Annotated in this window: 49 protein-coding genes and 1 tRNA gene (2 of these 50 running past the window's edge); 27 read left to right on the top strand and 23 right to left on the bottom strand. The window is 62.7% G+C overall.

What is annotated here, in order from left to right; genetic code table 11:
- Positions 1-913: the 5' portion of a CaiB/BaiF CoA-transferase family protein gene (locus tag B015_RS0123240; protein WP_018430145.1), read on the bottom strand. It extends 185 nt beyond the left edge of the window; 913 of the gene's 1098 nt are visible here — the first part of the coding sequence; its start codon is at positions 911-913; its stop codon lies beyond the left edge, outside the window.
- A 246-nt stretch (positions 914-1159) separates the two neighbouring features.
- On the opposite strand from B015_RS0123240, the gene B015_RS0123235 reads away from it, so the two are divergent.
- Both B015_RS0123235 and B015_RS0123230 read left to right on the top strand, forming a co-directional pair.
- Positions 1160-1369 carry a DUF2892 domain-containing protein gene (locus tag B015_RS0123235; RefSeq protein WP_018430144.1) on the top strand — a complete coding sequence of 70 codons (210 nt, stop codon included), beginning with the start codon at positions 1160-1162 and terminating at the stop codon, positions 1367-1369.
- A 17-nt stretch (positions 1370-1386) separates the two neighbouring features.
- Complete coding sequence (locus B015_RS0123230; RefSeq protein WP_018430143.1) at positions 1387-1881, top strand: sigma-70 family RNA polymerase sigma factor; 495 nt, start codon at positions 1387-1389, stop codon at positions 1879-1881.
- A 33-nt stretch (positions 1882-1914) separates the two neighbouring features.
- Here B015_RS0123230 and B015_RS0123225 read toward each other — a convergent pair whose 3' ends face one another.
- The 12 genes from B015_RS0123225 to B015_RS0123170 all read right to left on the bottom strand — a co-directional run bounded on the left by B015_RS0123225 (position 1915) and on the right by B015_RS0123170 (position 14332).
- Complete coding sequence (locus B015_RS0123225) at positions 1915-2592, bottom strand: class II aldolase/adducin family protein (protein WP_018430142.1); 678 nt, start codon at positions 2590-2592, stop codon at positions 1915-1917.
- Between the two features lie 3 nt (positions 2593-2595).
- A complete protein-coding gene (gene rhaM, locus B015_RS0123220; protein ID WP_018430141.1) occupies positions 2596-2913 on the bottom strand; it encodes an L-rhamnose mutarotase in 318 nt (105 codons plus the stop codon).
- Between the two features lie 12 nt (positions 2914-2925).
- Positions 2926-4215: an L-rhamnose catabolism isomerase gene (gene rhaI / locus B015_RS0123215; protein WP_018430140.1), complete on the bottom strand. Its 1290-nt coding sequence runs from the start codon at positions 4213-4215 to the stop codon at positions 2926-2928.
- A gap of 22 nt (positions 4216-4237) precedes the next feature.
- Positions 4238-5074: a TIGR01459 family HAD-type hydrolase gene (locus B015_RS0123210; protein ID WP_018430139.1), complete on the bottom strand. Its 837-nt coding sequence runs from the start codon at positions 5072-5074 to the stop codon at positions 4238-4240.
- Positions 5074-6351, bottom strand: coding sequence for an FGGY-family carbohydrate kinase (locus B015_RS0123205; RefSeq protein ID WP_018430138.1), 1278 nt, complete (start codon positions 6349-6351; stop codon positions 5074-5076). Before B015_RS0123205 ends, B015_RS0123210 begins: the two co-directional genes overlap by 1 nt.
- A gap of 1 nt (position 6352) precedes the next feature.
- Positions 6353-7414 carry a class II aldolase/adducin family protein gene (locus B015_RS0123200; RefSeq protein ID WP_018430137.1) on the bottom strand — a complete coding sequence of 354 codons (1062 nt, stop codon included), beginning with the start codon at positions 7412-7414 and terminating at the stop codon, positions 6353-6355.
- 102 nt (positions 7415-7516) lie between these two features.
- Positions 7517-8623, bottom strand: a complete 1107-nt coding sequence (locus tag B015_RS0123195; RefSeq protein WP_026227628.1) for a substrate-binding domain-containing protein — start codon at positions 8621-8623, stop codon at positions 7517-7519.
- A gap of 59 nt (positions 8624-8682) precedes the next feature.
- Complete coding sequence (locus tag B015_RS0123190) at positions 8683-9630, bottom strand: ABC transporter permease (protein ID WP_018430135.1); 948 nt, start codon at positions 9628-9630, stop codon at positions 8683-8685.
- A 10-nt stretch (positions 9631-9640) separates the two neighbouring features.
- Positions 9641-10642 (bottom strand): ABC transporter permease, encoded by a 1002-nt coding sequence (locus B015_RS0123185; RefSeq protein WP_018430134.1) that lies wholly within the window; start codon positions 10640-10642, stop codon positions 9641-9643.
- Positions 10639-12153 (bottom strand): sugar ABC transporter ATP-binding protein, encoded by a 1515-nt coding sequence (locus B015_RS0123180; protein WP_018430133.1) that lies wholly within the window; start codon positions 12151-12153, stop codon positions 10639-10641. Before B015_RS0123180 ends, B015_RS0123185 begins: the two co-directional genes overlap by 4 nt.
- A complete protein-coding gene (locus B015_RS0123175; protein WP_018430132.1) occupies positions 12150-13559 on the bottom strand; it encodes an FGGY family carbohydrate kinase in 1410 nt (469 codons plus the stop codon). The genes B015_RS0123180 and B015_RS0123175 overlap by 4 nt, the downstream gene beginning before the upstream one ends.
- Complete coding sequence (locus B015_RS0123170; protein ID WP_018430131.1) at positions 13556-14332, bottom strand: DeoR/GlpR family DNA-binding transcription regulator; 777 nt, start codon at positions 14330-14332, stop codon at positions 13556-13558. The genes B015_RS0123175 and B015_RS0123170 overlap by 4 nt, the downstream gene beginning before the upstream one ends.
- Before the next feature lie 234 nt (positions 14333-14566).
- Between B015_RS0123170 and B015_RS0123165 the strand changes: the two genes are divergently transcribed.
- From B015_RS0123165 to B015_RS0123135, 7 genes are all read left to right on the top strand, one after another.
- The gene (locus B015_RS0123165; RefSeq protein ID WP_018430130.1) at positions 14567-16669 is read left to right on the top strand and encodes a bifunctional rhamnulose-1-phosphate aldolase/short-chain dehydrogenase; all 2103 of its coding nucleotides are present in this window, start codon (positions 14567-14569) and stop codon (positions 16667-16669) included.
- Between the two features lie 838 nt (positions 16670-17507).
- Positions 17508-18476: an ABC transporter permease gene (locus B015_RS0123160; RefSeq protein ID WP_018430129.1), complete on the top strand. Its 969-nt coding sequence runs from the start codon at positions 17508-17510 to the stop codon at positions 18474-18476.
- 17 nt (positions 18477-18493) lie between these two features.
- Positions 18494-19444 (top strand): ABC transporter permease, encoded by a 951-nt coding sequence (locus B015_RS0123155; RefSeq protein ID WP_018430128.1) that lies wholly within the window; start codon positions 18494-18496, stop codon positions 19442-19444.
- A gap of 6 nt (positions 19445-19450) precedes the next feature.
- Positions 19451-20644 carry an amidohydrolase family protein gene (locus B015_RS0123150; RefSeq protein ID WP_018430127.1) on the top strand — a complete coding sequence of 398 codons (1194 nt, stop codon included), beginning with the start codon at positions 19451-19453 and terminating at the stop codon, positions 20642-20644.
- Complete coding sequence (locus B015_RS0123145) at positions 20641-22137, top strand: amidohydrolase family protein (protein ID WP_018430126.1); 1497 nt, start codon at positions 20641-20643, stop codon at positions 22135-22137. The genes B015_RS0123150 and B015_RS0123145 overlap by 4 nt, the downstream gene beginning before the upstream one ends.
- A complete protein-coding gene (locus B015_RS0123140) occupies positions 22130-23113 on the top strand; it encodes an oligopeptide/dipeptide ABC transporter ATP-binding protein (protein WP_018430125.1) in 984 nt (327 codons plus the stop codon). The genes B015_RS0123145 and B015_RS0123140 overlap by 8 nt, the downstream gene beginning before the upstream one ends.
- Positions 23110-24090, top strand: a complete 981-nt coding sequence (locus tag B015_RS0123135) for an ABC transporter ATP-binding protein (protein ID WP_018430124.1) — start codon at positions 23110-23112, stop codon at positions 24088-24090. Before B015_RS0123140 ends, B015_RS0123135 begins: the two co-directional genes overlap by 4 nt.
- A gap of 16 nt (positions 24091-24106) precedes the next feature.
- Here the strand turns inward: B015_RS0123135 and B015_RS0123130 are convergent, their stop codons facing one another.
- Positions 24107-24784: a GntR family transcriptional regulator gene (locus tag B015_RS0123130; protein ID WP_018430123.1), complete on the bottom strand. Its 678-nt coding sequence runs from the start codon at positions 24782-24784 to the stop codon at positions 24107-24109.
- 137 nt (positions 24785-24921) lie between these two features.
- Between B015_RS0123130 and B015_RS0123125 the strand changes: the two genes are divergently transcribed.
- Entirely contained in the window at positions 24922-25557 is a 636-nt protein-coding gene (locus B015_RS0123125; protein ID WP_018430122.1) for a flavin reductase family protein, read from the top strand.
- A gap of 11 nt (positions 25558-25568) precedes the next feature.
- On the top strand, positions 25569-26312 hold the full coding sequence (locus B015_RS31470) for an aspartate/glutamate racemase family protein (RefSeq protein WP_040456363.1): 744 nt from the start codon (positions 25569-25571) through the stop codon (positions 26310-26312).
- Positions 26313-26578: 266 nt separating this feature from the next.
- Here B015_RS31470 and B015_RS0123115 read toward each other — a convergent pair whose 3' ends face one another.
- Positions 26579-28054, bottom strand: a complete 1476-nt coding sequence (locus B015_RS0123115; protein WP_018430120.1) for an amidohydrolase family protein — start codon at positions 28052-28054, stop codon at positions 26579-26581.
- Between the two features lie 191 nt (positions 28055-28245).
- On the opposite strand from B015_RS0123115, the gene B015_RS0123110 reads away from it, so the two are divergent.
- Together B015_RS0123110 and B015_RS0123105 are read left to right on the top strand one after the other, a co-directional pair.
- The gene (locus B015_RS0123110) at positions 28246-29814 is read left to right on the top strand and encodes an ABC transporter substrate-binding protein (protein WP_018430119.1); all 1569 of its coding nucleotides are present in this window, start codon (positions 28246-28248) and stop codon (positions 29812-29814) included.
- Positions 29815-29926: 112 nt separating this feature from the next.
- Entirely contained in the window at positions 29927-31405 is a 1479-nt protein-coding gene (locus B015_RS0123105; RefSeq protein WP_018430118.1) for an amidohydrolase family protein, read from the top strand.
- A gap of 25 nt (positions 31406-31430) precedes the next feature.
- Here the strand turns inward: B015_RS0123105 and B015_RS0123100 are convergent, their stop codons facing one another.
- From B015_RS0123100 to B015_RS0123085, 4 genes are all read right to left on the bottom strand, one after another.
- A complete protein-coding gene (locus tag B015_RS0123100) occupies positions 31431-32873 on the bottom strand; it encodes an amidohydrolase family protein (protein WP_018430117.1) in 1443 nt (480 codons plus the stop codon).
- Positions 32866-33960, bottom strand: coding sequence for an amino acid ABC transporter permease (locus tag B015_RS0123095; protein ID WP_018430116.1), 1095 nt, complete (start codon positions 33958-33960; stop codon positions 32866-32868). The genes B015_RS0123100 and B015_RS0123095 overlap by 8 nt, the downstream gene beginning before the upstream one ends.
- A gap of 2 nt (positions 33961-33962) precedes the next feature.
- Positions 33963-35120 (bottom strand): ABC transporter permease subunit, encoded by a 1158-nt coding sequence (locus tag B015_RS0123090; RefSeq protein ID WP_018430115.1) that lies wholly within the window; start codon positions 35118-35120, stop codon positions 33963-33965.
- A gap of 78 nt (positions 35121-35198) precedes the next feature.
- Positions 35199-36221, bottom strand: coding sequence for an amino acid ABC transporter substrate-binding protein (locus B015_RS0123085; protein WP_018430114.1), 1023 nt, complete (start codon positions 36219-36221; stop codon positions 35199-35201).
- Between the two features lie 238 nt (positions 36222-36459).
- On the opposite strand from B015_RS0123085, the gene B015_RS0123080 reads away from it, so the two are divergent.
- The 3 genes from B015_RS0123080 (at position 36460) to B015_RS0123070 (ending at position 40710) form a co-directional block, all read left to right on the top strand.
- Entirely contained in the window at positions 36460-36837 is a 378-nt protein-coding gene (locus B015_RS0123080; protein ID WP_157632818.1) for a hypothetical protein, read from the top strand.
- A gap of 222 nt (positions 36838-37059) precedes the next feature.
- A complete protein-coding gene (locus B015_RS0123075) occupies positions 37060-38385 on the top strand; it encodes a DUF6538 domain-containing protein (RefSeq protein ID WP_018430112.1) in 1326 nt (441 codons plus the stop codon).
- A gap of 102 nt (positions 38386-38487) precedes the next feature.
- Positions 38488-40710 (top strand): hypothetical protein, encoded by a 2223-nt coding sequence (locus B015_RS0123070; RefSeq protein WP_018430111.1) that lies wholly within the window; start codon positions 38488-38490, stop codon positions 40708-40710.
- A gap of 39 nt (positions 40711-40749) precedes the next feature.
- On the opposite strand, the gene B015_RS0123065 is transcribed toward B015_RS0123070, so the two are convergent.
- Positions 40750-41409, bottom strand: coding sequence for a hypothetical protein (locus B015_RS0123065; protein WP_018430110.1), 660 nt, complete (start codon positions 41407-41409; stop codon positions 40750-40752).
- Positions 41410-42258: 849 nt separating this feature from the next.
- On the opposite strand from B015_RS0123065, the gene B015_RS0123050 reads away from it, so the two are divergent.
- The 7 genes from B015_RS0123050 to B015_RS32280 all read left to right on the top strand — a co-directional run bounded on the left by B015_RS0123050 (position 42259) and on the right by B015_RS32280 (position 53314).
- Positions 42259-42825: a recombinase family protein gene (locus B015_RS0123050; protein WP_018430107.1), complete on the top strand. Its 567-nt coding sequence runs from the start codon at positions 42259-42261 to the stop codon at positions 42823-42825.
- Between the two features lie 424 nt (positions 42826-43249).
- The gene (locus B015_RS33415; RefSeq protein WP_198292875.1) at positions 43250-43657 is read left to right on the top strand and encodes a hypothetical protein; all 408 of its coding nucleotides are present in this window, start codon (positions 43250-43252) and stop codon (positions 43655-43657) included.
- Between the two features lie 1152 nt (positions 43658-44809).
- The gene (locus B015_RS0123030) at positions 44810-45424 is read left to right on the top strand and encodes a hypothetical protein (protein WP_018430103.1); all 615 of its coding nucleotides are present in this window, start codon (positions 44810-44812) and stop codon (positions 45422-45424) included.
- 30 nt (positions 45425-45454) lie between these two features.
- Positions 45455-49231: a hypothetical protein gene (locus tag B015_RS31465; protein WP_018430102.1), complete on the top strand. Its 3777-nt coding sequence runs from the start codon at positions 45455-45457 to the stop codon at positions 49229-49231.
- A gap of 71 nt (positions 49232-49302) precedes the next feature.
- A complete protein-coding gene (locus B015_RS33920) occupies positions 49303-50385 on the top strand; it encodes a hypothetical protein (RefSeq protein WP_040456359.1) in 1083 nt (360 codons plus the stop codon).
- A complete protein-coding gene (locus B015_RS0123015) occupies positions 50333-51988 on the top strand; it encodes a DNA-directed RNA polymerase (protein WP_026227624.1) in 1656 nt (551 codons plus the stop codon). The genes B015_RS33920 and B015_RS0123015 overlap by 53 nt, the downstream gene beginning before the upstream one ends.
- 510 nt (positions 51989-52498) lie before the next feature.
- On the top strand, positions 52499-53314 hold the full coding sequence (locus B015_RS32280) for a hypothetical protein (RefSeq protein WP_157632816.1): 816 nt from the start codon (positions 52499-52501) through the stop codon (positions 53312-53314).
- A 306-nt stretch (positions 53315-53620) separates the two neighbouring features.
- Here the strand turns inward: B015_RS32280 and B015_RS0123005 are convergent.
- Both B015_RS0123005 and B015_RS33410 read right to left on the bottom strand, forming a co-directional pair.
- Positions 53621-53710: transfer RNA gene (locus B015_RS0123005), tRNA-Ser, on the bottom strand.
- A 17-nt stretch (positions 53711-53727) separates the two neighbouring features.
- A complete protein-coding gene (locus B015_RS33410) occupies positions 53728-54015 on the bottom strand; it encodes a hypothetical protein (protein WP_157632815.1) in 288 nt (95 codons plus the stop codon).
- Positions 54016-54348: 333 nt separating this feature from the next.
- Here B015_RS33410 and rplU point away from each other — a divergent pair, with 333 nt between their 5' ends.
- From rplU to B015_RS0122990, 3 genes are all read left to right on the top strand, one after another.
- Positions 54349-54780 carry a 50S ribosomal protein L21 gene (rplU, locus tag B015_RS0123000; RefSeq protein ID WP_018430100.1) on the top strand — a complete coding sequence of 144 codons (432 nt, stop codon included), beginning with the start codon at positions 54349-54351 and terminating at the stop codon, positions 54778-54780.
- A gap of 24 nt (positions 54781-54804) precedes the next feature.
- Positions 54805-55074, top strand: coding sequence for a 50S ribosomal protein L27 (rpmA, locus tag B015_RS0122995; protein WP_018430099.1), 270 nt, complete (start codon positions 54805-54807; stop codon positions 55072-55074).
- A gap of 118 nt (positions 55075-55192) precedes the next feature.
- Positions 55193-55783, top strand: coding sequence for a GNAT family N-acetyltransferase (locus tag B015_RS0122990; RefSeq protein WP_018430098.1), 591 nt, complete (start codon positions 55193-55195; stop codon positions 55781-55783).
- A gap of 66 nt (positions 55784-55849) precedes the next feature.
- Here the strand turns inward: B015_RS0122990 and B015_RS0122985 are convergent, their stop codons facing one another.
- A complete protein-coding gene (locus tag B015_RS0122985; RefSeq protein WP_018430097.1) occupies positions 55850-56710 on the bottom strand; it encodes an endonuclease/exonuclease/phosphatase family protein in 861 nt (286 codons plus the stop codon).
- A gap of 120 nt (positions 56711-56830) precedes the next feature.
- Here B015_RS0122985 and obgE point away from each other — a divergent pair, with 120 nt between their 5' ends.
- Positions 56831-57671: the 5' portion of a GTPase ObgE gene (gene obgE / locus B015_RS0122980; RefSeq protein WP_018430096.1), read on the top strand. Its footprint extends 197 nt past the window's final position; the window shows 841 of its 1038 coding nt (coding positions 1-841); the start codon lies at positions 56831-56833; the stop codon falls past the right edge of the window.

Genomic DNA, 57671 nt, shown 5'->3' with positions numbered 1-57671 from the left:
GCACCGGCGACACACAGGCGTCCGAATATTCGAGTTCCGCCAACCACTCGTTGCTCGAGCGCGTCCGCATGCGTGCCGCGATTCTTTCGCGAAGTGCGGGCCAGTTGCCTGGATCGGCGCGCAGGGTGTGGATGTCCTCCTCCAGCCCGACCGCCTTGCGGAACAGTTCGAAGAACTGCGGCTCTATCGGGCCTATGGCGATGAAACGGCCGTCAGCGCATTCATAGGCGCTGTAGTAAGGCGCGCCGCCGTCGAGCAAGTTGGCGTCACGCTGGCTTCGCCACTGGCCGGCCGCATCCATGTCGTAGGCCATGGTGAGCAACTGTACGGTGCCGTCGCAGATCGCGGCATCGACGACCTGGCCCTGGCCCGTACGCTGGGCCGACAGCAGCGCCGCAAGCATGCCGCTCACGAGGAACATGGAGCCACCGCCGAAGTCGCCGACCAGGTTGAGCGGCGGCATGGGCCTGTCCGCTGGTCCTATGGCCGCGAGCGCGCCTGATATGGCGATGTAGTTGATGTCATGACCGGCATGGCTCGCCAGCGGGCCTGTCTGCCCCCAGCCGGTCATACGGCCGTAGACGAGGCGCGGATTGCGTGCCAGCAGGGGTTCGGGCCCAAGGCCGAGCCGCTCCATCACGCCGGGCCTGAAACCTTCGATGAGCGCATCCGCCCGGTCGAGCAGCCGGCGCACCTGCTCGGCATCCGCGGGATTCTTGAGATCTGCCTCGACGGTCGGCCGGCCGCGGCCGGATATCGGGTCGGGCAGGGTAGGCACTGCGCCTGGGCGCGCAATGCGAATGACGTCTGCGCCCATATCGGCGAATTGCATGGCAGCGAAGGGCGCCGGGCCGAGCCCGACGAATTCTATGATTCGAATGCCGACAAGAGGGCCGGCCGAAGGTGCTGACATCTGGGGTACTCCTCGGCCGATGCTAACCTGCCCGGTATGCAGCTGTGAAGCCAGAGGTCGGTGCCATTGGCGATGCCTGGCAAGAGTATGGCCATCGATCTGCTGTGCATCTGCGTTAGCCGTTACTTATGGAATGTCCGAGCCGATCATGCAGTCATGGAAAAATTCGAGCCTCCTGCGAATCCTTTTCTGCCGCCGGCGCCTCTTGGTCTGTGAGGCGCTCGGCCTCTGACACAGGAGACGAATATGGCATTCTACAGAAAGAACATTGGCGGGCTTCATCAGCTGCTGCGCGTCATGGTCGGCACCGGTGTGGCCGTCGCAGGCTTCGTCTACGTGCCCGGGATGGCGGCATGGCTCGTCGCTGTGGGCGGAGCCGGTCTCGCGCTGAGCGGCGTGGTCGGTTACTGCCCGATGTGCGCCGTGGCCGGCATTGGCGGAAGAGGGAAGGCTTGAGAACCGCACCTGCAGATATGTTCGAGGCGGCGCGTCTTGGAGATCGCGCCGCCATCATCGGGCTGCTCGATCTTTCGCAGCCGGATATCCGTCGCTATGCGCGTTCGGCCTGCCGCACATCAGCCGATGCCGAAGACGCTGCGCAGGAGGCGCTTTGGCTGCTCTTTCGGCACGTCGGAGCCATCCGCTCCGTTGCCGCGCTCTCGGGCTGGCTGTTCACGGTGGTCCGGCGCGAATGCATGCGCTTGGCCCGCCGAACCGGCATGGTGGCCGCAGCCGGGGATGAAGAAGCCGAGGCCGAACTGTTGTCGCGACCGGAGCCTGAGCTTCGGCTCGACCTTGCCGCCGCCTTCGAATCCCTGCCGCCACACTATCGCGATGTCGCACTGATGCGCGACATCAAGGAAATGAGCATCGCCGAGATCGCCACTGCACTCGACCTGTCGCGCGAGACGGTCAAGGCGCGGCTGCACCGCGCGCGCGTGCTGATGCGCGAATTCCTGACGCGGTGACAAGGAAGGCCGCGGTAGAGCCTGCAGCAGGCTCTACCGCGGCCGCGCCACGTCGTTGGTGCCTTCGGCGTCCGGTGCCAGGCCGTAGCTCATACGGCGCATCTGCTCGATGACCCTCTCCATCTCCTCGTCGGGCAGGACCGGCGGCTCGCCGAGGGTAAGCGCCTGGACATACATGCGCGACAGCGTTTCCACCTCGATCGCCAGCCACAGCGCGTGTTCGAGGTTGGTCCCGAGCGAGATCTGGCCATGCTGGCCGAGCAGACAGGCGAGCCGGTCCTTGAGTGCGACAAGCGCATTGTCTGAAAGAGCCTGGGTGCCGAAGGTGGCATAGGCGGCGCAGCGGATGGTCGTGCCGCCGGCGACACCGGTCATGTAGTGGAACGACGGAATGGTCTTGTGGTGGCAGGCGAGCGTCGTCGCGTAGACCGAATGGCAATGGAGCACGACGCTGATGTCCTCGCGTGCCTTCAGGATATCGCGGTGGAAGCGCCATTCCGATGACGGGCGGCGGCCGACATAGGTGCCGTCGAAATCCATCTCGACGATATCGTCAGGGCCCATGATGTCATAGGGCATGCCCGACGGCGTGATCAGGAAGCCGCTGCTCGACCGCACCGAAAGATTGCCCGCCGTGCCCTGGTTGATGCCGCTCGAATTCATGCGCCGGCAGATCGACACCATCTCGTCGCGCAGTGCCTTGTCAGTCATCGTCTACTCCATATGAAAGAGCTGTTGCAGCGGCACGACCAGCGGCTCGTCGCGGTCGGTGTACTGCATGATGTCGGCCATGAAGTCCCACCAGCGGCGGTTGACCTCGGTTTGCGGCAGCCTGTCCATGCTGTGGTCGTCGGTGCGGACCAGCGTCGCGAACAGGTGGTTGGTCTCGGGATCGAGCCAGATCGTGTAGTCGGACACCCCCGCCTCGCGCAGGGCGGTGCTGAGCTCCGGCCAGATCTCGTCATGCCGCTTCTTGTACTCGGCGGCCTGGCCAGGATTGAGGACCATGCGGAAGGCGATCCGTTCGGGCATTGCGACACCCCCTCAGACGATGCCGCCGCTGCCGCCGACCGATGCCGGTCGCTCGGCCGCGACCTTCTGGCGGTAGAAGCTGGCGCGGTAGGCCGCGACCGGATCGATGGCGCCGCCGCTGTTGAGCCGCGCCATGGCAAGGATAGGCTCGACGTCGGTGCGGTAGGCGGCTTTCAGCGTCTGGGTCGCCATCAGCGCGTCGTTGGCCTCCTGGAAACCTTCGAGCGCCTTGCGGTCGACCAGCAATGCCGCGGCATAGGCACGCTGGACCTCGACCGCCGACAGCATCAAGCTCTCGATCGGATCGGTGACGTTGTGGCTCTGGTCGAGCATGTGGGCGGGGTGAAAATCCTTCGCCCCGGAAAGCTCGGCGTCGACCAGCTCGTTGAAGACCAGGAACAGGCGGTAAGGATCGATAGATCCAGCATCGAGATCGTCGTCACCATATTTCGAGTCGTTGAAGTGGAAACCGCCCAGCTTGCCGAACTGGATCAACCGGGACACGATCATCTCGATGTTGATGTTGGGAGCGTGATGGCCGAGGTCGACGAGGCAATAGGCCTTGTCGCCCAACTCCTTCGCAATGATGTAGTTGGTGCCCCAGTCCTGCACGACCGTCGAATAGAAGGCCGGTTCGTACATCTTGTGTTCGGTGAACAACCGCCAGTCGTCTGGCAATGTCGCGTAGATGTCCTTCATCGCGTCGAGATAACGTTCGAAAGCGCGGGCGAAATTGACCTGGCCGGGGAAATTGGAGCCATCGCCGATCCACACCGTCAGCGCCTTTGACCCAAGCGTGCGGCCGATCTCGATGCATTCGATGTTGTGCTCGACGGCCTGCCGGCGGACGGCGGCATCGGCGTGGCTGAGGGAGCCGAACTTGTAGGACTGCTTCTGGTCGCGCGCGTCGGAGAAGGTGTTGGAGTTCATGGCGTCGAAGCCGAGCCCGAAACGCGCCGCCGCTTGCTTCAGGCGGTTCGGGTCGGCCTTGTCCCAGGGAATGTGGAGCGAGACGGTGGGCGTGGCGCGCGTCAGCTGGTTGATGACCGAACAGTCCTCGATCTTGTCAAACACGTCGCGCGGTTCGCCCTGGCCAGGGAAGCGGGCAAAGCGTGTACCGCCGGTGCCGACGCCCCAGGACGGGATCGCGACGCCGAAGGCCTCGACCTTTCTGAGAATGGCATCGATGGCGATGCCGCGCCGGTCGAGTTGTTCGCCCAGCGACGCGTAGTCGGCGCGCAGGGCCTTTTCGTTGACGGCGTTGCTCTTTTCGACAGCGTCGCCCGATATCATCGTTTCCATCACATCCTCCTCCTGCGCGGCATCACCACGCAAATGTCCGCACAAGAAAGTCCGGCGTTGCGTCGTGCTCGGCGAACAGTTTTTCGCGCTCAGCCTGGCTGCTCGTTTCGAGCACGCCGGTCATCACCAGCCCTGTCCGCAGCCCTGCGCCGTGGCCGCCCGATATGTCGTGCTCGATGCTGTCGCCGACGCAGACGACACGCGCCGGGTCGGGATTTCCGAGCATGTCGAGTGCGGCGGCGTAAATCTCGGGAAACGGCTTGCCGATCCAGGTCACCTCGCCGCCAAGCTCGACGTAGAGTTCGGCAATGCGGCCGGCTCCGAAGCGCGGGCCAAGCGATGTCAGCATGATCTTGTCGGGGTTTGTGCAGAGGCACCGGATGCCTCGTGTCGCTGCTGGCTTAAGCAGGCGGCGATAGTGATCGAGGTCGAAGCGGTCGCCCTCGCTGGCCGACAGCAGCACGATGTCGGCCTCTTCTCCTGTTTCGACCAGCGTCAACGGCAGGCCATCGACCGCCGAGCGGTCGCCGTCGCGGGCGATGAGCAGGCAGCGCAGACCGGTCCCGTCTGCGAGTTGCCTGCGCAAGCTCTGCCAGGCGACCTCGCCCGAGGACAGGAAATGATCCCAGCTGCCGGGCACGAAGCCGAGCTTGACCAATCGCGCCTCGTTGGGCGCCGAACGCTTGCCGGAATTGGACAAGAGCAGCGTGCGCCTGCCGGCCTGCTTCAACCGAACCAGCGTCTCCACGGCGCCGGGGTAAGGTGCTGCGCCGTCGTGCAAGACGCCGAACTGGTCGAGGATGAAGACGTCGAAGCGCTCGGCCAGGTCGCGAATGCCTGAAAGCTGGAGAGGGGACATCACAGATCTCCCACCGCTTCGAGACCGATTAGTGCCAGGCGTGCCGTTCCTGCCGCGGCCTCCTGCGAATGCGCGGGCAGGAACGGCACGCCGAGCCTGTTCTGGCGGATCGCGGTCCATGCAGGGTTTGCCGCACCGCCACCGAGGCTGCGCATGGAATGCAGCGGCGGCGCACCGAGTTCAGCCAATCTGTCATAGCCGAGTTTCTCGATGGCCGAGATGCCTTCCAGCATGGCCTGCAGGAAGCCGCTGTCATCGGCAGGACGTGGAGCGAGCCGTGGCGGCCATGCGGGATCGAGCACCGGAAAGCGCTCGCCCGGTTCGAGCAACGGATAGAAGTCGAGGCCTGTCGGAACATCAGGGTCGATGGCGGCAGAAAGCCGTGCGATCTCATCGGCGGAGAAGAAGTGGGACAAAACCTTGCCGCCGCTGTTGGAGGCGCCGCCGGCGAGCCACATGCCGTTGATACGGTGGCTGTAGATGCCGAAGTCGGGCGCGAAGATCGGCTGGTCGCACAGCAACTTGAGCGTAAGCGTCGAGCCGAGGGCACTGACGCCATCGCCCGGTCTGTCGGCACCGGTCGCCAGGAACGAGGCGCATCCGTCGGTGGTGCCGGCGATGATCTCGACTTCTTCGCTCAGGCCGAAGACCTTTGCCATGGTTGGTGCGATGGTCTCTATTGGTGCACCCGGCGCCACAACGCGCGGCAGAAGCGCGGTCCTGAGCCCGGTCGCTGCGACCCAGTCCGGCCAGCGCCGGTCGATGGGGTCGTAACCTGTCTTGAGCGCATTGTTTTCGTCGGTCGTGCCGAAATGGCCGGCGAGCCGCCCTGCGATCCAGTCGGCCTGATGCAACACCTTTGCCACGTGGGACACGGCCTGGAAGACCAGCGCCTTGGCAAGGCCAGACGTTGCGCCATGGGCCGCGCTTTCGGCCGGGATGACGGCGGCGATACGGGCCAGGATGGCGGCATCGCCGACCTTGTCGTCATACATCAACGGTTCGGCCAATGGCGTGCCGTCACCATCGACAGGCAGCAGCGTGCCTGACGTGGCGTCGATCGCAATGGCATGAACCCTGAAGCGGTCGACCTTGGCGAGTACAGCGCGCAATGCCGTCTCGACCGCTTGCCACCAGATTTTTGGGTCGCGTGGGTTGGCGCCGAAATCAGAGAGTTTGGCCGCGCCCTGCGCCACGATCTCGAAGCCGGGCGTCATCGCCACGGCGCGGGCGCCTGACGTGCCGAGGTCGATGCCGATGGCGAGCGGGGTACTCATCTCAGGCGATCTTCTTGGTGGCGGCCTTGCGGGCGAGGTCCTGCCGGTATTTCTCGGCGTCCCAATCGGTCAGTTGGAGGTGTTCCTCTGCGGTCAGCACCTGCACCGACGCGTTTTCGGGGATACGGGCCAGCACGTCGGCGAGGCAGCGGGCCATGGCATCGGCGCCCGGCGTCGCATCCCTGCGCATCAGGATGCCCGCTCCGGGAAACAGGATCGAGACCGGCGATGCACCGAGGCGCGCGATGACGGCGGAGACGTCCTCGCCGTCGCGGGCGATGACGGAGCCAGTTCCGAGGAAGATCACGTGGTCGGGATAGAGGCTGCCTTTGCCGGCCAAACTCAAACCTGCAGGGTCGGTCGCAGCAGCATGGGCGGCTTCGGATGACGGGAGGCGATAATCAGTGCCGGTGGCGAGTTGAGCGAGGCGATCGGCATCGGGCGCGGGAGCGTTGCGCGGCGCAACACGCAGCCGGGCCTTGACGTCTTCGAGCAAGGCTTCTGTCTGGGTCACCGTCTCTCCGGCGACGACAAGACCATGATTGCCTAGGACCAGCACGTCCGGCCGTTGGCTGCGATGTTCCGATATGGCGATCGCCAGCGGCAGGCCGGGTCGTGCATAAGGCACGTAGGCCCAGTTGAGGCCGGCCAGGCACGGGCCGATCTGTTCGATGCAGTCGCTGCGCACGGCATAAGCGATGGTGTCGACGCAGTGGACGTGCAGCACCACGCGTTGCGGCATCAGCGCATGGACTGTCGTCTCGATAGAGGGGCGCAGGCCGGAGCTGTTGAGCGCCGCGACAGTGAACTGGTGCGCCTGTTCGGCGGCCGGGTCGATTGCTTCGACCGCTGCTATCAACGGCGCCATCTCCACCGGCACCATGATGTCGCGTTCTTTCGCGTGCGCCAGCCAGGTGCCCGATGCCTTGATCCAAAGCGTGCCGCCGACCTTGAGCGACGTATTGCCGCCAGCACCTTGCGTCAGCAGCGGATCGCTGCCGATGCGGGCCGATACGGTTTTCAGCTGTTCGAGTTCGGCTTGCCAGCCGGCCGCTTCTGGCATGGCGACGGTCCTTTCATTTAGGGAGCGGAGCTGGCCGGCAGCGATGTCACAGGCCAGCTCCGAGATTTGGGGAGACGCGCCCGCGCGTCTCCCGATTCGACCTCAGAAGTCGAAATTGCCGATGTTGTCCTTGTTGAAGACGGTCGGCGCGCCGAGCAGGATCTCCGAGCCGTTGATGACGGAGAGGTCGCCGAGCTTGCCTGCCTTCACCGAAGTGGCACCAGGGGCCAGCGTGCCGTCGGCGGTCGCGCGCAGCACGTAGGCAGCGGCATAGCCGAGATCGACCGGGTTCCACAGCACAACCGACTTGACGCAACCTGCGCCGACATAGGGCTTCATCGCATTCGGCGTGGCGAGGCCAACGACGGCGACGCTGCCGCACTTCTTGGCCTGGGTCACGGCGTCCGCAGCGGCCGGCGTCGCCACGCTGGTCATGCCGAAGATGCCCTTGAGCTCGTCGCCGTACTTGTTGATGAGCGTGTTCGACTGGTTGAAGGACAGGATGTTGTCTTCCTGCGCCTCGACCGTCTCGAGCCACTTCATCTTCGGATGGCACTTGGCCTGGTAGGCCTGCATCTCGGCGATCCAGCGTGCCTGGTTCGGCGTGGTGAAGGTCGAGGTGACGATGGCAAAAGCGCCCTCGGCGCCGATCTCGGCCGCCATCGAGTCGACCATGGCCTTGGCGATGCCGTTGAACTCGGCCTGGTTGACGAACCACTGGCGGGCATCCGGCGACGAGTTGGCGTCGTAGCCGACGACGTTGATACCGGCACCGAGCGCCTTCTTCAGCACGGGCGCAATGGCGACCGGGTCATTGGCGGCGAACAGGATGCCGTCGACGCCAGAAGTGATGTAGTTGTCGATCAGCGTGATCTGGTCGTCGATGTTGGCCTTGGACGGACCGTCGGTCTTGGCGTCCATCGAGCCCATTTCCTTGGCCGCGTCGGCGATGCCCTTGGACGTGGCGTTGAAGTAGCCGATGCCGACCAGCTTCGGCACGTCGACGACCTTGATCGTCTTGCCTTTGCGGTCGGGCGCATTGGTCGGCTGGCCGCCATCATAAGGCTTGGCAGCAGCAGTCGCCGGCGTGGCGTCGCAGGCCAACGGGTTGGTGGGCAGGTCGTCGCCGCCCGTCCAGACGGACTGGGCGTTGCTGAGGCTTGTCGAGAAGGACAAGGCCAAGAGCGCGGAAAGTACTACGTTACGCATTCCATCCTCCAATTGATCGTCCGGACACTGTAGAGCGGCAGTGAAGGACGTTGCTCTCCCTAGGTTCGAGTGCCGCTCCTCTCGAAGAGGTTGCTGGCGAGGATCGCCAGAATAAGGACCGCGCCGATCAGCATGATCGTTCCGTCGCCCTTGATGCCCGCAAGCGACAGACCGTTCTTAAGCGCCTGGATCAGGCAAAGGCCGATGATGGTGCCGATGATGGTGCCGCGGCCGCCGAAGATCGAGGTGCCGCCGAGGACCACTGCGGTGATGGCGTCGAGCTCGATACCGGTGCCCATGTCGGAGCGCGTCGTGGAAACGCGCGACACGAAGATGACGGCGGCAACCGCGGCGGCAAAACCCGAGGCAGTGTAGAGTGCGAGCTTGGTCTTCTCGACCGACAGGCCGGAGAAGCGGCTGGCGACCTCGTTGGAACCGACGGCATAGACCGTGCGACCCCAGGTGGTGTAGGCGAGGATGATCGAGGCAACGAGGGCCGCGAACAGCAGGATCCAGAGCTGCGTCGGCACGCCGAGCACGTCCTTCTGGCCCAGCACGTAGAACCATTCAGGATAGCCGCGCACCGAACGCGCCTGGCTGATGCCTTCGGCCAGGCCGCGATAGAGTGCCAGCGTCGCCAGCGTGGCGATCAGCGGCGGCACGCGGAAGCGCGTGATGATGACGCCGTTGACGAAGCCGGCGAAGGTGCCGGCAGCGATCGCTGCGGTTGCGGCCACCGGCAGTGGCAGGCCGACATTCTGCCAGAACACACCCGTCAGAATGGCGGTCAGGCCAAGGATCGAGCCGACCGACAGGTCGATGCCGCCGGTTGCGATGACGAAGGTCATGGCAATCGCGATCAGCCCGATCTCGGTCATCAGTCGACCCTGGTTGAGCAGGTTGTCGACGGTAAAGAAGCGGTCCGACTGGAACGACAAGACGATCAGGACGACCACCAGCAGCAGGGCCAGGAAGGTCTCGTGGCGGATGAGGGATTTCAGCTTCATCTCATGTCCCTCAGCTTCTGCCGCGCCGGCGCAGCATGTCGGCCAGCACAGTCGCCAGGATCAGCAGGCCGATCACGGCGCGCAGCCAGTAGGCCGAGACGTTGACGAAGATCAAAGCCGATCCGATGGTGGCGAACAGGATGGTCGCCAGTGTCGAACCAATGACCGTGCCCGAGCCGCCAAGGATCGACACGCCGCCGATGACGGCCGCGGTGATCACCGTCAGTTCGAGATTTGGCGGCACGGTCGACTGGATGACCTGCAGCTGCGTGGCGAACAGGATCGTGGCGAGGCCGGCAAAGGCACCGTGGATGACGAAGACGGCGACGGTGCGGCGCGCAATCGGGATGCCGGTGGCAAGGGCTGCCTCGGCATTGCCGCCGATGGCATAGAGCGAGCGGCCGAAGGCGGTGTAGCGCATCCACAGTGCTGCAAGCACTGTCAGAACGACCATGAAGACGAGCGGTACCGGCAGGCCGAACACTTGCTTCTGGGCGATCAGGTAGGCGGGCGGCAGATCGGTGATCCAGGTGCCACCGGTGACACTGATCAGGCCGCCGCGCAGGATGGAGAGCGCGCCGAGCGTCACGACGATGGATGGTATGCGGGCATAAGCGACGAGGATGCCGATGATCGCGTTGACCGCCATACCGACAACCACCGGCGCCAGCCAGGCGAACCAGATCGGGTAGCCAGCAACGGCAAGCGAGCCCGAGATCGTCGCCAGCACGCCGATCAGTGCGCCAACCGAAACGTCGATGTTGCCGGTGACGATGACCATCGCCATGCCGATGGCGGCCACCGCGATATAGGCATTTCCAGAGAAGATCGTGGTCAGGTTGTTGGCGCTGATGAAGCGCGGATTGACCATCGTCACCACGGCGAACAGGACAACGATGGCGGCAAGCACCACGATCTCCTGGCCGTAGTCGGCGAAAAGCCGCTTGAAGAAGCCGGGTCGCTGGGGAGTGGGGCGCGAGCGGGCGGTCGCTTCGACTGTCGTCGTCATCATGCGGCCTCCCCACTGCGATGCGCGGTCATAGCGGCGCCGACGCGTTCGGGCGTGGCGTCGGCCCGGTCGATCTCGCCGGTGATGCGGCCGCCGCTGATCACCAGCACGCGATCGCTCATGCCAAGCACCTCCGGCAGTTCGCTCGAAATCATGATGATGGCCACGCCCTGCCTCACGAGTTCTCCCATGATGGTGTGGATCTCGGCCTTGGCGCCGACGTCGACGCCGCGCGTCGGCTCGTCGAGGATCAGCACCTTGGGCATGGTCTCCAGCCATTTGGCGATGACCACTTTCTGCTGGTTGCCGCCCGAGAGTTCGCCGACCGGCTGGCCGATGTTGCGGCAGCGGATGCTGAGCCGTTTGACCGCATCGATGGCACGCTGCGCTTCCTCGCCGGCCTTGATGAAAATGCCGGACGACAGCCGCTCGATGGTCGCCATAGACACGTTCTTGCGGATGGCCATTGCCTTCACCAGGCCCTGCTGGCCGCGATCCTCGGGAACATAGGCGATGCCAAGATCGCGCGCCTGGCGTGGCGATCCGATGCGCACCACCTTGCCTTCCATGACGATCTCGCCTGAAGTTGCCGGCGTCATTCCAAACAGGGTCAGCGCCAGTTCGGTGCGGCCGCTGCCGACGAGGCCGGCAATGCCGAGGATTTCGCCGCGCCTCAGCTCGAAGGAGATGTCGCGCACGTGGCGGCCATGATTGAGGTTCTTCACCCGAAGCACGGTGTCGCCGATGGCGGCGTCGGCCTTCGGAAACAGGCTTTCGATCGAGCGGCCGACCATCATCGACACCAGTTGGTTCTCGTCGACGTCGTCGATATCCCTGGTCGCGACATGGGCGCCGTCGCGCAGCACCGTAACGCGATCGGCCAACGCGAAGATCTCGGGCATGCGATGGCTGACATAGACGATGCCGACGCCACGCTCGCGCAGTTGCCTGACGACGGCCATGAGCCGCTGCACATCGGACTCGACCAGCGAGGCAGTCGGCTCGTCCATGATCAGGATGCGGGCGTTCTTGCTCAACGCCTTGGCGATCTCGACGCGCTGGCGCTGGGCTACCGACAGGCTCAGCACCTTGGTGTCGACGTCAAGGTCATAGGTGTCGAGCTGGTCAAGCAGGTCGCGGGTACGCCGCCGCACCTCGGCCCAGTCGATGATGCCTGCGGACGTGCGCGGGTAGTTGCCGAGAAAGACGTTTTCGGCGACCGAAAGTTCGGGGAAAAGCAGCAGTTCCTGGTAGACGGTGGCGATGCCAACCGCAGCGGCGTCGCGGGTCGAAGAGAATTTCACGTCCCTGCCATCGACCGTGATGATGCCGGCGTCAGGCGTGTAGAGGCCGGACATCATCTTGATCAGCGTCGACTTGCCGGCGCCGTTCTCGCCCAACAGCGCATGCACCTCGCCGGGGCGGACGTCGAAGTTCACTTCCTTCAGCACCTTCACGCCGCCGAAGGATTTCGACATGCCGGCGAGGCTGACATAGGCGGTCGAACTGCTCATCGGCTCGCCTCCTTCGCTTCGGTCATAGCGGACCTTGCTGCGGCGCGGGCGCCGTCGGCCAGTTCGCGCCAGCGGGTACGGTACGCTTCGAGGCCGGGAACGTGGCCTGCGGTGACAGGAACCGTCTCGTCCTTGAATGGTTTCAGGCCAAGCGCCTTGAAGGCCAATGCGGCAGCACCTGTAGCCGAGCCTTCGCTCATCATCGAGCGCACGACCGATTGTGTCGGGCGAAGCTGTGCCAGCATCGTCGTGAACAGGTCGATCTTCGCCAGCCCGCCATCCAGCACCAGGAGGTTCTCCGACTGGATCAGGTCGAGCGACAGGTCGGTCATCATGGCGACGTAGAGTGCGGCGACTGCAGCCCGTTCCTCGCCGCTGACCTCGCCGCCGACGATATGTCCTTTCGTCTCGGGGAAAGGTCCGCCGGCCGCCCATGACGGCAAGGCGAAGACACCGCGTTCCATCACGCGCTCGACTGCGGTCTGCGAGATCGGCTTGTTCCAGTTCTCGCTGATCAGGTCGTATTCGCGACCGCCCATGAAGCGCAGCGACGGCGCCGGTTCGCCATTGACGGTGACATTGGCAATCATGTCGCGCTCCTGGTCGAGCGCGCCGAGCGGACAGTCGAGATTGATGATGATGACCCAGGTGCCGGTCGAGACGAGCGTGAAGTCGCTCAGCCCGGTCATGCGGTAATAGGCCAAGGCCGCATTGGAGTCGTGCACGCCGTTGTGGACGGCGATGGCGCGGCTGCTGCCGTCAGCGAGGGTAACCTTGGTCTCGCCGACCACGGCACCGGCGGGGGCGATCGCCGGGAACCTGTCGCGCCAGCCGAGCCGCTCGACCAGCGAGCTGTAGTCGCGCTTGAGCGGAGCCCAGAGTTGACTGTGCGCGCCGAGATAGGACCATTCGGCAAGCTTTCGGCCACTGAAACGCCAGACCCAATATTGCGGATAGCAAAGGATCGCCTCGGTCGCGGCAAATGCCTCCGGCTCTTCTGTTTCCAGCCAGTAGATGTGGCGGGCAATGGAGAAGCCCAGCGGCAGCCACGGCGTGTAGGTCTCGGAGAAGTCGGGCAGGATCGGATCGATCACATCGGCCACGCTGCCGGGGATTTCCTGCTCGTAGTCAAGGATCGGATGCAGCAGCTCGTCGCCGCGCACCAGCGCAAAGGCACAGCCATGGGCCGAGATCATCAGCCGCGTCACGTCATGGGCCGCAGCGACATCGGCCAGTTCGTGGCCCATCCAGGCGAAGAGACGATCGCCGTCGAGCACGCTCCGCCCGCGAAAATCCTGCCATACCGGCTTGGTGCGCCGCTCGTCGAGCAACGTACCGTCGGGTGAGAACACGAACAGCTTGGAGTTCGTCTTGCCGAGATCGAAGACTGCCAGCGCGCCGCTCATGCGCCACCTCCGCTGGAGGCGATGCGCAGCGCTATGCCAGCGCTTTCGAGCATCTTGGCGTGCTGGTCGGAAAGGCCGTCGTCGGTGATGAGCATGGCCAGGCGCGACAGCGGCAGGGCGATGTTGCGCGCATGGATCGAAAACTTGCGGCTGTCGGCCAGAACGACGATCTGGTCGGCGTTGCGGCTGAGTTCCTGGATCGAGCGCACCATCAGCGGGTGCGATTCAAGCAGGCCGTCGGCGCTGATGCCCTGTGCGCCGATGAAAAACTTCGAGGCGTAAAAATTGATCGGCTGTGCCGGCGAGTAGATCACCCGAGGCTCGCGATGCAGCTCGCCGCCAGCGAGCGTGAGTGTGCATTTGCCGTGCTCGCCGAGATAACCGGCGAGCGGCATGGAGTTGGTGAACAGGCGGACATTGCGGTCGGCCAGCTTGACCCCGAGATGGAAGCAGGTTGAGCCGCCATTGACGATGACCGCGTCGCCGTCGGCGACCATGGTCGCGGCCAGCTCGGCGATCAGCCGCTTGGGCTCGACGGCGAGATCGCGGTTCTCGTCATAGGGACGCGCAAAAGCCGTGCCTTGCGCTGCGCCGTCGAGCGCTGAGATGCCGCCATAGACCTTGCGGGCGCCACCGGCCTCATCGATCTTGTCGATGTCGCGCCGCACGGTTGCCGCGGAGACACCGAGATGCTCCTGCAACTCGCGCACCGACGCAAAAGGCCGGTCACGCAAAAGCTCGACGATCTGCCGTTGGCGGACCAAGTCGTTCACGCAAACACCTCCCATGGCTTCGCGAAAAGGCTGTGCCGTGAGTTAACTTACGCAAATCAAAATCGGGTGCAAGCGATTTGTGACGAAAATTGCTCATATCGCGCTGCAACTAGATCATACCGCGCCGCACAATGACAAAGTTCAATCTTTTTGCGATTGACAAACCGCATGGCTTGGCCTGAATTACGCTCAAACGAGAGCGGCGCCGGTGATGCGCGCCGGGAGGAATCCGACATGCTCGATATCAATTCCACGCGGCTTGCCAATCTGTGGGACGACGCGAAGGCAGCGGCCATGGGCGAGTCCGAACGGCTGGTCTACCGCTCCAACATCCTGGGCTCGGACAAGCGCGTCACCAATTATGGCGGCGGCAACACCTCGTCCAAGATCTTGCAGAAGGACCCGCTGACGGGCGTCGAGGTCGAGGTGCTGTGGGTGAAGGGATCGGGCGGCGACAGCGCGTCGATCAAGCTCGATGGTTTCGCCACGCTCTACATGGACAAGCTCAGGGCGCTGAAGGGCCTCTATCGCGGCCTCGCGCATGAGGACGAGATGGTCGGCTACCTGCCGCATTGCACCTTCAATCTCAACCCGCGCGCGGCGTCCATCGACACTCCGCTTCATGCCTATGTTCCAAGGGCTTACGTCGACCATATGCATCCGGATGCAATCATCGCGATTGCGGCTGCGAAGGATTCTGAGGCGCTGACCGCAAAAATATTCGGTGACGAGATCGGCTGGCTGCCGTGGAAGCGGCCGGGTTTCGAACTCGGGCTCTGGCTGGAAAAGTTCTGCCTTGAGAACCCCAAGGCCAAAGGCGTCGTGCTCGAAAGCCATGGCCTGTTCACCTGGGGCGACACCCCCAAGGAGTGCTACACCACCACCATCGACACCATCAACAAGGCGATCGGCTGGTTCGAGGGTGCAACCAAGGGCAAAGCTGTCTTCGGCGGGGCGGTCGCGACGTCGCTATCGTCGGGTGAACGCCGGGCCGTTGCAGCGCGGCTGATGCCGCGCATCCGCGGCATGGTCTCGCAGCAGGGCGTGCGCAAGCTCGGTCATTTCGATGATAGCGACGCTGTGTTGGAGTTCGTCAACTCGCATCATCTGCGTGGCCTCGCAGCACTCGGCACGTCATGCCCCGACCATTTCCTGCGCACCAAGATCAGGCCGCTGGTGATCGACTTTAATCCTGCGAAACCCGATGTTGACGCCGTGGTTGCAGCGTTGCCCAAGGCGCTGGATGATTACCGCGCCGGCTACCAGGCCTATTACGACCGCTGCAAGCACGCGGATTCGCCCGCCGTGCGCGACGCGAATGCCGTGGTCTACCTGATGCCTGGAGTCGGTATGTTCACCTTCGCCGCCGACAAGGCGACGGCGCGCATTTCAGCCGAATTCTACGTCAACGCCATCAATGTCATGCGCGGCGCTTCGGCGGTGTCGACCTATGTCGGCCTGCCTGAGCAGGAGGCCTTCGACATCGAGTACTGGCTGCTCGAGGAAGCCAAGCTGCAGCGCATGCCGAAGCCAAAGTCGCTGGCCGGCCAGATCGCTTTTGTCACCGGCGGTGCCGGCGGCATAGGCAAGGCGACCGCCGTCCGGCTTCTGCGCGAAGGCGCTTGCGTTGTCATCGCCGACATCGATGAGACCGCCCTTTCTACCGCGCATGAGGAACTCGGCAAGGTGTTCGGCACGGATTTCGTACACCCGGTTCGCCTCGACGTCACCGATGAGGCCGGCGTGGCGTCGGCCTATGCCGACAGCTCCGTCGAATTCGGCGGCGTCGACATTCTGGTCTCGAATGCCGGCATCTCGTCATCGGCGCCGATCGAGGACACGGAACTCTCCATGTGGAACCGCAACATGGACATCCTCGCCAAGGGCTACTTCCTGGTGTCGCGCGAGGCTTTCCGCACCTTCAAGCAGCAGCAAATCGGCGGCAACATCGTCTTCATCGCCTCGAAGAACGGCCTCGCAGCCTCGCCCAACGCGGCGGCCTACTGCACGGCCAAGGCGGCTGAAATCCATCTCGCGCGCTGCCTGGCACTCGAAGGTGCAGAGCATCAGATCAGGGTCAACACCGTCAATCCCGATGCCGTGCTGCGCGGCTCGAAGATCTGGACTGGCGAATGGCGCGAGCAGCGCGCCGCAGCCTATGCGATGCAGCCGGACGAACTCGAGGAACACTACCGCAAGCGCTCGATGCTGAAGCGCTCTGTGTTCCCCGAGGATATCGCCGAGGCGGTCTACTTCCTCGCCTCCGACATGTCTGCCAAGTCGACCGGCAACATCATCAATGTCGACGCCGGCAACGCCCAGAGTTTTACGCGCTGAGCAAAGGCCTTTTCGTCGGACCTGTCTGACGATAGCTGCGGGTGGGGCAGCACGTCGATCGACGCGCGCGAGGCCGCGGCGATCGACGTGCTGCCGCTTCGCTGTTTCCTGTCGGATCCAACACATGATCGCCGGTTCTTCCTAGGCGGAGCGGTCCTGGTCAGTTGAGCAACTCCTGACGGCATTCCCTTCGAAATTGATTCTCCCCCCATCCTCGTTCCGGCTTTCGCTTATTCGATGCCGGCCATGGTCATCGGTGCCCGAGCGCACCAATGAGAATGGCCTGCGGGTGGCATTTGCCAGATGCGTCGCTGCCATGAACCTCGTTGTCCTAGTATCCAGCGCGCACTCTGCAGGCGACGGTTGCGGTTGGCGACGTTGGCCATTGCAGTCCTTTTGACGCCGCTCCACTCCCGGACATCTGGCTTGTCGACAGGATCATCGTGAACTCTGGACAATAATTGTCGACAAAGTAGTTGACAATTTGTGCTGGCTTTTGAATATGGCAGGCAAGGCAAGCGGCATTGCGACCTCAGGGCGGGAGAGGGCGGTGCCGACAGTGGCGGCGTAAGCGAGAGCGCTTTGCGTTCGCTGCGGGCCGGCGTGGCGAAATGCGCCGATGCCGGTCGGCTCGGAACAACGACCTCCGGAACGGAGGCGCGACCTCAAGTGGGAGGACTGAGGATGTGCATGAACATGCCGTCGCGGCGAGCGCGACATTGGCATTCCGCGCCGACGACCGTGTCGGAATGCCTGGCGGACACACCGCTTTCATCCGTGCAGTGACCCGCATTCCTGCGGAACAGTTTCAGCCCCCGCTCATCTGACGAGGCTCCTTATGCTGGTTTTCGTTATCGGCCGCATTGCCAATGCCATCATGGTCATGCTTGCGGTCGCCATGCTCGCCTTCCTGATCTTCCGTCTTGCCGGCGATCCGGTTGAACTCATGGTCACCGAACAGACGACGCAGGCCGACCGCGATGCTCTGCGCGAACGCCTCGGCCTCAACGACAGCGTCGCGACGCAGTTCGTGCACTTCGTCGGCAATGCGGCGCGCGGCGATTTCGGCATCTCCTACCGCAACGGCCAGGACGTGCTGAAACTGATCGGCGAACGCTTCCCGGCAACGCTCGAGCTGGTGCTGGTGGCAACGCTGATCTCGCTGTTCGTCGGGCTGCCGCTCGGTGTGCTGACGGCCATCAAGCGCGGGCGATGGTACACGGAGGCGCTGCAATTCCTGTCGATCGTCGGCGTATCGCTGCCCAGCTTCGTCGTCGGCATCCTGCTCATCCTCGTGTTCTCCGTTATCCTGGGCTGGTCGCCGTCCTTCGGTCGCGGCGAGGTCGTGCAGTTGGGCTGGTGGTCGACGGGCCTGTTGACGCCTTCGGGACGCGCGGCGCTGATCCTTCCTGCCATCGCGCTGTCGCTCTACCAGATCACGCTGATCATGCGGCTGGTGCGTGCCGAGATGCTGGAAGTGCTGCGCTCCGACTACATCAAGTTCGCTCGCGCCCGGGGCATTCCGCGCTGGCGCGTCTATTTCCGCCATGCATTGCGCAACTGCCTGATGCCCGTCGTGACCATGACGGCGATGAACATCGGCTCGCTGATCGCCTTTGCGCTGATCACCGAGACCGTTTTCCAGTGGCCGGGCATGGGCATGCTGTTCATTCAGGCGGTCACCTTCCTCGATATCCCTGTGATGGCAGCCTATCTCTGCATCATCTCCTTCATCTTCGTCGCGCTGAACACGCTGGTCGACATCACCTATGCGGTGATCGATCCGCGCCTGCGTGGCTCGCACTGACAGCGGGAGGCTAGTCGATGACGACCGACGCAACGAAAACAGGCGCTGCTGCGCGTCCCGGCCTGTTGCGGCGTATGCGCAACAGCGATGTCTGGTGGTCCTTCACCCACAGCAAGTCGGCGATGATCGCTGCAGTGATCCTTGCCGTGCTGGTGCTTGCCGCCGTCTTTGCGCCGCTGATTGCGCCGCAGAACCCCTATGATGCGGCCCAGCTCGACATGTGGAAGGCGGAACTGCCGCCGATTTGGGAGCCGACGGGCGAGTGGCCCTATCTGCTCGGCACCGACACGCAAGGCCGCGACATGCTGTCGGCCATCCTGTATGGCACGCGCATCTCCATCGTCATCGGCCTCGGCTCGGTGGCGCTGTCACTGCTGATCGGCATGACGGCAGGTCTTTGCGCCGGCTTTTTCGGCGGCTTCGTCGACAACCTGTTGATGCGCCTCGGCGACGTCACCTTGTCGATCCCGACCATCCTGATCGCAATCCTGGTGTCGACAGTCGTACGGCAGATGCTGCCTGACGGGTTGCGCGAGATCGGTGCTGCCGCGGTTCTGGTGCTGGCCATCTCGCTGTCGTCGTGGGTGCAATATGCCCGCACGGTCCGTGCCCAGACCATCGTCGAGCGCAACAAGGAATATGTCCAGGCAGCAAGGCTGCTGAAAGTGCCGCCGCGCCGTATCCTGGCCTACCACATCCTGCCCAACACGCTGACGCCGGTGCTGGTTGCCGCGACGCTGAACTTCGGCATGGCGATCCTGACCGAAGCGACGCTGTCGTTCCTGGGCATCGGCATGCCGCCTGGACAGCCGTCGCTCGGAACGTTGATCCGCATCGGCAACCAGTTCCTGTTTTCCGGCTCGTGGTGGATCGTCCTGTTTCCGGTGATCCAGCTCTGTCTGCTCGTCGTCGTCGTCAACATACTGGGCGACTGGCTGCGAGACGTGCTCAATCCGAAACTGAGGTAAGGCGTGATGACCAACCTGTTGCTCCGCAACGTTCGGCCCTATGGTGGCGCGAACTCCGATGTGCTGATCCGAGACGGCCGGATTGCAGGCATCGGCCGCTTCGAGGCGGATCCCGGCATGGCGGTCGAGGACGGCAAGGGCGCCATCGCCATTCCCGGCCTGATCGACGCGCATACCCATCTCGACAAGACCACCTGGGGCTTGCCCTGGCACGAGAACAACCGCCGCGCGGTGCTGCGCGAGCGCATCGATTTCGAGCGCGAGAACCGCATCGCGCTCGGCCTCGACCCGCATCGCCAGTCGATGCGGCACGCGATCGGCCTGGCGGCGCATGGCGCCACCCACATCCGCAGCCATGTCGACATCGATCCGGTCCACAAGCTGGCGCTGGTCGATGGCGTGATGGAAACCCGTGAGAAGCTCAAGGGCATCATCGACATCGAGATCGTTGCCTTCCCGCAGTCGGGCCTGATGGTCATGCCTGGCACGCTGGAATTGCTCGACGAGGCACTGAGCCAGGGCTGCGAAGTGCTCGGCGGCATCGATCCATGCGGCATCGACCGCGACCCCAAGGGGCAGTTGGACGCCATCTTTGCGTTGGCGCTGAAGCATCAGTGCCCGATCGACATCCATCTGCATGAGGCGGGCGATCTCGGCGCCTTCACCATGGAGCTGATGTTCGAGCGCATTCGCGCCAACGGCATGCAGGGCAAGGTCGCCATCAGCCACGCCTTTGCGCTCGGCATGAACGACTATCTGCGCGTCGGCCAACTGATCGAGCAGATCGCAGAGCTTGACGTGGCGATCCTGACGACGGGTGCGCCGTCGGCGACCGTGCCGTCGATCATGCGCCTCAAGCAGGCGGGCGTACGCGTCGGTGCCGGCTGTGATGGTATTCGTGACACGTGGGGTCCATGGGGCCAGCCGGACATGCTCGACCGCGCCAAGATCGTCGGTATGAAGAACGGTGTGCGCTCAGACATCGAGCTCGCACATGTGCTGCACATCGTCTCGCAGGGTGGTGCCGATGTCATGCGCATCGAGGGCTACGGCCTGGCGGAAGGCTGCAATGCAGACCTGACGCTGCTGACGGGCGAGACGATCGCCCATGCGGTGGTCGATGTCGCGCCGCGTCCGCTCGTCATCAAGGGCGGCCGCATTACTGCACGCAACGGCCAGGCCACAGTGGAAATGCCATGACCAGACAGGTTCTCGACACGCTCGAACTCGGCAAGCGGCCCAACGGCCGTACGCTCATCACCGCAGCCTGGGTGCTCGGCCATCGTGACGGCGGGCACAGGTTGATCCCCAATGGCCAGGTCGTCGTCGACGGCAGCGAGGTCATCTATGTCGGTACTGACTTCGCCGGCGAGGTCGCCCGCCGCATCGACTTCGGCGCAGCACTTGTCAGCCCCGGCCTCATCGACCTCGACGCGCTGTCGGATCTCGATACCACCATCCTCGGCATCGACCATCATCCGGGCTGGGCCAAGGGTCGCGTCTGGCCGCGCCATTATGTTGAGGCCGGTCCCTACGAAATGTACTCGCAGGAAGAGCTCGCCTTCCAGAAGCGTTTTGCTTTCGGCCAGCTTCTGCTGAACGGCATCACCACGGCTGCCCCCATCGCCTCGCTGTTTTACCGCGAGTGGGGCGAGACGGTCGCCGAGTTCGATGCTGCGGCGGATGCAGCCGGCGACCTTGGCCTGCGTGTCTATCTCAGCCCCGCCTATCGCGCCGGCGGCATGGTTCTGGAAGAGCCGGGCCGCATGGAGGCGGTGTTCGACGAAAAGCGCGGTCTTGCCGGACTGCGCGACGCGGTCGACTATATCGGTCGGCAGACCGGCCGCCACGGCGACCTGGTGCGCGGCATGCTGGTGCCTGACCGTGTCGAGACCTGCACGGAAGAGCTGCTTCGCCAGACGCAGGCAGCTGCGGCCGAACTCGGCTGCAAGATCCGCCTCCACATGGCGCAGGGCTCGATGGAAGTCGAAACCGTTCGCAAGCTGCACGGCACGACAGCGCCGGTGTGGCTGGCGCGTGCCGGCTTGCTCAACGACAGGCTGATCGCGCCGCATGCCACCAACGCGACCGAAGAGGACCTCGGGCTCTACGCACAGAACGATGTGTCGATCGTGCATTGCCCACTGGTCTCGGCCCGTGGCGGCAGCACGCTCAACTCGTTCTCCAAGTGCAAGGAGCGCGGCATCAACATCGCGATGGGCACCGATACGACGCCTCCCGACATGCTGATGAACCTGCTCGTCGGCCTGATCGCCTGCCGCATCAACGACCGTGCGCCTGACCGCGTCCGCAGCGCCGACCTGTTCGACGCCGCAACGCTGGGCGGCGCCAAGGCGCTTGGCCGCGATGACCTCGGCAGGCTCACGCCGGGCGGACGCGCCGACATCGCAGTCTTCGGGCTCGACGATGCCTTCATGGCGCCGTCCATCGACCCGATCACCACACTCGTCACCGGCGGCTCGGGCAAGGTCACACAGGCCGTGTTCGTCGACGGCCGCCTGTCGATGCGTTTCGGCGAGGTTGCCGGCATCGACATGAAGGCCGGACGCGAGCGTGCCCAGCGCCAGTTCGACGGCCTCATCGCCAAGTATCCGGAACGCAGCTGGGGCAACCCGCCGGTTTCGGAGATCTTCCCGCCAAGCTACCCGATAGAGGTCAATGACAATGGCTGATACCGAGAAGGCAGTGCTCGAAGTACGCAACCTCAAGGTCGAATTTCCCGGCCGGCGCGGGGTTGCCACCGCACTTTCCGACGTGAGCCTGTCGATCCGCCCGGGCGAGATCCTGGGTGTCGTCGGCGAGTCCGGTGCCGGCAAGTCGATGACGGGCCTTGCGATCCAGGGCCTGCTCGAGCGGCCGGGCCGTATCGCCGATGGCGAGATCTGGCTCGGCGATCGCCGCATCGACCAGCTCGACGACCGCGAGATGGAGTCGATCCGCGGCCGCGAGATCGGCGCGATCTTCCAGGACCCGCTGACCTCGCTCAATCCGCTGTTCACTGTTGGCGCGCAACTGACGGAGACCATTCGCCAGCATCTGCCGCTAAGCAAGGTCGAGGCCAGGGCGCGCGCGATCTCGCTGCTCAAGGATGTCGGCATTCCGTCGCCGGAAGATCGCTTCGGCCAGTATCCGCACCAGTTTTCCGGTGGCATGCGTCAGCGCGTGGTGATTGCGCTTGCCCTGGCCGCCTCGCCGAAGCTGATCATCGCCGACGAGCCGACCACTGCGCTCGACGTTTCCATCCAGGCGCAGATCACTTCGCTTCTGCGCAAGCTTTGCAAGGAAAAACAGACGGCGGTGATGCTGGTGACCCACGACATGGGCGTCATCGCCGAGACGGCCGACCGCATCGCAGTCATGTATGCCGGTCGCCTTGTCGAGATCGGGCCTGTCGCCGAAGTGCTGCACGCCCCCAAGCATCCCTATACGCGCGGGCTGATGGCCTCGATCCCGGCGCTCGGCGCTCGCGTCGAGCGACTCAACCAGATCGACGGTTCGATGCCGCGGCTCGATGCGATCCCCAATGGCTGTGCCTTCAACCCGCGCTGCCGAGACGCCGGACCGCGCTGCTCGCGGGAGCGGCCGAGCCTGCTGGCGGCGGGCACGGGAGCGAGCGCATGCTGGATCAATGCAGGAGGAACCGCATGACCGCGATGACTTCATACAAGACCTCGGCGCTCAGCGTCGACGGGCTCGTCAAGACGTTCGACGTTTCGGCGCCTTGGCTCAACCGCGTCGTCGAGCGCAAGCCGCGCCAGTATCTGCAGGCGGTCAACGACATCAGCTTCGAGGTGCCGCTGGGCGGTTGCCTCAGCCTCGTCGGCGAAAGCGGCTGCGGCAAGTCTACAGTCGCCCGCCTGGTGACCGGCCTCTACCGAGCCAATGCAGGCGAGCTGCGCTTCGCGCCCGGCGAGGACGGCCAGCCGCTGTCGGCGCAGATGATCTTCCAGGACCCCTACGCCTCGCTCAATCCGCGCTGGCGGGTGAAGAACATCATCGCCGAGCCCATCCGAGAGATGAAACTCCGGAACACGGCAGAGGAGATCGACGAGCGCGTTGTCGAACTCTTGAAGATCGTCGGTCTGTCGGCGTCAGACGGCGAGAAGTTCCCGCACGAGTTCTCGGGCGGCCAGCGCCAGCGCATCTCGATTGCGCGTGCGCTCGCCAGCGAGCCGCGCTTTTTGGTCTGCGACGAGCCGACCTCGGCCCTCGACGTCTCCGTGCAGGCGCAGGTGCTGAACCTGATGCGCAAGCTGCAGGACGAGTTCGGCCTGACCTACCTGTTCATCAGCCACGACATGAGCGTGGTCAGGCATATGTCCGACCGCATCGCGGTGATGTATCTCGGCCGCATCGTCGAGGAGGGCGAAACCGAGGAGCTGTTCGCCAGGCCGCGTCATCCCTATACGCAGCTTCTGCTGCAGACGATCCCCAACATCGAGAAGCCGCATCGCGACCGTGTGATTGCCGCAGGCGAAGTGCCGAGTCCGCTCAAGCCGCCATCCGGCTGCACCTTCCATCCGCGTTGCCCGATGGCGACGGCACGTTGCTCGGCGGAACTGCCGGAAGTGCGCACGCTGGCAAGTGGTACGCGCGTCGCCTGCCATCTGGTGCAGGACGAGTAGCGATGGTGCCTGTGGCTTACGCCAGCGCTGCCCGGAGATCGTGCGAGATGTCGCGCACTTCCCTCAAGTCGAGCTCGGCCTCAACGTGCTCGAGATGATGCTCCATAAGCGCAGCAGCCTTCTTGAAGTTGCCGCTGGCAATCTGTTCGACGATCTCGGCGTGTTCGTCGGGACCGCAGTTGAAGCGCGCGGTGTTGCGGTAGACGGCTGTTATCAGCGAGGTGCGCGAGATCAGGTCGCGCATCATGCCGAACAGGAAGTCGGAGCCGGATATCTCGGCAAGCAGGAGATGGAAGCCGCCCGAGAGCTTGATGATGTCGGTGGTGGAGTCCTTGGCATTGGCGGTGCGCTCCTGGGCGACATGGTTGCGCAGCCGCGCCAGGTCGGGCTTGGAGATCGAATTGCCGATGCGATCGACGACGCAGGCCTCGACGGAGCGGCGGACGGCGAACACGTCCCTGGCCTCGTCGACGGATGGCTGGCACACGAAAGCGCCACGATTGGGAATGATCGTCACGAGGCCTTCGCGCTCAAGCGCGGTCAGGGCCTGGCGGATGCGGGCGCGGCTGACGTCGAAGATTCCGGCCAGCTGGCCTTCTTTCAGCTGGACGCCCGGACGCAGCCGCCGCTCGGCAATCGAGAGCCATACCTTCTCGACAATCTGCTGTGTCGAAACACTTGCTTGTTCGGTCATGACGCGATGCCTCCCACGAGGGCCGACATTCGTCATGCACAATAAAAAGTCAACATTCCAATAAATTACCCGGATTGCATTTTGCTGACAATCATACGGAAAATTGTGTACCAAGCGATGCGGGATTGAGAGGGCGTATGGAGTTCGATTTTACGAAGCTGGAGATGGAGAGCCGATATCGGCTGCTGACCAACTTCATTGGTCCGCGCCCGATCGCGCTTGTCACCACCCGCTCGGCCACGGGGCGCAGCAATGCGGCGCCGATGAGCTTCTTCAACGTGTTTTCGCATGAGCCGCCGATCGTGGTGCTGGGCATCCAGCCGCGCGCGACCGGCGAGGACAAGGACACTGTCGTCAACATCCGTCGCACGGGCGAGTTCGTGGTCAACATGGTCGACATGGCGCTGTCGCAGCAGATGCTGGTCTGTGGCCTGGGCTTCGAAAGCGATGTCGACGAACTCGAAATGGCCGGACTGCCCACTGCCCGCAGCGTCCAGATCGATGTCGACTACGTCACCAATGCGCCATGCGCCTTCGAATGCCGCGTCGAGCGGCTGATCGAATATCCGCGCCGCCTGCTCGTGCTGGGTGAAGTGGTCCACATGCATGTGCGCCGCGACTGCCTCGACGAGGCAGGGCGCTATGTGAATCCGGAAGTGTATCAGCCGATCGCCCGGCTTCACGCGGACAACTACATCACCTCCGACCGCCAGTTTGTGCTCAAGGCCCCTACAATTGCGGATGTGCTCAAGGCAAACGAAAGCGGCGAATAGGATCCACCAAAGTGCATATTCGCCTGATCAACCCAAATTCGACCGCTTCCATGACCAACCAGGCGCTGGAAAGCGCGCTGCGCGTGGCAAGTGCGGGCACCCATGTGAGCGCCGTCAATCCGACCCGGACGCCTGTCAGCATCGAGGGCAGCGCCGACGAGGCACTTGCCGTGCCTGATATGCTGTCGGAAATCCGCAAGGGGGAGGAGCAGGGCGTCGACGCCTATGTCATCGCTTGCTTCGACGACCCCGGCCTGCATGCCGCGCGCGAAGTTGCCAAGGGACCGGTCATCGGCATCTGCCAAGCGGCCGTTCAGGTGGCCATGACCATCAGCCGGCGCTTCTCCGTGGTCACCACGCTGCCGCGTTCGGTGCCGATCATCGAGGACATCGTCCAGGCTTATGGCGCCGGGCACCACTGCCGCGCCGTGCACTCGATCGACCTGCCGGTGCTAGGCCTCGAGGAAGACCCAGAGACGGCGGAGCGGCTGCTGGTCGAGGCGATCGAGCGCGCCAAGATCGAAGACCGCGCCGAGGCGATTATCCTGGGCTGTGCCGGCATGTCGAGCCTGTGTGACAGGCTGGCCAAGGCAACGGGCGTGCCTGTTATTGATGGCGTCACCGCTGCACTCAAGATCGCCGAGGCGCTCGTCGGCGCCGGCTACGTGACCTCGAAGGTCAATGCCTATGATTTCCCGCGGCAAAAGGGACCTGTTGCCGTCGATGCGGAAGTCCAGTTGATGGCGGCGAGCTGACGCCCAAAACGAAACAAAGGGGCCGGAAGGCCCCTTTTTCTTCGATGGGTTTGCTGACCGCCTTTGAAGGGCGTTACGACAAACCCTGCGCTCAGCCGTCGGCCTCAAGACGATATCCAACGCTGTCTACCGTGACGTAGCCTGCACCAGGCAAGCAGTTCGCTGCGCTGTCTGTCGCCGACGAGGCCGCGTATGGCGGAGCGTCACCTTCGCAGGGCTTGTCGCGCAATCGAGAAAGTCTGCGACAAGCCCTGACCGACCGGACCTTACAGAACCGGCGGCGCCGGCGGCACCACCGCTTCCTCGAACGTACGGTACAGCTTGCCCCAGGCCGGGTCGTGCATATGCGCCTGCAGGCCGGCCCGGTCGACCAGGGCCTGTGCCTCGCGCTCGCCGAAATTGAGCGCCTGCTCGACGTCGGTCGTCAGCACCTTGCGGCCTTCCATCAGGATCTTGCCGTCGACGATGACGGTGTCGACATCGCTGCCGAGCACCTGCTGGACCAGGCGGTGGACGACCATCCAGTTCGGCGTCAGGTGCGGCTGGCGCATGTCGATGACGGCTATGTCGGCCTTCTTGCCGACTTCCAGCGAGCCGATCTCGTGATCCATGCCGAGTGCCTTTGCGGCATCGATGGTGATCATCTCGAACATCTTGCCCGGCGGCAGCAGATAGCGGTCGTGATTGTGCAGTAGGTGCTGGGTGTATTGGGCAAGCCGCGCCATCTGGAACATGTCGAAATGGCGGCTCGGGGATACGCCATCGGAGGTGACGGCGACCGGCACGCCCTTGGAGATCATGTCGAGGATCGGCGTCGAGCGGCCGGGCGGGGCGTGGGTGACGAAGGTGCCGGTTTCGGCCAGGATATCGACTTCCTCGTGGGATATGCCCCAGCAATGCTGCAGGTGGACGTCGGGGCCGAGGATGGCGTTTTCCTTGTCCTGGAAGGCCATCCGGATCTGGCCGGCGAAGGCGTCGGAATGAATGCGCACGCCCCATTTGCGCGCCGTCTCGCGCACACGACGGGCCTGCATGCGGTCGTTGTCGGTGAGCTTTACCGCCCGGTCGGGCGTCGTCATGTTGGACGGATCGAGCGACGGCACGATGGTGAAGGGCGTCAGGAATACATTGATCCGGCCGTCAGCGCTGCCGTTCAACTCCTGGATGGTCGCCTCAGCGCCCTCGATCATTTCCTCGAAGGAGACGTGCCGGCGCTCCGGCTTGCCGCTCTCCCAGCGAGTCACAGGGTGCGGCCAGGGCAGGCCGGCCGGGCCGACGCAGATGATCTCGCGCAGGCCGATTTCGCCATAGGCCTTGGCATGGTTGCTGGCGAAGACGGGATCGTCGCTGCGCGGCATCGACGAGATGATGCTGACGCCTGTCGTGACGCCGGCGCGCAGGCGTTCAAGGCCTGAAACCAGGCCGTCGGCGTACCAGTAGTCGCGGGTGGTGTAGTGATAGTAAGTCGGCGTGACGATCTGCATCCACATGGAATTGGTGTCGGCAGCGATGCTGCGGATCAGCACGTGTCCGGCGTGGCCGTGGGCGTCGATGAGGCCGGGAATGATGAGCTTGCCCCGGCAGTCGACGACCTTCTTGTCTTGATGCCTGGGAGCGAGGTCGCTGGCCGAGCCAATGTCGACAATCCTGTCGCCCGATATGGCGATTGCACCATCCTCGATGATGCGCCGCTCGGCATCTACCGTGACGATGGTTCCATGAAGCAACAGCAGGTCGCTCATGCGATTTTCCTCCATTTCTGCTGGCCGCCGGCCTTCCGGCTGCCCTGTGGGCTCGTCTGTGCCGCGTGATGGCAGCCTGACCCCACGTAATTTTGCTACCGGCTCGGGGAAAATGCGTCAACAATATTGTTGACAATCTTGTCGATCACCTTGATGGTGGAATCCAGGAAGCGCGATCCTTGGGAGGTAAAATGTCTCGCTTTAAGAAACTCATTCTCGGTGCCGTTGCAGCACTTGCCATCTCCGCGCCGGCCACTGCGGAAACCCTGCGTTGGGGCGGTCGCGCCGACATCTATTCGCTTGATCCCGATTCGATCGCGTCGACGTTCAACCTGTCGTTTCTCAACCACATCTATGAAGGCCTGGTCCGCTACGACGCCAACTTCAAGGTCGAGCCGGCGTTGGCGACAAAGTGGGAGCTGATCGACAACAAGGTCTGGCGCTTCACGCTGCGCCAGGGCGTCAAGTTCCACAACGGCGCAGACTTCACCGCCGACGACGTGATCGCCTCGCTCAACCGCGTCACCGATCCGGCCTCGCCGCTGCGCGGCAACATCCCGCTCTATGTCAGCAGCAAGAAGGTCGACGACTACACCGTCGACGTCGAGGTCTCGGCGCCGACGTCGCTGTTCCTCAACGACATGACCAATATCTTCATGTTCAGCGCCAAGTGGCTGAAGGACAACAACACCGAGAAGCCGACCGCCGTCGACACCAAGACCGAAGGCTTCGCCACCCACAACACCAACGGCACCGGCCCGTTCAAGCTCGAGAGCCGTGTCGCCGACAGCAAGACCGTGCTGGTGGTCAACGACCTCTGGTGGGACGAGAAGAAGCACAATCTCGACCGCATCGAGTATATGCCGATCGCCTCGGCCGCGACCCGCGTCGCAGCGCTGCTGTCGGGTGAAGTCGACCTCGTCGATTCCGCACCGATCCAGGATCTGCCGCGCCTCGAAAGCTCGCCCGGCCTGTCGGTCCTGAAGAAGCAGGAGTTCCGCACGGTGTTCCTCGGCTTCAACCGCAAGGAGAAGCTGGAAGACGGTCGCGCCAATCCGTTCAACGATGTGCGCGTTCGTGAGGCAGTCGAAGCCGCCATCGACCGCGACCTGATCAACGCCAAGGTGATGCGCGGGCTTGCCCGTCCGTCCGGCTCGCTGATCGCTCCTGAGATCGCCGGCTACGCCAAGTCGCTCGACACCTACAGCAAGGCCGATCCGGAACGCGCCAAGAAGCTGCTCGCCGAGGCTGGCCAGGAAGGCCTGAAGTTCACCTACATGTGCTCCAACGACGAGAGCATCAACGAGGAGGATTTCTGCGCCGGCATCGCCAACATGCTGAAGCGCGCCGGTTTCGACGTCTCGATCGACATCGCACCGCGCGCCGTCCAGTCGCCCAAGCGCACGCAGGGCAAGGCCGACATGTTCAACCTGAGCTGGGCCAACGAGCCGACGCTCGACGCTTACTCGATCCTGGCGCAGGTTCTCTCGACCAAGAACGACAAGGTCGGTGTGTCGAACTATGGCGGATGGTCCTATCCGGAGCTGGACAAGCTGGTTGCCCAGTCGGTGCAGGAGCCTGACAGCACCAAGCGCCTGCAGCTCGAAGAGGCGGCCCTCAAGATCGCCAAGGATGACTCGATCCTGATTCCGCTGCACCAGCAGCCGATCGCCTGGGCAATGCAGGGCACGGTCAAGAGCGTCGACTTCCGCTCCGACAACAAGCCGCGTCACTGGCTGACCCAGATGGCGGGCAAGTAAGCCTAGATAACAACGTCTCCCACGACCCTGGGCGCTTCATCATCCGGTGAAGCGCCCTTTCTTTAGGTGCGTCCGCCCTGGGTTGGCGCAACGACTTCAGACTGGATTGACGATGACACGTCCCGAAGACCTGACGCTCGGCCAGCGGCCGGCTGGCCGCACGCTCATGACCGCAGACTGGCTGCTTGCCTATCCCGGCGAAGGCCATTGCCTGGTGCCGCGCGGCGAGGTGGTAATCGAAGGCGGCGAGGTCATCTTCGCCGGGCGCAGCTTCGACGGCGAGGTCGCCCGCCGCATCGACTTCGGCAGCGCGCTGATCAGTCCCGGCCTCATCGACCTGGATGCGCTCTCCGACATCGACACCTATGTGCTCGTGCACGACAACCAGCCCGGATGGGCCAAGGGCCGCATCTGGCCGCGATCCTATGTCGAGCGTGGGCCCTACGAAATGTATTCGCCCGAAGAGCTGGCCTTCCAGAAGAAGTTCGCCTTCGGCCTGTCGCTGCTCAACGGCGTCACGTCGGCCGCGCCCATCGCCTCGCTCTACTACCGCGAATGGGGCGAGACGGTCGCCGAATTCGATGCGGCTGCAGATGCGGCAGGCGAGCTCGGCCTGCGCGTCTTCCTGAGCCCTGCCTATCGCTCCGGCGGGATGGTGCTGGAGGCGCCCGGCAAGATCGTGCCCGACTTCGACGAGGCGAGGGGCCTGGCCGGCCTTGACGATGCGATTGCTTTCATCGAGCGCCAGCATGGTCGCCATGGCGGACTGGTCAATGGCATGCTGGCGCCCGACCGTGTCGAAACCTGCACGCTCACGGTACTGCAGCGGACCATGGCGGCGGCGCGTGACCTCGACTGCCGGGTGCGGCTGCACATGGCTCAGGGCAAGCTCGAGCTCGAAACCATGCACAAGCTGCACGGCGTCTCGGGGCCGCGCTGGATGGCCGATCATGGCCTGTTGAACGAGCGGCTGATCACTCCGCACGGCACCCATGCTTCGCCTGACGATCTGCAGTTCTATGCCGACGCTGGCGTGTCCATCGCACATTCGCCGCTGGTGTCGGCGCGCATGGGCAGCACGTTGAACTCGTTTGCCTCGTGCCGGAAGCTCGGCATCAATATCGGCATGGCGACCGACACGGCACCGCAGGACATGTTGATGAACCTGCTTGTAGGCCTGGTTGCCTGCCGCATCAGCGAAAAGGCATCCGATGCCGTGCTGAGCAAGGATTTCTACGATGCCGCCACGCTTGGTGGGGCAAGGGCGCTCGGCCGCACCGACATCGGCCGCCTGGCCGCTGGCGCCAAGGCCGACATCTCCGTGTTCCGCCTCGACGATCCCTACATGACGCCGACTGTCGATCCGATCACCACGCTGGTGCTCGGCGGCTCCGGCAAGGTGACGCAGGCGGTGTTCGTCGATGGACGGCTGTCGATGCTCGACGGCAAGCTGGCCGGCTTCGACATCCGCGCTGCGCGCGAACAGGCGCAGCGGCAGTACGAAGGGCTGATCGCCAAATACCCCGATCGCAGCTGGCAGCACCCGCCGGTGTCGGAGATTTTCAAGCCGAGCTACCCCATCTTGCCCTGAGCAGAATGGTGCGTCTCTCCTTGGGCTAGTTTCCGACCACGGGCAGCGACTTCGGCGCCAGTTCGCCGATGCTGCGGCCGCGCGGATCGTTCATGCCGGCGCGGGCGCAGGCCCAGTCCTGCAGCGCCTGAATTTCCCTGACGGCCCCGTCATAGTCGAGTTGTGTCGGCTTGCCCTTGTCGATGGTCAGTTGTCCGTCGACATAAACGCGCTCGACGGCGCGCTCGGCGGCGCAATGGAGCAGGCTGCGCAGGGGGTCGTAGACCGGGCGCATCGAAGGCGTGTCGAGGTCGATCACCACGAGGTCGGCCTTGGCGCCGACGCTGAGGCGGCCGATGTCGTTGCGGCCCAGAGCCCTCGCGCCGGCAAGGGTGGCGGCATCTAAGATATCTGATGTGGTCAGGTCGAAGACGCTTTTGCCGCCGAGGCGGGAGCAGATCAGCGCCTGCCGCATCTCCTCCAGCATGTTGAAGGGATAGCTGTCGGTGCCGATGGCGACATTGACGCCGGCGCGCCTGTAAGCGCCGAGCGTTTCCAGCGCCATGCCGCTGCGGGCGAAGGTAACGGGGCAATGGGCGACCGTGGTGCCGCGTTCGGCAAGTGTGACGAGATCGTTTTGCGTCCGCTGGCGGGTCCACGAGTGATGGTCGGCGAAGATGCAGTGGCCGAGGATGACGTCAGTGCCAAGCACGCCGAGGCCGTCAAGATATTGAACGGCGGTCAGTCCGGTGCGGCGCAGCAGTTCCTCGTGCTCGGCCATGGTCTGGGCTGCATGAACGGTGAGCTTCATGCCGCGCTTGCGCGCTTCATCCGCGGCGTCGGCCAGAAGGTCGGGCCGGCAGGTCTCGACCTGCGACGGCGAGACCACTCCGTCCAGCCTGCCGCTCGGATGCACCCGGGCGCGTTCGGCGAAGTCGAGTGCGCGCACGAAGGCATCGCGGCCGGCATCGTCGTTCCATTCATATTCCAGCCTGTGGCCGTCGCGGACGATCCAATCGGCCTGGCGGAAGCCGGGTGCGAGATAGGCGCGCGCGCCGCTGCGGCCGGCGATGTCGAGCCAGATGTCGTGGGCGCCGGCGATGTCGAGGATGGTGGTGGCGCCCGAGCGCATCAGGTCGCCCAGCATTACCGTCAGGCAGGCGGCGCGGGCATCCTCGCCGCCGTCGAGCGCGCCTGAAAATTCATACATGGCCTGGCCCCACAGGGCAGGGGTGCCGACATCCTCAAAGATGCTCTTGGCCATCGGCTCGTCATGCGAATGACAATGGATGTCGACCAGGCCGGGCATGACCATGCGCGCCTTGCCCGAGAGTTCGGTCGTCGCCTCGCCCTCGAAATGTTGGCCGACGCAGATTAGCCCGGTCGCATCGAAAGCGACGTCGCCACCATGACGATAGACATGGCCGCCGCTGGCGGCGTCGTAGGCAACGATGGTGTCGACGTCGCGAATGACCGTGATTTCAGTCATGACCTACCCTGAAGCGTTTTTCGAGAAAGCGGCTATACGCGCCCATCAGCGCGCTGAAGACGAAATAGACCACGGCGGCGAAGACATAACCTTCGAGCACGGCGATGCCCTGCCAGTTGGGGTCGCGCAAGGCCGTGCGCACCGTATTGAGGAAGTCGAGCAGGCCGACGATGGTAACCAGCGTCGTGTCCTGGAAGAAGCCGATGAACAGCGACACCAGCGGTGGGATGACGGTCTTCAGCGCCTGCGGAATGGTGACGAGGAAGGTGTATTGCCAATAGTGCAGGCCGAGCGCCTTGGCTGCCTCCGTCTGCCCAGCGGGCAAAGCCTGGAGGCCGGCGCGCACGATCTCGGCGATGTAGGCTGCGGCAAACAGGATGATCGCGACCTGGGCTCGCAGGAGTTTGTCGATGGTGACGCCGTCGGGCATGAACAGCGGCAGCATGACGGACGCCATGAACAGGATGCTGATCAACGGCACGCCGCGCACCAGTTCGATGAAGGTGATGGCGAGGATACGGATGGCGGGCAGGTTGGAGAGCCGCGCCAGCGCCAACAGGATGCCGAGCGGCAGGGCGCAGACGAGCCCGACGAAAGTCAGCATGAACGACAGCGGCAGGCCGCCCCACTGCGATGTCGGGACCTGCGTCAGGCCGAGCATGCCGCCCGACATAAGCACGAACAGCAGCGGCAGCAAAACCAGCCAGGCGATGACGAGGCCGCGGCTCCACAGGCGGGGGACGCCCGACAGAGCCATCGCCGCGATGAACAGCAGCGTTGCCGCCAACGGTCGCCATTGCTCGTCGAAGGGATAGATGCCGAACAGCATGTAGCGGAGCTTGGCTGCGACATAGGGCCAGCAGGCGCCTGAGGCTGCCTTGCAGTCTTCCGGTACGCCGTCGAACACGGCATTGATAAGCAGCCAGGACGCGGCTGCCTTGGCGGCGAGCGCGAGCAACACTAGGCACAGGAGTGTCACCAGCGTGTTGCCGGGCGTGCCGAAATAGGCCTTGAGGGTGTCGTTGCGGCGAGCGGGCCGGCGCGGCGGGACGCGGTCGCCGGCGACTGTCGCGGACTGGTCGCTCATGGTCAGCGTCCCTTCAGGGCGACACGCCCGTTGTACCAGTTCATCAGGGCCGAAGTCGCCAGCGACAACAGCAGATAGACCAGCATGAACAGGGCGATCGGCTCGATCGCCTGGCCGGTCTGGTTCATGATGGTGTTGGAGACCATGACCAGGTCGGGATAGCCGATGGCGATTGCCAGCGAGCTGTTCTTGAAGGTCGTGACATAGACATTGGTCAGCGGCGGGATGATGACCCTAAGCGCCTGGGGCAGGATGACAAGCCGCATCGTCAACCGGTCGGACAGGCCAAGCGCGTGGGCCGCCTCGCGCTGGCCCTTGCGGATCGCCAGGATGCCGCTACGGACGATCTCTGCCACGGTGGCAGAGGCGCCAAGCGTCAACCCAAGCAGCAGGGCAACGAATTCGGGCTTGAGATGCGCGCCGCCGGTCAGGCGGAACTTGCCGAGGACCGGCCAGTCGAGCTCACCGCTGACGTCGAAGAAGAGGACAGCAGCAGCAATCGGCAGCGCGACAAGGGCGAGGGCGACCGGCCAGCCCGGCACGGACTTGCCGGTGGCGATGCGCCGGCGACTTGCCCAGCGCTGCCACAAGATGGCTGCGACGATGCCGATTGCGGCTGCGGCCGCGACGACCCAGAAGCCGGAATTCCAGATGAAGGCTGGAACCACGAGGCCACTGTTGGAGACAAAGACGCCGGGCAGCAGCGTGATCGCCTGCTTGACCGGCGGCAGGGTGAAGATGATCACCGAATACCAGAGGAACAGATAGAGCAGCAGCGGCACGTTCCTGAGCGCTTCGACATAAGCGAGCATCAGCCGTGACAAAAGCGGATTGGACGAGAGCCGCGCGATGCCGACAAAAGTGCCGATGATGGTGCTGAGCACGATCGCCAGAACCGCAACCTTCACGGTGTTGAGCAGGCCAACCAGCATGGCCCGGGCATAGCTGTCCGACGCCTCGAAGGCGATCGGCGTATCGCTGATGATGAAGCTTGCCTCGCGGCCGAGATAATCGAAGCCGGTGGCGATGTCCTGCTTCGCCATGTTGGCCAACGCGTTGTTGAGCAGGTACCAGCCACAGCCGATGACGGCCGCGACGCACAGGACCTGATAGGCCAGTTCGCGGACGCGCCGGTTTCGTAGCAGAACAATGGGCGACACGCCGTCGGTCCTTGTCGGGTCAGTTGATAAAGTTACGGCGCATGTCGAACCGACATGCGCCGTATCTGTTCTGACGGCTTAGCGGAAGGGCGGCGGGTAGAGCAGGCCGCCGGCGTTCCACAGCGTGTTCGGGCCGCGGCTCAGGCCGAGCGCGGTCTTTTCGCCGAGGTTGCGGTCGAAGACCTCGGCGTAGTTGCCGACATGCTTGATGACGTTGTAGCCCCAGGCCTTGTCGAGGCCGAGCATCGGGCCAAGCTCGTCGGTGACGCCGAGCATGCGCTGGATCTCGGGATCCTCGCTCTTGAGCTGCGCGTCGACATTCGCCTGGGTGATGCCCTTTTCCTCGGCCGCCATCATCAGCCAGGCCGACCACGAGACGATGTCGCGCCAGTTGGAATCGTTCTGGCGCACGGCCGGTGCCAGCGGCTCCTTCGAGATGGTTTCCGGCAGGATCACGTAGTCATCGGGGCTCTTCGAGGCGGCGCGGATGGAGGCGAGGTCGGAACGGTCCGACGAAACCGCGTCGCAACGGCCGGAGAAGAAGGCGTTGTTGTTCTCGTCGGGGTTCTCGAACACCACCAGCTCGAACTTCTTGCCGGTCGCGCGGAAGAAGTCGGCAAGGTTCTGTGCTGTCGTGGTGCCGGGCAGGGTGCAGACGGCGGCGCCGTCCAGTTCCTTGGCGCTGTTGACGCCGAGGCTCTTGGCAACCATCAGACCCTGGCCGTCATAAAAGACCGCGGGGCCGAAATCGATGCCCAGCGAGGCCTCGCGCGAATAGGTCATCGTCGTCTGGCGCGACAGCACGTCGATCTCGCCCGACTGCAGGACCTGGAAACGCGTGTTGATGTTGGTCATCACGAAGTCGACCTTGTTCGGGTCACCGAACACGGCGGTTGCGATGGCGCGGCAGACGTCGACGTCGAAGCCGGCAAACTTGCCCTGCGCGTCGGCGAGCGCAAAGCCCGTCGTGCCCATCGACACGCCGCAGATCAACTTGCCGCGCGCCTTGACGGTCTCGAGTGTCGACGCCGCCTGCGCGGCGATCGCCGACGTGCCCAAGAGCAAAGCGGCCGCGGCGATGCGGCACGCCCTACGGAACATAGCCATATTTTTCCTCCCAATGCGGCCCGTCAGGCGTCTGCCGCGGACCGTCCCTCTCTGAACGGAGCGATCCAACCAAATTGCCGACAATTCTTCAACAAAATAATCGACAATGATTGTTTTCAATCTTGGCGCGAAGGGGGTATCTCTGGCAGAGCCCAGCCACGGCGCTGCAGTCGGTTCGCTCGCCACAGTTGAGACAAGGTCCGCTCGCACCCTCGTGGCGAGGGAGAATCTGATGAGCTTTGCGCCGGTGGTACCCAAAGCATGGGTCTTGGGCTCGCTTCTTGCTGCAGCATCCCCGGCTCATGCTCTCGTTGAGCTTGAGGCCGTCATCAGGCCGAGTGTCGCGGCCACTCAAAGAGCGTGGTTCTACTGCGCCCTTGGCGCTGCCGGGGATCTGCGTGCAGGCATAGAACGCTTCCAAACCGCAGCCCATATAGCGGATCGGGCTCTGGTGGCTTGCGAGAAGGGTGAGGACCTCTATTCCGAAGCCATTCTCAATGACCGAACGCGCATGCTGGATTTCGATGCCGCTTCACGGATGCGCGCGAAAATCCGGGCGTCTGTCATCGAGTATCTGGAGACGGACAGAGAGCCGGCGTCACAGCCTTAGATGGTTGGACGTTCGAATCTACGGCCGGTTCAGGCGGACCTTGGCTCGGCCAGCGCAAACGCCTCACAGAACGTGAAGCACGAAAAGCATTCAAGCGTTTGAAAGGGAATGGCGGAGAGGGAGGGAAACTCTCCTCCATGGCTATCAAGCGCTTGAATCCCTTGACTTTCAGTCACTTCCAGGTCACCCGTGGGGCACCAGCATGGGGCACCGGGGCGGAGAATGGCGGGCCAAAGGCAATATCTGGACTGGCACGGCCAGCAGTGGCGGGTGCGCCTCAAGGTGCCTGCCAAGGTTCGCGACCTTCTCGGCCGTAGCAAGCTCGTTTATCCGCTCCATACCGCCGACCTGAAGGAAGCCAATGAGCGCAAGTGGCCGGTGGTTGCCCGGTTGAAGGCGGTGATAGCGGCGGCAGAGAACGCGCTTAGTTCCAACGATCCCATCGACGCTGAAGCCCTCCGCCTGCGCCTCCATAAGGACGACGATGCGACCTCCTATGTGGCCCACGAGAAGGCCGAGGAGATTGAGCGCCGCTATGGCTACGAGCGAGCAAAGGGGTTCTATGACCTCGCTACTGGCGCGGTAACGCCTCTGGGCCATCACGCGGATGCCTTTGTGCAGCATCAAGGCTACCGGATGAAATCAGAGGGTGACTTCCGCAGGGTCTTGGGGTGGCTTGGCGGCTGGCTTAAGGACGCGGAACTCCCGGTAGCCCTTGAGACCGTCTCCCGAACCCACGCCGGCAAGTTCATTTCGGAGAGCCTCACGGTTGGGAGGAGCTTGGACAAGGCTACGGCCTATCTCGGCTTCACCCGCCAATACTGGAAGTGGCTACTCGACAAGGGACATCTGAGAGGCACCGAAAACCCTTGGGCAGGCCAAGCCCTTCCTGCTGCCGCGAGGCAACGGCGCGATGCCGAGCCCGATAGGGGAAAGCGACCCTTCACGGACGATGAGGTCAAGACGCTGCTCCAGGGCGACGGTGGGCCGATGCTCAATGACCTCATGCGGGTTGCCGCCCTGAGCGGGATGCGGATCGAGGAGATTTGCCAGCTATACGTCTCGGACTGTGACGGCGGTGTCTTCAATATCTGGGCCGGAAAGACCGACAGCGCCCGCCGCACGGTGCCCATCCACAGCGGGCTTAAGGAGATCGTCAGGCGGAGGACCGAGGGCAAAAAGCCCGGCGACTTCCTTATTGATGACCTGCCGCCTGTCCCCAAGTCCCGCGAGACCCGCTCCGATCCCGCCGCCAAGAGGTTCACCCGATATCGTCGTGACCTCAAGGTGGACGAGAGGCCAAACGACAAGGCCAAGAGCAATGTGGACTTCCACTCCTTCCGCCGCTGGTTCATCCGCAAGGCGCGTGATGCCAAACTTGCCGGTGCCACGGGCTTCGATGAGTGGACCATTACGTGGGTGGTCGGGCACACCGATAGCGACCGAGCCAAGAGCCTTGACTTGAGCCAGCATGGCTACGCGGGGCAGGACCCGGAGATGGCAAAGAGGGCGCTTGTGGAGGCCGTGAAGTTGCCCGCCAGTGCATGATGAAGTGGCGCGGTCTCTCCACGCAACATTACATACTCCCGGATGAGTTCACGCAGGCAAAGTGCTAACCTCTGCCTGTGGCGGGCACGATTTGGGGGAACTATGACAAGCCAGACAATTGACTTCAGGGCTGTCGAACTAGCGCTTGAGCGAGTTAGCTCAGGTGATTTTGAGAAGTTTGCTCAAGCATTCTATGGGGCCATCCAGGGGACCAACTATGTGCCTCTTGGAGGGACCCATGATGGCGGCGCGGAGGGCTTTGACGTCCAGGCGGTCTTTGGTGACGATCGGCCAGAACGTTTCATGCAGGCGTCCATCACAGCGGATTCACGTGCAAAGATTCGTGGTACGATCAAAAGAATAAGGGAGTTTGGTAGAAACATCACATCGCTCATATACGTAACGAGCGTTGTCGTTCCTCGTATTGACGCAGAGGAGGAGCTTCTCTCCGAGGAAACTGGCGTTCTCGTTCGCATACGAGACGCGAAATACATTTCGGCGCACGTCAACGATTCTTTACAGACTATCCAGGCGTTCAAGTCATTCGTTGCACATCATTTGTACTATCTCAGGGAGATAGGTGGTGCGGAAAACATAGGGGAGAACCCCAAGCTCCCTTCGCGCTCGCTTTGCGTGTTCTTGGGTCAAGAGCTGGAGCGCCGGCGCGGGAACACCGAGCTATTAGAGGCAGTCACAGACAGTCTGATCCTTTGGTCGCTGGAGGGCACCGACCCCGACAAGGGCATCTTCATGAATCGTGACGAGATTCTAAAGAAAGTGGAGGCCGCCCTTCCATCAGCCGCCGACTTCATTCGGGGTGTCATTGACGACCGCCTCGAAAGACTCTCTGCCAAGGAAAACACAAGTGGCCGCGAGATACGCCGGTATCGCAAGGAAAAACGCTATTGCCTCCCGTTTGAGACACGACAGATTGTCGAAAAGGAAAACGAAGAAGATGAGTTTCTGCGAACGAGCGTCTCCGAGGTTTTTCGCTCGCGTATAGCTGCAATGCTGCGGCCGGATGATGCGCCGGAAGTTGTGTTACACGCGGTTCGGGCGTGCCATAGAGCTCTGGAGCTTACGTTCGAGACGCAGGGCCTCGAAATGGCATATTTTGTTAGTGGCGATGAGCCTGAAGGGTTCGTGCCGCCTGCCATCAGCGACAATCTGCATGACGCAATGGCGTCGTTGGGGATAAGCGGAGACCTTGGCGTCCGTGCTGCGGAGCTGGCTTACTACGTTTTGCGGGCAACCATCTACGATAGCTCGGAAGAGGAGCGAATATATCTTGGAAAGATGAGTAGAACATACATACTTATGTTTCTGCTCAGGAATGATCCGAAAATTGTAGAGTATTTCAGGACAATGAGTTCTGATTTGATTCTGTATATTGGAACGGATATTATTATTAGATCTATTTCCGAGTATTATCTTCTGGAGAAAGATCAGTCGACAATTAGGACTCTGGAAATTCTGCGTGCAGCTGGAGCCAATCTAGTCATTACAGAGCGCTGTGTTGAGGAGGTTTGGACTCATCTTAAGGCCACGAGTGCGGAGTACGAAAATCACTATGCAGAGCTGGAGCCATATGTAAGTTTTGATTTGGCTCGAAACATAGATAGAATTCTTATTAGAGCATATTACTATGCTCGACTTTCCCCCGACAGAAACGTAAAGAGACCTGCTGGCTGGCGCTCGTATATTGGAAATTATTGCGATTATAAGTCGCTTCATAGGGAGAAGGGGCGTGAGGAGATACGAGAGTATCTGATCAAGAGGTTCGGGTTCGAATATGAATCTGACAAGCAGATGATGGACGGAGTTGACTCGGATGCGCTAATTGACCTCTCCAAGAAAATCCTCAATGAGCGTCGCCAAAAAAATGCTCGCGAGAAGGAAGAGCGGCTAGCAGAGAATGACGCAATGCACGTGTTGCGCGTATATGCTCGAAGGCTCGCTGGAGGTGAGCGAAACTATTCGAATCCTTTTGGCTTCAAAACTTGGTGGCTTACACAAGATGCCTCCGTGCGGCGGGCTACTGGTATGCACGTGGCCATGAAGGGCAGTCGTTTCATGATGCGTCCAGAGTTCTTGCTTCACTTCATAGCTCTTTCTCCGTCCGCCGACAAAGTACGTAAGAGCTTTGAAACTGTCTTCCCAACATTGCTGGGGGTGCGTCTCTCAAGTCGGCTCAAGGAGGACGCCTTTAAAAGCGCAATCGATGAGGTGGGAAAGGTGTTCGAAGTAGATGAGGCCCGCGCTGCTGTTAGGCTTGCGGAACTGTCAAATCAGCTAAAGAGCGATTTCCTCAAGCAATACCAGTAGCCTAATGAAATTTAGGGGTCGCACACGTGAGAGGGCATCTCATGGGAGCGGCGGCGAGCTTTCCCCCCGTGGGGGTGTCGTCGGCTGCAATTGTCGGTCTAGCTCTGGCAGTTGCTTGAGATAATGCTCGATTTCCAACTCGCGTCGGCGCGGGTTGATAACCTGCTGTATGTCACTAACGAACTGTCGCTGGCAGGAAATCAACTCGTGGCACACCACCTCTGCTGGGTGGCTGGATTCCAGTGTCCGGTATGCGTGCACTACGTAGTCAAGCACTGGCTGCCGGAACCCCCGGTAAGCGAACTCTTTCTCGGTGCCGACCATCTCTGTATGCGTGTTTGGAAAGTACCATCGGCCAGTATCAATCAGGCTGCTCAGTCGAGCCATGAGGGTCAAGCGCTGGGCGGCGAACTCTCGTTCACTGCCGACTAAGTGGCGGCCCTCGGACATCGCTAGGCAGACATCCTCCGCCCATCGCTGCACAGCTTGGAAATGCGAATCGACCCAAGCTCGCGTTTTGAGGCGGTTTGCCCGAGCTACCAGCTCGGCGTTCCTCTCCTCTAGCGCCTGGCGTTGCGCCTCAAGCACCTGTCGCTGCGCATCTGCTTTGTTCGCCTGAAGTCTCTCATATGCCGCAACGATGACCGCAACAACGGCTGCACCCGAGGCGACCCAGGTGGCCAAGTCTCCCGTTTCCATGATCTATGCACCTCCACCTCGCCATGTATGCCACAGGGCGTCGTGGTCTCACTAGACCTTGCCCATGTGAGTCCTGCCAAGACCGCTCAAAATAGTCTCATACAAATAGTCTCTTGACATTTCCCATGATGGTCTCTCAGAATAGTCTCACATGGATAACCAAAGGAGACCGCCATGCAGCACCTACGCCTAGTTCCTGCCACAGCCCGGAGGCACTTCACCTTTGAGGCTCGCTTTGACATTCCTGCGCCAGAGACCGCACCCGAGCCAACACCCTCTCGCCTCCCTCCTTTTCACACGATGTTCTCCGAGGTGGAGGATGGGGTCTACCGTGGCGAGAGCCCACAATGGTTCATCCCGTTGCGTCTGCTTGAGGTTGACCGCTCGGCCATGGTGGTTGGGCTGGTGACCCCATTCTATGCGGAGGCGCTAGTGCGGGCTGCGTTCGACACGTGGCAACGCGTGAAGCCGGACCGGGCTGCTATTGCGCTTGCCATCTGCTTTCCCACTTTGGACGAGCAAGAGCCGGGCATGTGTGTGGCCTTGGATGGAGGACCGCGCGATGTCCGCCAATAACGAGGCTCCCCGACCTGTCCGAGGGATCAAGCTAAGGTTCAGCTCCAAATCCCCCGAGGGCGGAGCGTTCGGGACCATAATGTTGGCCACGCTCTATTGCGGAAAGCAGGCCATTTGGCACGACGCTGCGTTCCTGCCTTATAACCATATTGAGGTTTGGGAGGCTTTTTGGGAGTACGAGCCGCAAGTGTTTGGGAGCGCCAACAACGCCGAAGCGCGGCGAGAAATGATGAGAAACATGAAGGCACCTAGCAGCAAACCGTGGTGGCAGACATGAGCGCGACACAAGTGGGCTATGCCCGCACCTCCACCGCCGACCAGAAGGCCGGGCTTGAAGCCCAGCTTCGAGACCTGGAGGCGCACGGTTGCACCAAGGTTTTCCGCGAGGAGCTTTCCTCTGTGGCTGCCAAGCGGCCACAGCTAGAGGCAGCTCTTGAGTGGGTCCGTGAGGGGGACACGCTGGTAGTCACCAAACTGGACCGCCTGGCCCGCTCGGTGGCCGACCTCGTGGAAATCCAAGGCGTCCTTGCCAAGAAGGGCGTGGGACTTCGCATCATGTCGATGAGCCTAGACACCTCCACCCCAACCGGCAAGCTCATGGTCAATCTCTTGGGGTCAATCGCGGAGTTCGAGCGCGAGCTTATGCTTGAGCGCCAGCGTGAAGGCATCGCCAAAGCCAAGGCTGAGGGAAAGTATGCGGGAAGGCAGCCCACGGCCCGGCGCAAGGCTGAGGAGGTGATGAAGATGCGGGCAGAGGGGAAGTCTGCGAACGATATCACCAAAGCGCTAGGCATAAGTCGCGCGAGTGTATTCAGGATAGTTGCGGAGAACTCCGGTTGAGCTGCCGCATGTGCGTGCATTTGCTCGTGCTGCGATCTATCTTGCAGTGATGAACGATGAATACTTGCAGGCAGCGGTGCGAGCGGCGCGGAGGCAACTTGATAGGCTGCCGGATGCGCTCAGGTGGCTTGCACTGGATGCCAGCGGCAACGGGGTCTATGGCGGTACGCGGTTCTACTCCCTCACTGCCAATGCGATACGGGAACACTACAGGTCGGCTTGCCAAGAAGCATGCGGTGTCATTGTGCGGCTGGCGGGTCCATCGTCCCACGACTATGCGGATTCACTAGACCAAGTATTGGCAATGATGGCCCGGGAAGCATGCGAGGAGTTTCCCGCTTCGGGTGGGGCCTTCCACCGACGCGATGCCTCTTGGTTATCCAGGGACGTTGCCGAACTTAGGCTGGCGCTTCAGGCTGACCGCATGGGACTTATCGCAGACCTCCGCCTTGGGCTTTCGGAAGGGGTGACCATGACCGGACCGACAGTGAGCATCGATAACCGAGGCGGGGCCGCAGCTGTCGTGGTGGGGGATGGCAACTCGCAGAGGATTGAAGGGGGCCTGAAGGCCGGTGTCGGAATTGATGTGGCCGGGCTTCTACAGGTCCTTGAGTCCGTCCGCGCGGAGGTCTCCCAAGCGCCATTGACGGCTGACCAGCGAGCGGAAATCGAAGACGCCATTGTCTCTACAGAGCGCGAGGGGCAACACCACCAGCCCAGCCCCGGGCGGATCAAAAGGATGCTCCTTGGCCTAAATCGCCTAGCGAAGGAGCGCGGTCTCCCGATGGCAGAGAAGGTGGTGGAAGCGTTTCTCAAGTCGCTTGTCACCTGAGCGCCTATCCCCGAAAGCGCCTTAGCGCCCACATGATCGGGCCACCACTCCCCATCCGAAATGGCCTGTAGATCATGATGCGCGGGAGCCTGTCGCGGTCAACCTCGAAGGGCACAACACGGGCGGGCCTGTAGAGGCACCGCTTGCACCCGAAGCGCACCTCTTGGATGCCGCGCCCCGGCCCAGTGATCATCTCCACGTCCGTGGCCATGAAGTAAGCCGTAGCTCCGCACTGGCGCTCGACGCGCAGCAACATGACGTGGCGAGCGGCTTGTCCTACAGTTCGCATAGCTGGCGTCACGGAACAAAGTAGGAACAAAGTCCTTGCGGGGTCAATCCGGGTCATGGTATTCTGTGGGCATGAGCTAACGCAGGCAGTCCCAGCAGTCAGCTACGGCTACAGCAAGGGGCGGCATGCGCGGAGGAGGGCGGGAGAGTGACGCCACTGCAATATCTGGAGGAGATCGTCCTCCCCACAATCTCGGAGAGCCGTGACGACCCGGAGTCGCGCCGCAAGGCGTATCTTGCGGCCATCGTCACGCACCATATTGGCGACTACTTGAAGGCGGCAGGCGCGACAAACCCATGGGCTGCTGTTGAGCGCAGGGCAGGCGCAGCCGCGCGGGTGGTCAGAGCCGTGGCCAACGGGGCCAAGCACTCCGCTAATCCGCGTGACAAGAACACGGTTAGGTTTCAGGCTGGGTCTGACTACTTCCGGCCGTCTGCTGCGGCTGGCGCTATGGAATGCGGCAGCTCTGCACTCGGAGATGCCTTCGGACATATAACAGTGGAGGCTGAGGACGGCCTCTGGGTTCCGCTTATGGATTGCGTGCGAACGCTAGTCCACGCCTACGTAGGTGCCTACCACGCCGACCACTTTGGCGACTTCGCTACTTCTCGCCTACAGGGTCTAGAGTCACTGCCTGCGGAACTGGTTGGCTTCTAGGTTGGGCGCAGGGGATGGCCCCATGTTGGGTGTTTGCTTCGGCGCATGGAAGAATAACAAGCTCAATTCCAGAGCTTTGTATGACATTTATAAAATGCCTCACGTTAAGATTCGCACTTAGTGTAGATTTACTTTGACTTTGCTGTCTGGATAGTAGTAAGCAGGAGTTGCCCAACGCGCATGTTGGGCTTGTCAACCTAAGGATAATGGCCAGAGCCAACAGAACTGCCCATTTTGCTGCTTCTCCACTCATCACCCCGGAGCGTGTGAAGCTTGAAGCCAAGGCGATATTTAGCCTTGAGGTCCGCCCAACGTGGGTCAAGGGGATTGAACTGCTGAGCACCGACCCGGTATTTGATGGGGGAGGCGAGCCAACGGAAGCTGTTGTGTTGGTCGGGCGCAAGCATCTGCTCACCGTAACGGTGAACCTCTTTGCTATCGCCGCCCTCTACGAAATGACCCGCTTCGGCGGCATCCGTGTGGTGACCAATTCCAACCACGCAAAACAGCCTAGCATCTACGCCAAGATGTCATTCCCTGCCGAGCCGGGGCACTTGGTTTCCATCCGGCGCATCCTCTTTGATGCCAAGGGCCGGGAGATGACAAAGCCGCTGTGGCTGGAGCACGACTACAGCCCGGAGAGCACCCGCACGGAAGCCGATGGCCACCCGGAGCGGCAGTCGCGTTCAGTCGCAATGCTTCATGTCGAGCGGGAGGCGCACCAAAGGGCTCCGCGCGGCTTCAACGTGCCTGCCTATCTGGCCAACATCCGAGCCCTCTTTGCGGAAGTCGATAGGCTCCGCGACGGCATCGACGCCTAGCCCGCACCATCATCTGAGGACATCGAAGCGATGGACCAACAAGAGTTCGAGGCGCTTATGCGCCGCGCTGATGAGCGCATTCGTGATGAACAGCTCAAGGGCAAGCTGTCCCCATCGACCCCAACCACCCAAGCCCCCGACCAAGTGCCGGTCCAGCAGGAGGCTCCGCCGTTACAGCAGGCCCCCCAGTCCTTTACGGACAGCCCTGAAGCTCGGGCCGGCGTCGAGAAGTTCGTGGCGGCCCAGCAACGGGACCCCCTCCGCCAGTCCGAAGGCTCTCTAGCCCCGGCAGGCACCCCGGACCTGCTCGAAGCCGGCTTCACGGGAGCCCTTAAGGGCGTCTTCGAAACCAAGGACTTCCTCTTCGGGGAGCCCATGGAAAGCGAGAAGTCAAACTTCAGGACTTCCATTGAGGCCCGCGACAAGCAGCTTGACGACAAGAGCTTGGTCACCGGGTTCTCCTCGGGGATCGGCCAGTTTGCCATCGCCATGGTCGGCTTGGGCAAGGTGTCCTCTGTGGCCAAGGCTTTGCCGTGGTTCGGAAAGGGGCTCGGCGCTGTCATCTCGGCAGCCCCCAAGACGGCCGAAGTTGCCAAGGCGGCACTCGCCGGGTCCATCGCTTTTGACCCCCACGAGGAGCGGCTCAGCAACCTCATCCAAGAGACGCCAATGGCCAACCCGGTCAATGCGTGGCTCGCGGCCGATCCCAACGACAGTGCCGCCGAGGGCCGCATCAAGGCCGCCCTTGAGAGCATTGGCCTAGACGCCACCATCTTGGGCACCTTCATGGCCTCCACCAAGGCGTGGAAATGGCTGCGCATGGGGGATGCCGAGAAGGCGGGCGAAGAGATCACCAAGCTGGAGGCGGAGAAGGCTGCGGCCATTGAGCGACAGGCCGCAGAGGAAGGCGCTGAGGCTCCTACAGGGGCAACGGCGGTGGATGAGTCAGTGGCACCAGCAGAGGCGCAAAGCCTCCCCACGGGCTCCCCTGAGTCAACAGGAGGCATTCCGAATGGAGAACAAGCAGCCACCCCGAGTGGCGTTGATAGTGGGCAGCCCTCGGGCCTCGCTTCTGGCGTTGATCCCGCTGTTGCTCCAGCAGGCGGCTCCCCCGATCCAGCCCAGATCGTCCCCAGCACCGCAGCAGCCAAAGCCGCCGACGATGTCGTAACGGGTCCCGCCCAGCCCCGCATCCGGCTCTCCGACGAGAACACCGAGGAGGTCCTCAAGGGCCTTGAAGCCGATGCCGATGCAGTCGAGAAGTTCGGCGGCTGGTATGATGCCATTGAGGGCGGCCATGTGTTCGGCCGAGGCGAGGGGGTCCCCTACGCCAAGCTCAACATGCCCAGCGACGTGGACGACTTCATGGCCCGCGTTGTGGATGTCGCAGAGGAGCGCCTGGACAGGCTCAAGGGCGGCGCTGTGGTGGGTGATGAGAAGCTCTCCAAGGTCGCCCATCAGATGGCCCGGCTGTACAACTCCGACCCCGCCCAGGTCATCGGCATGGTGCAGCAGGCGGGCAAGGAGGCTGCCTCAATGGTGGCCAAGATGGAGGCTGGATATCTCGTCTCCAACCGCATGTTTCAGGACACCTACGCGCTCGCCGTCCGAATCAAGATGGGCGACTTCGCGGAGTTCGGCAGCCGTGTGGCGGCCCAGGCGGAACTCAAGAAGCGCATGTCCTTGGCTGCCTCGGTGTACGGCGCAGCGAGGAGCATGACTTCTGCCTCGGGCCGGTCCATGCGCCGCATGCGGATGGAGTTCAAGGTGGACCCCGAGGCTGTTGTTGCGCTCAATGCGATGGAAGCGGGCAAGCTTACGGAGGTGCTTGTCGCTACCGAGGGCAACACCCGGAACATGGCCAAGGTGGTCAATCCGGGTTGGTGGGCAAGGACACAGGATTGGGGCAGCTTCCTCCTCATCAACAATCTGGTGTCCGGCCCCAAGACTCACCTCACCAACCTCGTCACGAACACCATGATGGTGACTTTGCGGCCCATGGAGCGGGTCCTTGGGTCGGCCTTGGGAGCGGCACGCGGTCAGCACCAAGAGCAGCGGATTTTCAATGAGTCCCTCAAGCAATACGTCTATCTCGGCAGCGCCTTCGTGGAGGGCTTCGGGCTGGCTCGAAAAGCGTTCCTCCAAAATGACAGCGTGTTGGCTCCGCATGCCACCGAGCTTTACCGGGGCAACCAGGCAGCTCGGGCCGCGATGGCAGGCGGGAAGCTGAAGCCGTGGACCAGCCCGGGGAACATTCTGAGCAACGCCCTAAGGGTGGCGGCGGCTGGTGTCGGGCTGCCGACCCGCTCACTCGGCTTCGTGGATGAGGCGGTCAAGCAGACAGTCTATCGCTCAAAGGTGATGGCTCGGGCCCATGTTGCTGCCATGGAGGAGGGCGTAGGGGCTGGCTTGGCGGGCGATGAGCTGGCCGCCTTCATCAAGAGCTACGCCCGGGGCAAGCTCGACGTGGCCTTTGATGAGCAGGGGCGGGGTCTGGATGCGGAGGCCCTGCGGGAAGCCCAGGTGGCAACTTTCCAACAGGAACTCCTTCCCAACACTCTCGGCAAGTGGGTCCAGTCGGGCGTTGAGCAGCACCCGTGGATGCGCCTCATGCTGCCCTTCGTGAAAACGCCCACGAACATCATGCGGTACGGCTGGAAGCTGACCCCGGGGCTCAACCTGCTTCAGCAGGAGTACCGCGAGATGCTCAAGGGGGCCATGGGGCCGGAGCTTAAGGCCCAGGCTACAGGCCAAATGATGATGGGGGGTCTATTCATGGGCTCTGCCGCCTTCCTCGTCTCGCAAGGGACAATTACCGGGGGCGGTCCACGAGACTACAAGATGGCTCAGGAGCTTAAGGCCACCGGCTGGCAGCCTTATTCACTTGTCGTTGAGCAGGCCGAGGGCTCCAAGACTTATGTGCCGCTAGACCGGATGGACCCCATGGTCCTGCCTTTCGGCATCATGGCCGACCTTATGGACGCGCTGTATGCACTAGAGGGAGAGGAGACCCCTGAGCTAGGCGCAGCTATAGGTGGGTTGCTGGTCGCTGTGTCCCGACAGTTCACCGACAAGACCTATCTCACGGGTGTGGGGCAGGTGCTTGAGGCGCTCATGCAGCCCGAAGGCAATCGCCTCAAGTCATGGGCGAACAACACAGCTTCCAACTTTGTGCCGTTCTCCGGCGCTCTCCGCCAGATGAACCCTGACCCACATCTCCGGCAGGCTCGCGAGCTTACGGACAAGCTCATGGCCACCATCCCGGGGCTCTCGGAGAACCTGCCTGCCCGCTACAACGCGTGGGGTGACCCGCTGCGCCGTGTCGGCCTGTGGTCCAGCGACGAGGACCAGCTCGTGGACCGCGAGATGCAACGTCTGTTGGTCGAGACGGGGGTGGCGATCACTGCACCTCAGCCCGTCCATGATGGCGTAGACCTCCGGGACCTCACGCTGTCGGACGGGGGCAACGCCTACGAGCGTTATCAGCAGTTGGCCGGGCACCCTCCCAAGGGGCTGCCACTAAAAGCCATGGTCGCCAAGCGCATGGCCTCGCGAACCTATCAGCTTGCCCCAGACGGCCCAATGGACGTGAAGGGCACCAAGCTGTGGCTGCTTCATCCTGTTATCGATGCGTACCGAAAGAGAGCCAAGCAAATGCTCAAGCGAGACCCCGTGGTCCGCGATGCGTTCCGCGCCGATGAGCTTAAGGTCCGTGCCCAATGGAAGGCCAACAAGGCGGCAGCCGGGCAGCAGAGCCCAATGAAGAAGTTGGGGTCTTCCTTCGGGGTGGACTTAGGCAAGCTCTGAGACGGCATGAGGGCCGCACCGCGTCGGCGCGGCTCTCCACCCTCCTGACACCACAAATGGAGAATGACCGTATGAACATCCATGCCAACCTTTCCCATCTCCCGCTGCCCATGTGGACGCCCGGGGACGCCCCCGAGTTGCACCCGATGTGGGAGACGGAGGTTGAGCTTGAACGCGGTATGATGCGGGCTGGCGCTGACAAGATGCGCGACCGTGTGATTATCGCAGAGAGCCGTGGCCAGATGACCCGCATAAACGCCGTGCGGGGTCTGCTCACTGACTGGCTGCCTGGTGTAGCCGACGCCATCAAGTCATGGGTCAAGGACGTGGAGAGGTCGCGCGGCGTGAAGCCGATAGCCCTTCCTTACGTCAAGGCGATGGACCCGCATGTTGCAGCATTAATTGCCCTGCGAACCGTTCTCAACGGCATCGCCCGGGACGGTAGCAAGTTGGTCGGGGTGGCAATGGAAATCGGGTACACCGCCGAGCACGAGCAGCAGGTCCGGCATTGGGAGGCCACTGAGCCCGCCCTGTATCACCACTATCGGGAGGAGATGGACAAGAACAAATCCACTCCCACGCATCGCCGCCGCGTGAACATCAACAGGTTCAATCACCTGCTTTCGCTGGGTGATACCGCCCTCCAGTGGGTCCCGTGGAGCGAAGACGTTCGCTTTCGTGTTGGGGTCGCATTGCTGGACTGCCTAATCCGCAAGACCGGATGGTTTGAGCTTCAGCCCGACCCGAACCACACCTATTCCGGCCGTGGCAGGTTCAAGGGTCCCCAGCTCATAGTTGCGGCAAAGGAGGGGTTCACCAAGTGGCTGAGCAATGCCCTTGATGCTGCCGAGGTCGGCTCGCCAGAGCATAGACCTACCGTTATGCCACCCAAACGCTGGCGCAACACGTGCGCCGAGCGGGGGGGCTATTGGACGCCCTACGTTCGCACCCCGCATGCTGGAGCACGCGGAAGCCTGCAAGGTGGCCCGAGAGCTGGGCGCACCTCGCCCGGCCGCAGACCCCCAGACCGAGAAGGAAATCGTTGCGTGGAAGCGCAAGGCCTCCCCGGTCTACAGGTTCAACGCCAAGCGCCTGTCCAAGATGCGGGCCACCTCCACCACGATCCTTGTCGCGCAGGAGTACGCTGGCTTTGACGCCATCTACTTCCCGCACATGCTGGACTTCCGTGGGCGCATCTATCCCATCCCCAACTTCTTGCAGCCCCAAGGCTCCGACCTTGCGCGGGGTCTACTGACCTTTGCGGAGGGCCTTCCGATCACCGAGGAGAATGGTGGTTCGGGCTGGCTGGCAATCCAACTGGCCAACTCATGGGGCAACGACAAGGTGTCCTTTGAGGAGCGCATTGCGTGGGTTGAAGAGCGTGAGGCGCAGTGGCGGCGCATCGCGGAGGACCCCATGGCCAACACGGAGTGGATGGTCACCGAGGGGCCCAACAAGGTGGACAAGCCCTTCCAGGCGCTCGCCGCCATCTTCGAGTGGGTGGACTTCCTCAACGAGGGCTATGGGTTCATCTCCAAGCTCCCGGTGATGGTGGACGGCACCTGCAACGGCATCCAGCACCTAAGCGCCATCCTGCGTGACGAGGTGGCGGGTCGGTACGTCAACCTCATCCCGAGCGACAGGCCGCAGGATATCTACAAGGTGGTCGCCACCGGCACCTCGTTGCAGGACGGTGAGGAGGAGACAGAGACCGACCGCATTGCGCAGGAAGCCGTGCTCGGCCTACAGCACACCCTTGAGCGCATCGAGGCGGCGGGCGGCATAGAAGGCGAAAAAGCCTCCTATTGGCTGGAGCTGTGTGACCGCAATCTCCCCCGCACCCTCACCAAGAGGCAGGTCATGGTGCTTCCGTATGGCGGCACCAAGGACAGCTTCTTCACCTACACCCGGAAATGGCTGGACGAGTTCGACCCAGCGCCGGAGCCTTCAGACGACGAGATGCCCAACGCCGCCCAGCTCGCAGTCTTCGAGGCGAACGGCGTGGCTCTCATTGATGGCGACGAGAAGCCGCGCAAGCTGGACGACCTGGAGCGGGACCTCCGCACCAAGCGCATCGTCTTCCTTGCGGCCCACCTCTGGGACACCGTCAATCAGGTGGTCCACAGCGCTATGGCCGTGATGAAGTGGCTTCAGGACTGCGCCAAGGCGGTCGCTGTAGCTAACCAGCCGATCTACTGGACGGTGCCCTCGGGCTTCGTCGTCCGTCACTTCTACGGCCTGGACCGCTCCATCAAGTGTGAGCTGATGCTCGACGGCGAGCGGGTTGTAGTGACGCGCAACGAGAAGACAGCTCAGCTCTCCACCAAGGAGCAGACGCAGGGCATAGCGCCCAACTTCACGCACTCGCTTGATGCGTCGTGCTTGGTGGATTGTGCCGGCCGCTGCCGCAAGGCGGGCATTGAGGAGTTCGCCTCAGTGCATGATGCCTACGGAACCCACGCGGCGAACATGGGGGCGCTCGCGGTGTTCCTGCGTGAGGCCTTCGTGGCAACCCATGAAGTTGACGTGTTGGCGAACTTCCGGGCGGACTGCCAAAGGGTGCTGGTGGACTGGCTTGTGGTGACCGAGGGCATGGACCCGCTTGAAGCCAGCGAAAAAGGCGGACGAAATGTTGCCCGAACCGCTGGAGAAAGGGCGGCTGGACCTGAGCCTTGTACTGGAGAGCGACTACTTCTTCGCCTGACCGATCCTAATAGCCCATACTATGTGCAGGGGGGGCCTCCGGGCTGCCTATAGTGATGTAGACCCCTGCCTCCCCATCACCCTCGGAAGGTCACTTGATGCTCGATCTTGTGGCCCTCCTCCATGCGCTCCCTTGGGTTCCCGTGATGCTGGCTAGTTGGAGGCAGGCTTCCTTTAGGTCTGTCCTCCAAGCCTCCTACTTGGCCACCTCAATGCCCACCCGCATGGTATTCCCTCGGGTTCACCACTAGGCCCACCCTCCGGCTCTGCACCATGTTTCTGACCACCCCTCTGGCCCAATGGCAGCACTCTGCGGGCATCAAGGGGCCTAGGGGAGGGAGGGGGAGGATACCGACCGATAGAGAAAGGCCTTAGGCAGGCGCACAGGGGCGAGCACAAGAATGGCCACAGCAAACCCTCCCGCGCGAGATACCATCGGTGGCGTGCTTCTAGGTCACCTTGCGCATAGGGGCCGCGAAACGGTGTGCGCGAACCAACCGACATTGGGGCTTTCCTCAGGAGGGCTCTTTGGTAAGACTAACAGTAAGCTAGGGGAGAGGATCGATGCCAAGTCGCGAGTTTCTACAAGAATTTCCGCTTTATAGGCGCTTCTCTATGTTGGTGCCTAATTGCGCAGAAGACATCCCCAGGCCACGAATCAACCACCACTGCCCGGACTGCAAATCCGAGCAGACGTTCGTCATGCTCAATGAGTACTTTGAGGTTGGCCGCATCGTGAATGCCGAAACCTGGGGAGAGGTCTACCGGCTGCAGTATGCCTGCGTTGGCTGCCAAGAGTTCGAAATCTACTTCATGATCAAGGTGGCTAAAGATGGTCGCTCCGTTATGAAGATTGGCCAACTCCCCGCATGGAGTGTCAAGGGGGACCCAGCTGTTGAGACGCTTTTGGGGGCACACAAGGACTATCTCAGCAGGGCGCTGGTGTCAGAGTCTCAAGGCTACGGAATTGGCGCTTTTGCGTACTATCGGCGCATCGTTGAAGAGATAATTGATTCCTTACTGGCCGACGTTGCCGATTTGATCGGCCCTGAGGAAAGGGAAAAGTATCTGGCTGCGCTCTCGTCCGCCTCCCGAACACGGGTCACCGCAGAGAAAATCGAGATCGTAAAGGACCTGCTTCCACCCATCCTCAGGCCCGAGGGCATGAATCCGCTGAAGACGCTTCACGAAACGCTGAGCGAGGGGCTCCATGCGGAAAGTGAGGAACGATGCCTAGAGCTTGCAATGGAGGTCCGGGAGATTTTGGTATTCCTTGCGACGCAAGTTGCCATTTCGCGGACGGCTGCGCGATCATTTACATCAAACATGCGGTCCCTCTTGGAAAAGAAGTCAGTGCGCTCTCAACCTGCAAAATCCTAGGTGCGCGTAATCGTGAACCTAGGGAACTTCGCCATGGCATCCTGCTGCGCCCTAAGCGTCACCCCGCAGATGGCATCAAGCACGCATCCGCAATGCCTGCCTCACGACTCGGTGTCTTGAAGAGGTGACGCCATGCGTGGTTGGGGGGCCACGTCCTTGTCCGTCGCCACCTCCCGCGCGAACCCCCTTAGGTGGCTCTTCGCGCTTCAGTTTGCAGATTGTTGGGGCACCGCCGTGGGGCACCATGCTTCGCGACCTTCCTAAGAAGCGCAGCAAAATCAGCTATTTATGGAGTCAAAAAGACAATGGCGGAGAGGGAGGGATTCGAACCCCCGATGGGCTTGCACCCATGCCGCATTTCGAGTGCGGTGCATTCGACCACTCTGCCACCTCTCCGCGGATGTGATCGGCCGTTACCGGCGCGGCGCACTAGATAACGGCTCATCGGTCATCGCACAAGGCCAAATATGGCTGCGATGTCGTATCTTTTCAGCCGGCTTGAATCTGCCAGCGGGACGCTGCGTCAGTTCACTCGAAAATGCCGTCGCGATGGCGCCAGGGCGGGCGTTGTTCGACGTTCTGGCTGCAATTCGGTCTCGTTCCCGGTGGAAGAGCGTGACAGTCGGATGATTTAGCCCGGTGCCTTTTGGCTCGAAACCGGACCTGCCTTCGACAAGCGCGGCGCGCAGCTTCAACAACATGATGTGTTCCTTGTGGCGTCGCTGGATCGACGGCGGCTGACGCCCGTGCCGTCGGCCAGTTGTCTGGCCTTGCTGGCGGCTGTATCTGAGGTGGTCTTCCTGGGCGCGCCCATTGCGCCTGCATCGGGCAGTGATGCCCGGTTGCGGCCGGATGGCGGCATTTTGGCGAGTGTTCGCCTTGACTCCTCGGCAACCTTCGGTTACGGGACGCCTGCATTCGGCGTGGAGGGTTCTCTGCGCCGCTTGTTTTTTGAACCCGAAACGACTGACAAAAAGACGGCCCGGACCGCCCAGGTGGTTCAACAAGGCCGACCGAACAGCGAAAGGCATAAAATGTTCGCAGTCATCAAAACGGGCGGCAAGCAGTACCGCGTCGCCGCCAATGATGTGATCAAGATCGAGAAGGTCGCCGGTGCAGCCGGTGAGACCGTGGAATTCGTCGAAGTGCTCGCCGTTGGCGAGGGCGACAAGGCCGAGATCGGCGCGCCCTTCGTGGCCGGCGCCGTGGTTACGGCGGAAGTGGTGGAACAGGGTCGCGCCGCGACCGTCATCGCTTTCAAGAAGCGTCGTCGCCAGAACTCGCGCCGCAAGCGCGGCCATCGCCAGCACCTCACCACGGTGCGGATCGCCGAGATCCTGACGGGCGGTGCCAAGCCTTCGAAGAAGGCAGCGGCGAAGACCGAAGCTGCGGCTGAAGAAGCCGCTGAGAAGCCCGCGAAGAAGGCAGCGCCGAAAAAGGCTGCAGCCGTCGCGGAATCAGAGTAATAGAGCGACTGAAGGAGAACATCCATGGCACATAAAAAAGCTGGCGGTTCGTCGCGCAACGGTCGCGATTCAGAGTCGAAGCGCCTTGGCGTGAAGAAGTTCGGCGGGGAAGCAGTGATTCCCGGCAACATCATTATTCGTCAACGCGGCACCACCTGGCATCCCGGCGTCAACGTCGGCATGGGCAAGGATCATACCCTTTTTGCTCTCGAAGCAGGTGCAGTGTCGTTTGCCAAGAAAGCCAATGGCCGAACCTACGTGTCGGTAAATCCGATGCTCAAGGCCGCGGAGTAGCCGGTTCCGCACTACAACACCGGCGCCCCATCTCGGGAACCGGTGTCTGGCCAAGCCAGGAAAAGGATCAGGGGAGATGGGTCGCCATCTCCCCTTTTTCTTTGCCTGGAGGACAAAAATGGTTGCCGAGAAGGAAGACTACGAAGACGAAAGGCTGTCGATAGACTGCCCCATATTGCTGACGGAGCGGCTGGTTTTGCGACCGCCGCACGAGGACGACATCCCCGAACTGGTGCAGCTTGCCGACAACCGCCACGTTGCCGAAATGCTGTCGCGCATGCCGCACCCCTATGGCGAGGCCGAGGCTCGCGCCTTCCTTTCCATGGCACGGGCCAAGCGTGGCGGCGGTGTCGTCTATGCGATCACCCTTGCCGACAGCGGCGCCTTCGTCGGTTCGGCCGGCCTCAACGCCACCGACCGTGGCCTCGAGCTCGGCTACTGGATCGGCGAGCCCTACTGGAAGCATGGCTACGCCACCGAGGCTGCGCATGCGCTGGTCGATCTCGCTTTCCGCGCGACCGACACCAATGTGCTCAACGTCTCGTGCCGGGTCATCAACCCGACGTCGCGACGCGTCATCCACAAGTGCGGCTTCCAGTATGCCGGCCAAGGCATGGTGAATTCGATCGTCGCAGGCCAGGTGCCGGTCGAGCGCTATCGCCTCGACCGCAAGACCTGGGCGAGCCTCCGGTCGTGGGCGCGCTTCTGAGATGTCCATAGTGCTGCGCGTCCAATCGGACGCGCATGGGACGCTGTGGCACTTCGGATCATGCGCTCAGGCCAGCTCGACCCATACCGGCTGGTGATCGGAGCCGTCCGCGTCGATGTCGATGCGGATGGACGTCACCTTCGCCGCAAGGTCGGCCTGGACGAAGACGTAGTCGATAAGGCGGGTTTTTTCCGGATGGGTCGTGTCGCTCCAGGAGGCCGACCCGTCCGGGACGCCACCCGCCAGCGCATAGGCGTCTACGGGGTGATGGGCGACGATCTGGGGACCCTCCACCGGATCGGGCGCGCCGGTCATGATGAGGTGCTCGGGAGAGCCCCGTACCATGTTGAAGTCGCCCATCAACACGAATTCCTCGGGGCTGGGGAGCTCGGGGAAACCGTATTCGGCAGCGCCTGTTATGGCGCCGCCTTCCATTGCAAAGGCGTAGACCCGCTCTTTCAGGTGACGGATCTGCGCTATCCGTTCCTCCTGACTGACATGGTCGACATGTACCGAATAGATGCGCAGCGGGCCGGAGGGCGCCATGACAAGCGCTTCCAGTGCCGAGCGCTGCAGGTTGCCGCGGCTGATGCGCCGGCTGCGCGGCAGAAGCAGATTGCGCGAGGCCACAATCGGCCAGCGCGACAGCACCATGTTACCGAATTGCAGGCGCTTGTTTGCCGGCTTTCCATCGTCGCCGAGCATGCCGAAGTCGATGTCCATGGCGACGCCGTAGACATGGAAGTAGTCGGGCAGCAGTTTTGCCAGCCCGTCGACCATATCGGCCATGTTGTTGCGCATGAAGTTGCGGGTCACTTCCTGCAACGCGACGATGTCGGCGCCGTCGATGGTGCTGGCAATGCGCTCGAGATCGTAGCGCCCGTCGCGGCCGACGCCGTATTGCGTGTTGTAGGTGACCAGCTTCATCCGGTTCGTCTCCCTATGCCGCATGGCGTCCGCGCCAATCCGCTCTCGCCCTTCGCTGCGCCTTGCGTTATGGCAGAAGCGCCGCAACAACCAAATAAGCAATAGAAGACGAACAGTGCGATGAAATTTCTCGATCAAGCCAAGGTTTACATCCGCTCCGGAAACGGCGGCGCGGGTGCTGTGTCGTTCCGGCGCGAAAAATTCATCGAGTTCGGCGGCCCTGATGGCGGCGACGGTGGCCGTGGCGGTGACGTCTGGCTGGAGGTGGTCGACGGGCTGAACACGCTGATCGACTATCGTTATCAGCAGCACTTCAAGGCGCAGACCGGCATTCACGGCATGGGCCGCAACATGACCGGTGCCAAGGGGGCAGACATCACGCTCAAGGTGCCTGTTGGCACGCAGGTCTATGAAGAAGACAACGAGACGCTGATCTGCGACCTGACTCAGGTCGGCCAGCGTTACCTGCTGGCGAAGGGCGGCAATGGCGGCTTCGGCAACCAGCATTTCAAGACCTCGACCAACCAGGCGCCGCGCCGCGCAAATCCCGGCCTCGAAGGCCAGGAAATGTGGGTCTGGCTCAGGCTCAAGCTGATTGCCGACGCTGGTCTCGTCGGCCTGCCCAATGCCGGCAAGTCGACCTTTCTCGCCTCGGTCACGGCGGCAAAGCCCAAGATCGCCGACTATCCCTTCACCACGCTGCATCCGGGCCTGGGCGTTGCCCGCATCGATGCCCGCGAATTCGTCATCGCCGACATTCCCGGCCTGATCGAGGGCGCGCATGAAGGTGTCGGCATCGGTGACCGCTTCCTCGGCCACGTCGAGCGGACGCGGGTGCTGCTGCATCTGGTTTCGGCGCAGGAAGAGAACCCGGGCAAGGCCTACAAGATCGTGCGCGGCGAGCTCGAAGCCTATGGCCACGGGTTGACCGACAAGATCGAGATCGTGGCGCTGTCGCAGG

Source organism: Hoeflea sp. 108 (assembly GCF_000372965.1).
Taxonomy (GTDB): domain Bacteria; phylum Pseudomonadota; class Alphaproteobacteria; order Rhizobiales; family Rhizobiaceae; genus Aminobacter.
This window is presented reverse-complemented; position numbering and strand designations above follow the sequence as displayed.

Excerpts from the sequence above, each read along its gene's own strand:
- B015_RS33920 (WP_040456359.1), top strand. The coding sequence starts at position 49,303 with ATGAACATCCATGCCAACCTTTCCCATCTCCCGCTGCCCATGTGGACG.
- B015_RS0123075 (WP_018430112.1), top strand. The coding sequence starts at position 37,060 with ATGGCGGGCCAAAGGCAATATCTGGACTGGCACGGCCAGCAGTGGCGG.
- B015_RS0123085 (WP_018430114.1), bottom strand. The coding sequence starts at position 36,221 with ATGTTCCGTAGGGCGTGCCGCATCGCCGCGGCCGCTTTGCTCTTGGGC.
- rhaI (WP_018430140.1), bottom strand. The coding sequence starts at position 4,215 with ATGGAAACGATGATATCGGGCGACGCTGTCGAAAAGAGCAACGCCGTC.
- B015_RS0123095 (WP_018430116.1), bottom strand. The coding sequence starts at position 33,960 with ATGAGCGACCAGTCCGCGACAGTCGCCGGCGACCGCGTCCCGCCGCGC.
- B015_RS0123165 (WP_018430130.1), top strand. The coding sequence starts at position 14,567 with ATGCTCGATATCAATTCCACGCGGCTTGCCAATCTGTGGGACGACGCG.
- rpmA (WP_018430099.1), top strand. The coding sequence starts at position 54,805 with ATGGCACATAAAAAAGCTGGCGGTTCGTCGCGCAACGGTCGCGATTCA.
- B015_RS0123115 (WP_018430120.1), bottom strand. The coding sequence starts at position 28,054 with ATGAGCGACCTGCTGTTGCTTCATGGAACCATCGTCACGGTAGATGCC.
- B015_RS0123180 (WP_018430133.1), bottom strand. The coding sequence starts at position 12,153 with ATGAGCAGTTCGACCGCCTATGTCAGCCTCGCCGGCATGTCGAAATCC.
- B015_RS0123205 (WP_018430138.1), bottom strand. The coding sequence starts at position 6,351 with ATGAGTACCCCGCTCGCCATCGGCATCGACCTCGGCACGTCAGGCGCC.
- B015_RS0123130 (WP_018430123.1), bottom strand. The coding sequence starts at position 24,784 with ATGACCGAACAAGCAAGTGTTTCGACACAGCAGATTGTCGAGAAGGTA.
- B015_RS0122990 (WP_018430098.1), top strand. The coding sequence starts at position 55,193 with ATGGTTGCCGAGAAGGAAGACTACGAAGACGAAAGGCTGTCGATAGAC.
- B015_RS0123135 (WP_018430124.1), top strand. The coding sequence starts at position 23,110 with ATGACCGCGATGACTTCATACAAGACCTCGGCGCTCAGCGTCGACGGG.
- B015_RS32280 (WP_157632816.1), top strand. The coding sequence starts at position 52,499 with ATGCCAAGTCGCGAGTTTCTACAAGAATTTCCGCTTTATAGGCGCTTC.
- B015_RS0123175 (WP_018430132.1), bottom strand. The coding sequence starts at position 13,559 with ATGAGCGGCGCGCTGGCAGTCTTCGATCTCGGCAAGACGAACTCCAAG.
- B015_RS0123190 (WP_018430135.1), bottom strand. The coding sequence starts at position 9,630 with ATGAAGCTGAAATCCCTCATCCGCCACGAGACCTTCCTGGCCCTGCTG.
- B015_RS0123160 (WP_018430129.1), top strand. The coding sequence starts at position 17,508 with ATGCTGGTTTTCGTTATCGGCCGCATTGCCAATGCCATCATGGTCATG.
- B015_RS33410 (WP_157632815.1), bottom strand. The coding sequence starts at position 54,015 with ATGTTGTTGAAGCTGCGCGCCGCGCTTGTCGAAGGCAGGTCCGGTTTC.
- B015_RS0123050 (WP_018430107.1), top strand. The coding sequence starts at position 42,259 with ATGAGCGCGACACAAGTGGGCTATGCCCGCACCTCCACCGCCGACCAG.
- B015_RS33415 (WP_198292875.1), top strand. The coding sequence starts at position 43,250 with ATGGGACTTATCGCAGACCTCCGCCTTGGGCTTTCGGAAGGGGTGACC.
- B015_RS0123195 (WP_026227628.1), bottom strand. The coding sequence starts at position 8,623 with ATGCGTAACGTAGTACTTTCCGCGCTCTTGGCCTTGTCCTTCTCGACA.
- B015_RS0123100 (WP_018430117.1), bottom strand. The coding sequence starts at position 32,873 with ATGACTGAAATCACGGTCATTCGCGACGTCGACACCATCGTTGCCTAC.
- B015_RS0123065 (WP_018430110.1), bottom strand. The coding sequence starts at position 41,409 with ATGGAAACGGGAGACTTGGCCACCTGGGTCGCCTCGGGTGCAGCCGTT.
- B015_RS0122985 (WP_018430097.1), bottom strand. The coding sequence starts at position 56,710 with ATGAAGCTGGTCACCTACAACACGCAATACGGCGTCGGCCGCGACGGG.
- B015_RS0123140 (WP_018430125.1), top strand. The coding sequence starts at position 22,130 with ATGGCTGATACCGAGAAGGCAGTGCTCGAAGTACGCAACCTCAAGGTC.
- B015_RS0123200 (WP_018430137.1), bottom strand. The coding sequence starts at position 7,414 with ATGCCAGAAGCGGCCGGCTGGCAAGCCGAACTCGAACAGCTGAAAACC.
- B015_RS0123110 (WP_018430119.1), top strand. The coding sequence starts at position 28,246 with ATGTCTCGCTTTAAGAAACTCATTCTCGGTGCCGTTGCAGCACTTGCC.
- B015_RS0123235 (WP_018430144.1), top strand. The coding sequence starts at position 1,160 with ATGGCATTCTACAGAAAGAACATTGGCGGGCTTCATCAGCTGCTGCGC.
- B015_RS0123030 (WP_018430103.1), top strand. The coding sequence starts at position 44,810 with ATGGCCAGAGCCAACAGAACTGCCCATTTTGCTGCTTCTCCACTCATC.
- B015_RS0123185 (WP_018430134.1), bottom strand. The coding sequence starts at position 10,642 with ATGATGACGACGACAGTCGAAGCGACCGCCCGCTCGCGCCCCACTCCC.
- B015_RS0123125 (WP_018430122.1), top strand. The coding sequence starts at position 24,922 with ATGGAGTTCGATTTTACGAAGCTGGAGATGGAGAGCCGATATCGGCTG.
- rhaM (WP_018430141.1), bottom strand. The coding sequence starts at position 2,913 with ATGCCCGAACGGATCGCCTTCCGCATGGTCCTCAATCCTGGCCAGGCC.
- B015_RS0123070 (WP_018430111.1), top strand. The coding sequence starts at position 38,488 with ATGACAAGCCAGACAATTGACTTCAGGGCTGTCGAACTAGCGCTTGAG.
- B015_RS0123230 (WP_018430143.1), top strand. The coding sequence starts at position 1,387 with ATGTTCGAGGCGGCGCGTCTTGGAGATCGCGCCGCCATCATCGGGCTG.
- B015_RS0123015 (WP_026227624.1), top strand. The coding sequence starts at position 50,333 with ATGCGGGCCACCTCCACCACGATCCTTGTCGCGCAGGAGTACGCTGGC.
- B015_RS31465 (WP_018430102.1), top strand. The coding sequence starts at position 45,455 with ATGGACCAACAAGAGTTCGAGGCGCTTATGCGCCGCGCTGATGAGCGC.
- B015_RS0123210 (WP_018430139.1), bottom strand. The coding sequence starts at position 5,074 with ATGTCCCCTCTCCAGCTTTCAGGCATTCGCGACCTGGCCGAGCGCTTC.
- B015_RS0123150 (WP_018430127.1), top strand. The coding sequence starts at position 19,451 with ATGACCAACCTGTTGCTCCGCAACGTTCGGCCCTATGGTGGCGCGAAC.
- rplU (WP_018430100.1), top strand. The coding sequence starts at position 54,349 with ATGTTCGCAGTCATCAAAACGGGCGGCAAGCAGTACCGCGTCGCCGCC.
- B015_RS0123225 (WP_018430142.1), bottom strand. The coding sequence starts at position 2,592 with ATGACTGACAAGGCACTGCGCGACGAGATGGTGTCGATCTGCCGGCGC.
- B015_RS0123145 (WP_018430126.1), top strand. The coding sequence starts at position 20,641 with ATGACCAGACAGGTTCTCGACACGCTCGAACTCGGCAAGCGGCCCAAC.
- B015_RS0123155 (WP_018430128.1), top strand. The coding sequence starts at position 18,494 with ATGACGACCGACGCAACGAAAACAGGCGCTGCTGCGCGTCCCGGCCTG.
- B015_RS0123080 (WP_157632818.1), top strand. The coding sequence starts at position 36,460 with ATGAGCTTTGCGCCGGTGGTACCCAAAGCATGGGTCTTGGGCTCGCTT.
- B015_RS0123105 (WP_018430118.1), top strand. The coding sequence starts at position 29,927 with ATGACACGTCCCGAAGACCTGACGCTCGGCCAGCGGCCGGCTGGCCGC.